Origin of the sequence: Microbacterium aerolatum (assembly GCF_007988825.1) — a bacterium.
GTDB classification, from domain to species: Bacteria; Actinomycetota; Actinomycetes; order Actinomycetales; family Microbacteriaceae; genus Microbacterium; species Microbacterium aerolatum.
In genome coordinates this window covers 341,736-398,162 of the sequence record NZ_BJUW01000001.1, presented here as the reverse complement: position 1 = coordinate 398,162, position 56,427 = coordinate 341,736, and the positions used below count along the sequence as shown (strand labels likewise).

The 56,427-nt window shown below is 65.4% G+C and carries 55 protein-coding genes, 1 tRNA gene and 1 other RNA gene (1 of these 57 cut by a window edge); 17 read left to right on the top strand and 40 right to left on the bottom strand.

Annotation, left to right across the window (positions count from 1 at the left end; translation table 11 throughout):
- The 7 genes from MAE01_RS01890 to MAE01_RS01860 all read right to left on the bottom strand — a co-directional run.
- Positions 1-156: the beginning of a TetR/AcrR family transcriptional regulator gene (locus tag MAE01_RS01890; RefSeq protein ID WP_229718200.1), read on the bottom strand. Its footprint begins 552 nt before the window's first position; 156 of the gene's 708 nt are visible here — the first part of the coding sequence; its start codon is at positions 154-156; its stop codon lies off the left edge, out of view.
- Positions 140-1,705 (bottom strand): class I adenylate-forming enzyme family protein, encoded by a 1,566-nt coding sequence (locus MAE01_RS01885; RefSeq protein ID WP_147037851.1) that lies wholly within the window; start codon positions 1,703-1,705, stop codon positions 140-142. The genes MAE01_RS01890 and MAE01_RS01885 overlap by 17 nt, the downstream gene beginning before the upstream one ends.
- Positions 1,702-2,799, bottom strand: a complete 1,098-nt coding sequence (locus MAE01_RS01880; protein ID WP_371861752.1) for a branched-chain amino acid ABC transporter permease — start codon at positions 2,797-2,799, stop codon at positions 1,702-1,704. The genes MAE01_RS01885 and MAE01_RS01880 overlap by 4 nt, the downstream gene beginning before the upstream one ends.
- 86 nt (positions 2,800-2,885) lie before the next feature.
- The gene (locus MAE01_RS01875) at positions 2,886-3,764 is read right to left on the bottom strand and encodes a branched-chain amino acid ABC transporter permease (RefSeq protein WP_147037849.1); all 879 of its coding nucleotides are present in this window, start codon (positions 3,762-3,764) and stop codon (positions 2,886-2,888) included.
- Positions 3,761-4,471, bottom strand: coding sequence for an ABC transporter ATP-binding protein (locus tag MAE01_RS01870; protein ID WP_147037848.1), 711 nt, complete (start codon positions 4,469-4,471; stop codon positions 3,761-3,763). The genes MAE01_RS01875 and MAE01_RS01870 overlap by 4 nt, the downstream gene beginning before the upstream one ends.
- Positions 4,468-5,262 (bottom strand): ABC transporter ATP-binding protein, encoded by a 795-nt coding sequence (locus tag MAE01_RS01865; RefSeq protein ID WP_147037847.1) that lies wholly within the window; start codon positions 5,260-5,262, stop codon positions 4,468-4,470. The genes MAE01_RS01870 and MAE01_RS01865 overlap by 4 nt, the downstream gene beginning before the upstream one ends.
- Positions 5,263-5,281: 19 nt before the next feature.
- The gene (locus MAE01_RS01860) at positions 5,282-6,472 is read right to left on the bottom strand and encodes a substrate-binding domain-containing protein (RefSeq protein WP_147037846.1); all 1,191 of its coding nucleotides are present in this window, start codon (positions 6,470-6,472) and stop codon (positions 5,282-5,284) included.
- Positions 6,473-6,602: 130 nt separating this feature from the next.
- On the opposite strand from MAE01_RS01860, the gene MAE01_RS01855 reads away from it, so the two are divergent.
- The 3 genes from MAE01_RS01855 to MAE01_RS01845 are packed head-to-tail and all read left to right on the top strand — an operon-like array spanning position 6,603 to position 8,779.
- Positions 6,603-7,046: a MarR family winged helix-turn-helix transcriptional regulator gene (locus tag MAE01_RS01855; protein ID WP_147037845.1), complete on the top strand. Its 444-nt coding sequence runs from the start codon at positions 6,603-6,605 to the stop codon at positions 7,044-7,046.
- A complete protein-coding gene (locus MAE01_RS01850) occupies positions 7,043-8,275 on the top strand; it encodes an MFS transporter (RefSeq protein ID WP_147037844.1) in 1,233 nt (410 codons plus the stop codon). Before MAE01_RS01855 ends, MAE01_RS01850 begins: the two co-directional genes overlap by 4 nt.
- A gap of 21 nt (positions 8,276-8,296) precedes the next feature.
- Positions 8,297-8,779: a YbaK/EbsC family protein gene (locus MAE01_RS01845; protein WP_147037843.1), complete on the top strand. Its 483-nt coding sequence runs from the start codon at positions 8,297-8,299 to the stop codon at positions 8,777-8,779.
- A 9-nt stretch (positions 8,780-8,788) separates the two neighbouring features.
- On the opposite strand, the gene MAE01_RS01840 is transcribed toward MAE01_RS01845, so the two are convergent.
- Positions 8,789-9,292, bottom strand: coding sequence for a DUF421 domain-containing protein (locus MAE01_RS01840; protein ID WP_147037842.1), 504 nt, complete (start codon positions 9,290-9,292; stop codon positions 8,789-8,791).
- 104 nt (positions 9,293-9,396) lie between these two features.
- A tRNA-Lys gene (locus MAE01_RS01835) sits at positions 9,397-9,469 on the bottom strand.
- Between the two features lie 105 nt (positions 9,470-9,574).
- Between MAE01_RS01835 and MAE01_RS01830 the strand changes: the two genes are divergently transcribed.
- Both MAE01_RS01830 and MAE01_RS01825 read left to right on the top strand, forming a co-directional pair.
- Entirely contained in the window at positions 9,575-10,378 is an 804-nt protein-coding gene (locus MAE01_RS01830; protein ID WP_147037841.1) for an inositol monophosphatase family protein, read from the top strand.
- Positions 10,379-10,390: 12 nt separating this feature from the next.
- A complete protein-coding gene (locus tag MAE01_RS01825) occupies positions 10,391-10,966 on the top strand; it encodes a hypothetical protein (RefSeq protein ID WP_147037840.1) in 576 nt (191 codons plus the stop codon).
- Between the two features lie 273 nt (positions 10,967-11,239).
- Here the strand turns inward: MAE01_RS01825 and MAE01_RS01820 are convergent, their stop codons facing one another.
- The 4 genes from MAE01_RS01820 to MAE01_RS01805 all read right to left on the bottom strand — a co-directional run bounded on the left by MAE01_RS01820 (position 11,240) and on the right by MAE01_RS01805 (position 15,525).
- On the bottom strand, positions 11,240-12,241 hold the full coding sequence (locus MAE01_RS01820) for a hypothetical protein (protein ID WP_147037839.1): 1,002 nt from the start codon (positions 12,239-12,241) through the stop codon (positions 11,240-11,242).
- 214 nt (positions 12,242-12,455) lie between these two features.
- Complete coding sequence (locus MAE01_RS01815) at positions 12,456-13,790, bottom strand: hypothetical protein (RefSeq protein ID WP_147037838.1); 1,335 nt, start codon at positions 13,788-13,790, stop codon at positions 12,456-12,458.
- A 44-nt stretch (positions 13,791-13,834) separates the two neighbouring features.
- A complete protein-coding gene (locus MAE01_RS01810; protein ID WP_147037837.1) occupies positions 13,835-15,142 on the bottom strand; it encodes an ApeA N-terminal domain 1-containing protein in 1,308 nt (435 codons plus the stop codon).
- Between the two features lie 98 nt (positions 15,143-15,240).
- Positions 15,241-15,525, bottom strand: a complete 285-nt coding sequence (locus tag MAE01_RS01805; RefSeq protein ID WP_147037836.1) for a helix-turn-helix transcriptional regulator — start codon at positions 15,523-15,525, stop codon at positions 15,241-15,243.
- Positions 15,526-16,141: 616 nt separating this feature from the next.
- On the opposite strand from MAE01_RS01805, the gene MAE01_RS01795 reads away from it, so the two are divergent.
- The gene (locus MAE01_RS01795; protein WP_186806089.1) at positions 16,142-17,032 is read left to right on the top strand and encodes a hypothetical protein; all 891 of its coding nucleotides are present in this window, start codon (positions 16,142-16,144) and stop codon (positions 17,030-17,032) included.
- A 404-nt stretch (positions 17,033-17,436) separates the two neighbouring features.
- On the top strand, positions 17,437-17,793 hold the full coding sequence (locus tag MAE01_RS01790; protein ID WP_147037833.1) for a hypothetical protein: 357 nt from the start codon (positions 17,437-17,439) through the stop codon (positions 17,791-17,793).
- 37 nt (positions 17,794-17,830) lie between these two features.
- On the opposite strand, the gene MAE01_RS01785 is transcribed toward MAE01_RS01790, so the two are convergent.
- A complete protein-coding gene (locus MAE01_RS01785; protein ID WP_147037832.1) occupies positions 17,831-18,445 on the bottom strand; it encodes a hypothetical protein in 615 nt (204 codons plus the stop codon).
- Positions 18,446-18,644: 199 nt separating this feature from the next.
- Between MAE01_RS01785 and MAE01_RS15865 the strand changes: the two genes are divergently transcribed.
- Positions 18,645-18,794: a hypothetical protein gene (locus MAE01_RS15865; RefSeq protein WP_186806088.1), complete on the top strand. Its 150-nt coding sequence runs from the start codon at positions 18,645-18,647 to the stop codon at positions 18,792-18,794.
- 139 nt (positions 18,795-18,933) lie between these two features.
- On the opposite strand, the gene MAE01_RS01780 is transcribed toward MAE01_RS15865, so the two are convergent.
- Entirely contained in the window at positions 18,934-19,695 is a 762-nt protein-coding gene (locus tag MAE01_RS01780; RefSeq protein ID WP_147037831.1) for a helix-turn-helix domain-containing protein, read from the bottom strand.
- A gap of 346 nt (positions 19,696-20,041) precedes the next feature.
- Here MAE01_RS01780 and MAE01_RS01775 point away from each other — a divergent pair, with 346 nt between their 5' ends.
- Together MAE01_RS01775 and MAE01_RS01770 are read left to right on the top strand one after the other, a co-directional pair.
- Positions 20,042-20,473, top strand: a complete 432-nt coding sequence (locus tag MAE01_RS01775; RefSeq protein WP_147037830.1) for a hypothetical protein — start codon at positions 20,042-20,044, stop codon at positions 20,471-20,473.
- A gap of 315 nt (positions 20,474-20,788) precedes the next feature.
- Positions 20,789-21,700 (top strand): hypothetical protein, encoded by a 912-nt coding sequence (locus MAE01_RS01770; protein WP_147037829.1) that lies wholly within the window; start codon positions 20,789-20,791, stop codon positions 21,698-21,700.
- Between the two features lie 531 nt (positions 21,701-22,231).
- Here MAE01_RS01770 and MAE01_RS01765 read toward each other — a convergent pair.
- Both MAE01_RS01765 and MAE01_RS01760 read right to left on the bottom strand, forming a co-directional pair.
- Entirely contained in the window at positions 22,232-22,825 is a 594-nt protein-coding gene (locus MAE01_RS01765) for a hypothetical protein (protein WP_147037828.1), read from the bottom strand.
- A gap of 750 nt (positions 22,826-23,575) precedes the next feature.
- On the bottom strand, positions 23,576-23,890 hold the full coding sequence (locus MAE01_RS01760) for a hypothetical protein (RefSeq protein ID WP_229718201.1): 315 nt from the start codon (positions 23,888-23,890) through the stop codon (positions 23,576-23,578).
- A 69-nt stretch (positions 23,891-23,959) separates the two neighbouring features.
- Between MAE01_RS01760 and MAE01_RS01755 the strand changes: the two genes are divergently transcribed.
- Complete coding sequence (locus MAE01_RS01755) at positions 23,960-24,217, top strand: hypothetical protein (protein ID WP_147037827.1); 258 nt, start codon at positions 23,960-23,962, stop codon at positions 24,215-24,217.
- A 61-nt stretch (positions 24,218-24,278) separates the two neighbouring features.
- On the opposite strand, the gene MAE01_RS01750 is transcribed toward MAE01_RS01755, so the two are convergent.
- Both MAE01_RS01750 and MAE01_RS01745 read right to left on the bottom strand, forming a co-directional pair.
- On the bottom strand, positions 24,279-24,911 hold the full coding sequence (locus tag MAE01_RS01750) for a LysE family translocator (protein ID WP_147037826.1): 633 nt from the start codon (positions 24,909-24,911) through the stop codon (positions 24,279-24,281).
- A gap of 337 nt (positions 24,912-25,248) precedes the next feature.
- Positions 25,249-26,058 (bottom strand): hypothetical protein, encoded by an 810-nt coding sequence (locus MAE01_RS01745; RefSeq protein WP_147037825.1) that lies wholly within the window; start codon positions 26,056-26,058, stop codon positions 25,249-25,251.
- Between the two features lie 299 nt (positions 26,059-26,357).
- Here MAE01_RS01745 and MAE01_RS01740 point away from each other — a divergent pair, with 299 nt between their 5' ends.
- Positions 26,358-26,696, top strand: a complete 339-nt coding sequence (locus tag MAE01_RS01740) for a hypothetical protein (protein ID WP_147037824.1) — start codon at positions 26,358-26,360, stop codon at positions 26,694-26,696.
- A 234-nt stretch (positions 26,697-26,930) separates the two neighbouring features.
- On the opposite strand, the gene MAE01_RS01735 is transcribed toward MAE01_RS01740, so the two are convergent.
- Positions 26,931-27,842: a hypothetical protein gene (locus tag MAE01_RS01735; RefSeq protein WP_147037823.1), complete on the bottom strand. Its 912-nt coding sequence runs from the start codon at positions 27,840-27,842 to the stop codon at positions 26,931-26,933.
- A gap of 192 nt (positions 27,843-28,034) precedes the next feature.
- Between MAE01_RS01735 and MAE01_RS01730 the strand changes: the two genes are divergently transcribed.
- Positions 28,035-31,772 (top strand): YobI family P-loop NTPase, encoded by a 3,738-nt coding sequence (locus MAE01_RS01730; RefSeq protein ID WP_147037822.1) that lies wholly within the window; start codon positions 28,035-28,037, stop codon positions 31,770-31,772.
- Between the two features lie 15 nt (positions 31,773-31,787).
- On the opposite strand, the gene MAE01_RS01725 is transcribed toward MAE01_RS01730, so the two are convergent.
- The 5 genes from MAE01_RS01725 to ssrA form a co-directional block, all read right to left on the bottom strand.
- Entirely contained in the window at positions 31,788-32,192 is a 405-nt protein-coding gene (locus tag MAE01_RS01725) for a hypothetical protein (RefSeq protein ID WP_147037821.1), read from the bottom strand.
- Positions 32,193-32,209: 17 nt separating this feature from the next.
- Entirely contained in the window at positions 32,210-33,943 is a 1,734-nt protein-coding gene (locus MAE01_RS01720; protein WP_147037820.1) for a hypothetical protein, read from the bottom strand.
- A gap of 292 nt (positions 33,944-34,235) precedes the next feature.
- On the bottom strand, positions 34,236-35,810 hold the full coding sequence (locus tag MAE01_RS01715; protein WP_147037819.1) for a hypothetical protein: 1,575 nt from the start codon (positions 35,808-35,810) through the stop codon (positions 34,236-34,238).
- 2 nt (positions 35,811-35,812) lie between these two features.
- A complete protein-coding gene (locus MAE01_RS01710; protein ID WP_186806087.1) occupies positions 35,813-37,210 on the bottom strand; it encodes a tyrosine-type recombinase/integrase in 1,398 nt (465 codons plus the stop codon).
- Positions 37,211-37,321: 111 nt separating this feature from the next.
- Positions 37,322-37,691, bottom strand: a transfer-messenger RNA (tmRNA) gene (gene ssrA / locus MAE01_RS01705).
- 126 nt (positions 37,692-37,817) lie between these two features.
- On the opposite strand from ssrA, the gene MAE01_RS01700 reads away from it, so the two are divergent.
- The gene (locus MAE01_RS01700; RefSeq protein WP_147037817.1) at positions 37,818-38,477 is read left to right on the top strand and encodes an SIMPL domain-containing protein; all 660 of its coding nucleotides are present in this window, start codon (positions 37,818-37,820) and stop codon (positions 38,475-38,477) included.
- Positions 38,478-38,500: 23 nt separating this feature from the next.
- Here MAE01_RS01700 and hflX read toward each other — a convergent pair whose 3' ends face one another.
- Positions 38,501-40,006, bottom strand: a complete 1,506-nt coding sequence (gene hflX, locus MAE01_RS01695) for a GTPase HflX (protein WP_147037816.1) — start codon at positions 40,004-40,006, stop codon at positions 38,501-38,503.
- 59 nt (positions 40,007-40,065) lie between these two features.
- Here hflX and MAE01_RS01690 point away from each other — a divergent pair, with 59 nt between their 5' ends.
- The gene (locus MAE01_RS01690; protein WP_147037815.1) at positions 40,066-40,707 is read left to right on the top strand and encodes a class I SAM-dependent methyltransferase; all 642 of its coding nucleotides are present in this window, start codon (positions 40,066-40,068) and stop codon (positions 40,705-40,707) included.
- A gap of 34 nt (positions 40,708-40,741) precedes the next feature.
- Here MAE01_RS01690 and MAE01_RS01685 read toward each other — a convergent pair whose 3' ends face one another.
- Positions 40,742-42,124 carry an LLM class flavin-dependent oxidoreductase gene (locus MAE01_RS01685; RefSeq protein WP_147037814.1) on the bottom strand — a complete coding sequence of 461 codons (1,383 nt, stop codon included), beginning with the start codon at positions 42,122-42,124 and terminating at the stop codon, positions 40,742-40,744.
- 89 nt (positions 42,125-42,213) lie between these two features.
- Positions 42,214-43,086, bottom strand: coding sequence for a diaminopimelate epimerase (dapF, locus tag MAE01_RS01680; protein ID WP_147037813.1), 873 nt, complete (start codon positions 43,084-43,086; stop codon positions 42,214-42,216).
- A gap of 99 nt (positions 43,087-43,185) precedes the next feature.
- Here dapF and MAE01_RS01675 point away from each other — a divergent pair, with 99 nt between their 5' ends.
- Entirely contained in the window at positions 43,186-43,410 is a 225-nt protein-coding gene (locus MAE01_RS01675) for a PLDc N-terminal domain-containing protein (RefSeq protein WP_147037812.1), read from the top strand.
- On the opposite strand, the gene MAE01_RS01670 is transcribed toward MAE01_RS01675, so the two are convergent.
- The 12 genes from MAE01_RS01670 to dapA all read right to left on the bottom strand — a co-directional run bounded on the left by MAE01_RS01670 (position 43,374) and on the right by dapA (position 55,764).
- On the bottom strand, positions 43,374-43,916 hold the full coding sequence (locus MAE01_RS01670) for a dihydrofolate reductase family protein (RefSeq protein WP_147037811.1): 543 nt from the start codon (positions 43,914-43,916) through the stop codon (positions 43,374-43,376). The two genes, MAE01_RS01675 and MAE01_RS01670, sit on opposite strands and share 37 nt — an antisense overlap.
- A complete protein-coding gene (gene miaA / locus MAE01_RS01665; RefSeq protein WP_229718202.1) occupies positions 43,913-44,854 on the bottom strand; it encodes a tRNA (adenosine(37)-N6)-dimethylallyltransferase MiaA in 942 nt (313 codons plus the stop codon). Before miaA ends, MAE01_RS01670 begins: the two co-directional genes overlap by 4 nt.
- A complete protein-coding gene (miaB, locus tag MAE01_RS01660; protein WP_147037810.1) occupies positions 44,847-46,397 on the bottom strand; it encodes a tRNA (N6-isopentenyl adenosine(37)-C2)-methylthiotransferase MiaB in 1,551 nt (516 codons plus the stop codon). The genes miaA and miaB overlap by 8 nt, the downstream gene beginning before the upstream one ends.
- A gap of 32 nt (positions 46,398-46,429) precedes the next feature.
- Entirely contained in the window at positions 46,430-47,197 is a 768-nt protein-coding gene (locus MAE01_RS01655; RefSeq protein ID WP_147037809.1) for a regulatory protein RecX, read from the bottom strand.
- Positions 47,197-48,252 (bottom strand): recombinase RecA, encoded by a 1,056-nt coding sequence (gene recA, locus MAE01_RS01650; protein ID WP_147037808.1) that lies wholly within the window; start codon positions 48,250-48,252, stop codon positions 47,197-47,199. The genes MAE01_RS01655 and recA overlap by 1 nt, the downstream gene beginning before the upstream one ends.
- 243 nt (positions 48,253-48,495) lie before the next feature.
- On the bottom strand, positions 48,496-48,720 hold the full coding sequence (locus MAE01_RS01645) for a DUF3046 domain-containing protein (protein ID WP_147037807.1): 225 nt from the start codon (positions 48,718-48,720) through the stop codon (positions 48,496-48,498).
- Positions 48,721-48,744: 24 nt separating this feature from the next.
- Positions 48,745-49,053 (bottom strand): helix-turn-helix domain-containing protein, encoded by a 309-nt coding sequence (locus tag MAE01_RS01640; RefSeq protein ID WP_147037806.1) that lies wholly within the window; start codon positions 49,051-49,053, stop codon positions 48,745-48,747.
- Between the two features lie 144 nt (positions 49,054-49,197).
- Entirely contained in the window at positions 49,198-49,683 is a 486-nt protein-coding gene (locus MAE01_RS01635; protein WP_147037805.1) for a CinA family protein, read from the bottom strand.
- Positions 49,680-50,255: a CDP-diacylglycerol--glycerol-3-phosphate 3-phosphatidyltransferase gene (pgsA, locus tag MAE01_RS01630; RefSeq protein ID WP_147037804.1), complete on the bottom strand. Its 576-nt coding sequence runs from the start codon at positions 50,253-50,255 to the stop codon at positions 49,680-49,682. Before pgsA ends, MAE01_RS01635 begins: the two co-directional genes overlap by 4 nt.
- Positions 50,255-52,984 carry an FtsK/SpoIIIE family DNA translocase gene (locus tag MAE01_RS01625; RefSeq protein ID WP_147037803.1) on the bottom strand — a complete coding sequence of 910 codons (2,730 nt, stop codon included), beginning with the start codon at positions 52,982-52,984 and terminating at the stop codon, positions 50,255-50,257. Before MAE01_RS01625 ends, pgsA begins: the two co-directional genes overlap by 1 nt.
- Positions 52,985-53,044: 60 nt before the next feature.
- Positions 53,045-54,721 (bottom strand): ribonuclease J, encoded by a 1,677-nt coding sequence (locus tag MAE01_RS01620; protein ID WP_147037802.1) that lies wholly within the window; start codon positions 54,719-54,721, stop codon positions 53,045-53,047.
- A 65-nt stretch (positions 54,722-54,786) separates the two neighbouring features.
- Complete coding sequence (gene dapA, locus MAE01_RS01615; protein WP_147037801.1) at positions 54,787-55,764, bottom strand: 4-hydroxy-tetrahydrodipicolinate synthase; 978 nt, start codon at positions 55,762-55,764, stop codon at positions 54,787-54,789.
- A 55-nt stretch (positions 55,765-55,819) separates the two neighbouring features.
- Here dapA and MAE01_RS01610 point away from each other — a divergent pair, with 55 nt between their 5' ends.
- Entirely contained in the window at positions 55,820-56,368 is a 549-nt protein-coding gene (locus MAE01_RS01610) for an NUDIX domain-containing protein (RefSeq protein ID WP_147037800.1), read from the top strand.
- Positions 56,369-56,427: the final 59 nt, after the last annotated feature.

Genomic DNA, 56,427 nt, shown 5'->3' with positions numbered 1-56,427 from the left:
CACGATCGACGCCTCGTGGTACCCGAGATCGGCGAAGACCGCCTCGGCGGCCTCGAGCAGCTTGCGCCTGGTCGCCTCGCCGCGCTTGGTCAGCGGGCGTCCTGTCGCGGGCGAGACCAGCTCGTCCGCGCTCATCGTGTCAGCGGACTCGTCCATCAGCATCCTCTGTCTCTCGCTCTGCTGTCAGCTGTGCGGCCATCGCGCGGAGTCTGGCGCGGGCGACCTTCTCGATCGTGGAACGCGGCAGTTCGTCCAGGAAGACGACGTGGGCCGGAAGCTTGAAGGCCGCCAGCCGCTCACGTGCGAATGCCAGCAGTTCATCGGCGGACAGCGCGTCGCGGGCGACGACGAACGCGACGCCGCGCTCCCCCCAGACGCGGTCCGGTGCGCCGACGACGGCGACCGAGCGGACCAGCGGGTGCTCCCCCAGCGCCTGCTCGACCTCGGCCGGGGCGACGTTCTCGCCGCCGGAGACGTAGATCTCCTTGAGCCGGTCGACGATCCGGTAGATGCCGTCGCCATCGCGATGCGCGAGATCGCCCGTGCGCAGCCAGCCCTGCGAGCGGGCTCTGGCCGTGGCATCCGGGTCGTCGAGATACTCCGCGAAGGTGCCGGGGCCGCGCACCCACAGCTCTCCGGTGGCCGCACCGGCCAGTGGCAGGCCGCTGGCGACGTCGACGATGCACACGTCGACGGAGGGGTACGGTCGTCCCACCGTCCCCGGGTGCGCTGCGAGTTCGGCAGCGGGAAGCGCCAGCACGTTCGGGCCGGCCTCGGTGAGTCCGTACCCTTGTGTGAGGGCGACTCCCCGCGCGGCCCATGCCTCGACGAGGTCGACCGGCATGGTCGCCCCTCCGACGAGCACGTGGCGCAGTGACGACAGATCGGCATCCGCCCATCCCGGCGTCTCCATCAGCATGCGGTACTGGGTCGGCACGCCCATCATGGTCGTGACCCGTCGCTCGCAGATCAGTTGCAGCACCCGCCCCGGCTGGAAGGACCGCTCCAGCACGACGGTGGCCCCGCTCCACCACGCGAGCAGCGGCTGCACGTTCCAGGCCGCGACGTGGTACTGCGGCAGCATCGCCAGGACGACATCGGTCTGGATCATCGGCATGGTCTGCGACAGCGCCATGTTGGTCCAGAAGCAGTTGGCGTGGGTGAGGACGACGCCCTTCGGCGCCGCCTCGCTGCCGGAGGTGTAGATCACCAGCAGTGGATCGTCGTCGTGCACGGCGCGGGATGCCACGGCCCCTGCCGCGGGCGGCACAGAGGTCTCGACGCCGGTGACGCCGAGGAACACGTACGCGGGGGCGTCGTCGCCGAGCGTGCGCAGCGCGGCACCGGCGAGCGCGACGTGCTCGTCCTCGACCAGCACCAGCTCCGGTGCGCTGCGCCTGATCAGTTCGGCGAGTTCGGTGGGAGTGAGCCGCCACGACAGGGGGATGAAGGCGATTCCGAGGAACGCGCAGGCGAAGAACGCCACGACGTGGTCGGAGGAGTTGCCGGAGACCGTCGCGATCCGCTGGCCTGGGCCGTACCCGGCATCCTTCAGGCGCTGCGCCAGGCGCTCCGCCCGCGCGGCCAGGGTCGCATAGTCGAGTGCCACACCGCGATCGTCGATCGCGATCTTCCCGGGATGCGAGGCCGCGCGATCGCGGAGCCACCTCCCGACCGTGTGCGGTCCGTCGACTTCCGCGATCATCGCACGCTCACCTCGGCCTCGACCGACTCGCTGTCCTCCAGCGCGCCCAGCGACCCGGGTGCAGCCGCTGCGGCGCCACGGCGGCGGCGCAGACTGTCGACGGTTCCGGCAATGCCGCCGGGCAGGAACATGACCACAAGGATGAACAGTACGCCCAGCAGGAACAGCGGCTCCGAGAGCGGGATGCGCAGGAAGTCGGGAAGGGCCTGGATCCCCTCGGCCCTGGCGAGCACAGTGAGCCGCTGGTCGAGGATCGTGTAGAGCACGCCGCCGGCGATCGCGCCCCACCGGAATCCGACGCCGCCGAGCACCACCATCACCAGAACGGTGATCGTGAGGTCTGCGCCCACAGCACTGGGCTGGGTGCCCGACTGCAACAGCAGGTAGGCGATGCCGGCCAGGCTCGCGCACAGGGCGGCGATGACGAAGACGATGAGCTTCGCCCTGGCCGGGCGCAGGCCCAGCACCTGGACGCGCAGCTCGTTCTCGCGCGCCGCCGCCGCGAGGTGGCCGAGGCGGGACTTGTCGACCCAGAGGACGATGAGATAGACGAGCACGAGCACGATGAGCGCGAACCAGTAGAGGTTGCGGGTGTTGATCACGCCGACCAGCCAGTCCGGCACGCTGTCGGTGTGCAGGCCGAGGCCCTCCTCACCGCCGGTGATCGCCTGGTTGCGCCTGACGAGCACGGATCCGGCCTGCGCGAACGCGAGGGTGACCATCGCGAACGGAATGCCGTTCACCCGCATCGCGACCGCGCCGGTGACCAGTGCGATCACCATCCCGCCGATGAGGGCGACGAACACGCCCTGCCACAGCGGGAGAGCGAAGGCGTCGAGCAGGATGCCGAGGCCGTACGCTCCGGCGCCGAAGTAGAGGGCGTGCCCGAACGACAGCATGCCGGCCGATCCCAGCAGCAGGTTGTACGACAGCGCCAGGGCGGCGAACACCATGCACAGCGAGAGCAGGGCCAGCGAGCCCGGCGTGTAGGTCGGGCCGGGCAGGATGCCGGGCAGCGAGAGATTCAACAGCGGCAGGATCGCCATCACGATGACGAGGACGACGCCGACGACGACGGGTGCGAGGGACTTCAAGATCGGACCCTGAGCGGGGCCCACGCGCCCCGGAGGCTCCGGGCGGCGCGGAGCGCTGTTCGGAGTGGGGCGTGGGGATCGAAGGGTCATGATGCCTTCCTCCCCATGAGGCCCGCAGGACGCACGAGCAGGACGACGGCGAGCAGGATGACGACGATGAAGTCGCCGGTGCCGCCGAGATAGGTGTTGGCGACCTGCTGCAGGACGGCGACGAGCACCGAGGCGATCGCCGCGCCCGTCAGCGAGCCGAGCCCGCCGACCACTGTGACGATGAACGCGAAGATCAGCAGGGCCGAACCGAGATGAGCGGAGACGTAGGTCATGGCGTGCATGGCCAGCACCCCGCCTATACCGGCCGCCGCGCCGCCGATCGCGAACACCAGCGTGAACGAGCGGCGCACATCGATGCCGAGGGCGGTGACCATGGCGCGGTTCTCGACGCCGGCGCGGATGATCATGCCGTAGCGGGTCTTCTTCAGGAAGAGCACGAGGCCGGCGAGCACGAGGGCCGCCGCGATGATCAGCACCCAGTACTTGTTCGGGATGCTGGCGCCGAGGACGTCGGTCGTGCTACCGAGCCACGACGGGCCGGTGATGTTGATGGCATCCGTCCCCCAGATGCCCTCGAACAGGGCGATCGCGGCGAACGAGAGGCCGACGGTCACGAGCACCTGCTCGATGTGCCGTTCGTACAGGGGTCTGATCAGGATGAGCTCCGTCAGGGTGGCGAACACCGCGCCGACCACGGCGCCGACGAGGATCGAGAGCAGGAATCCCGGCCAGGTGTCGGCGCCGATCGCCTGCGCGACCGCCCAGCCGACGAAAGCGCTGAGGGTCAGGAACGCGCCGTGCGCGAAGTTCAGCACGTGCATGAGGCCGTAGATGAGGCTCAGGCCGCTGGCCACGAGGAAGTACAGGGCGCCGAGGCCGACTCCGATGATGAGTGTGAGGATGAGGGCGCTCACTGGTGCACCTCCGCGCTGACGCCGAGAAGTCTTCGGGTGAGGTCGGGGTCGTCGAGGATCTCGTTCGCGTCTCCGGTGTGCACGACGCGTCCGCCGGCGATCACGACGGCGCCGCTCGCGAGCTGCCGGACGACTTCGAGGTTCTGCTCGACGAGCAGGACGGGAACGGTTTTGGCTGCTTCTGCCAGCGCCTCCGCGACCTCCTGGACGATCTTGGGCGCGAGACCCTTGGTGGGCTCGTCGACGAGGATGATCCGGTTGTCGTTGAGGAGGGCGCGGGCGACGGAGACCATCTGCTGCTGCCCGCCCGACAGTGTGCCGGCGCGCTGGTCGCGTCGCTGGACGAGGTCGGGGAAGAGTTCGGCGACGAAGTCGTGGCGCGGTGCGCGCTGGCGCTCCGCGAGGGCGAGGTTCTCGGCGACGGTGAGGCCTGCGAAGACCTCGCGATCCTCGGGGACGTAGCCGACGCCGCGCTGGACGATCTTGTGCGTGGGAAGGCTGTCGATCCGCTCCCCTTCGAGGAGCACCTCGCCGCGCCTCGAGATCAGACCCAGGATGCCGCGCAGCGTCGAGGTCTTGCCGACGCCGTTGCGACCGAGAACGGCGGTGATGCCGGTGGCGGGGACGTCGAAGGAGACGTCCTCGACGACCTGCTGGCCAGCGATCGAGGCGCGCAGGGATCGCACCTGCAGGATGGGGTCGGTCATGCTGTCGCCCCCGTTCCGAGATAGGCGCTCTGCACTGTCGGGTTCTCCATGATGTTCTGCGGGGTGTCCAGGGCGATGATCGTGCCGAAGTACATCACCGCGACCAGGTCCACCAGGCCCATGAGCACATCGATGTGATGCTCGACCATCAGCACCGTGCAGCCGCTGGCGCGCTGCATCTCGCGGATGTTCTCCACGAGGCCGGCGACGTCGCCTGAGGCGACGCCTGCCATCGGCTCGTCGAGGAGGACGAGCCGGGAGTCGGTGGCCATCAGCGACGCGATCTCGAGCTTGCGCTTGTCGCCGTGGCTGATGTCTCCGGCCGGCGTGTCCAGCCGGTGTGCGAGTCCGACCTGCTCGAGCACCTCGATCGCCTGCGCGGTCGCCGCGTCCTCGCGACGCGGGAACTTCAGCAGTGAGTAGCTGCCCCCGTGGGCGGCCTGCACGGCCACCCGGACGTTCTCGAGGATGCTGAGCCTGGGGAAGAGACTCGATGTCTGAAACGTGCGCCCCAGTCCTGCCCGAGCCCGCTTCGGGACGGACAGTCCGGTGATGTCGTCGCCGTCGAGGAGGATCCGGCCGGCTGTGGGCCGGATCACGCCCGAGATCGCGTTGAACAGCGTGGTCTTTCCGGCGCCGTTCGGTCCGATGACCCCCACGAGGGAGCCGGGTGCGATGTCGAGGTCGACGTCCTTGAGGATCGTCGCTCCGCCGATCTGGAGACCGAGGCCCTCGACGCGCAGCGCCGCACCTTCCGGTCTGCGCTCGGACAGGACTGGGGTGTCGTTCATGGAGTGCTCAGCCTTCCGATCACGGAGCGACGTCGGCGGCGTCGACCGTGGCGACGAGCTCGGGCACGAATCCCGAACCGTCGGCGACGAGCTTCGCCTGGTACATGTCCTGCAGGAGGGCGTGGTCCTCGGCCCGCACCGTGTTGGTGCCCTTCGGTCCCTCGAACTCGAAGCCCTCGAGAGCGGTGATCATGGCATCCACGTCGCCCTTGCCCTCTCGCACGGCCTGCACGAGCATGATCGCGGCGTTGAAGCCGTCCGGGCTGAACAGGTCAGGCGTGCCGCCGGCGGCCTCGATCGCCTCGACCATGGCGGTGTTGACCTCGTTGTCGGGCGCTGCCGGGAAGTAGTGGTTCAGGAAGTTGATCTGCTCGCTCGCCTCGCCGTACGCGCCGAACGTCGCGGCGTCACCGAGGCCCGTGACCACCGGGATGTCCTCGAGCACGCCCTGCTGGCTCATCGCCTGCCACATGGCACCGGAGGTCGCGCCGGCCCATGCCACGAACACGAGGTCGGGCTGAGCGCTCAGCACCTGCTGCGCGAAGGGGGTGAACTCGGTGACATCTTCGGCGACGAGCACCGGGGTGACGGTCGCGCCCTGGCCGCCGAGGATCGCCTCGACGGCGGCGACGTTGCCCTGACCGAAGGCGTTGTTCTGCGCGAACACGGCGACCGTCTTGCCGTCGATGTCGTCGAGGAATGTACCGGCCGTGGCGACGTCCTGTGCGGACTGGCGGCCGGAGCGGAACGTGTACTCGTTGATGCCGGTGACGGCGTCGGCGGCCGCCGGCCCGGAGATGAACAGCACCTTGTTCTGCTCGGCCTGTTCTGCCATCGCGAGCGCGACGCCGGACGAAGCGCTGCCCAGGAGCACATTGACTCCGTCGCCGATGAGCTCCTTCGCGGCGGTCACGGCGGTGTCGGGGTCGCCGGCATCGTCGCGGTACTCGATGGTGATCTTGGTGCCGTCGACCTCGTTCGTGCCGTCGGTCGCGTAGTCGAGGCCGGCCTTGAACGCGTCGAGGTACTGCTTGCCGTAGCCGGCGAGCGGACCGGTCTCGCTGGTGATGACGCCGGCGACGATCTCGGCGGGGCCATCGCCCTCGCCTTCGCCGCCGCCACCGGTCGCGGCCTGCGGCGCACAGGCCGCCAGAACGAGGGCGGCCGTGGCGACCACGGAGCCCAGGAGCAACTTCTTCGAAACTCGCATGTGAATGCCTTTCGCCCTTGGAAGGTCTTGATGCTGAACCTGAAAGCTGATTCAGGTTACTTGAACTGTAAACGGAGTGCTGCATTGGGTCAAGCGCACAATACATACCATGCGGTATATAGTTGATGGTATGAATCGTGATGAGGTCATCTCGTCGATCGTCGTCTCGGCGCACGCCCTGGCGCGGATCGCCGCACAGGATGCCGCGAACGACGCCCCTGCCGCCCAGTGGCGCGCCCTCACGCTGCTCGAGCGCGAGTCCGGCCAGCGGGTCGGCGCGCTCGCGCGGGCATCGCGCACGACTCAGCCGGGAATGACCCGGCTGATCGGCGATCTCGAGCGCGCCGGGCTCGTGACCCGCTCCCCCGATCCGTCGGATTCGCGGGCGATCGTGGTCGACATCACGGCGGCAGGTCACAACGCGCTGACGGACTGGCGCGAGTCGTTCCGCGTCACGCTGGCCCCGCGCTTCGCGGATCTGGATGCCGCGGACTGGGAAGCGCTTCATCGTGCGGCGGAGATCCTCGCCGCACACAGCATCGAACAGTCCTCGCAGAATGGAGAACGCGAATGAACAAGGCCGAGACGACGGCATCGATCTGGCGTCAGCCGGCGCAGGTATGGGCGGTGGCGTTCGCGAGCGTCGTGGCGTTCATGGGCATCGGGCTTGTCGATCCGATCCTCCCGGCCATCGCCGACTCCCTGGCGGCCACGCCCACCGAGACCGAGCTGCTCTTCACCAGCTACCTGCTCGTGACCGGGCTCGCCATGCTCGTCACCAGCTGGATCTCGAGCCGGATCGGTGCCAAGGCCACCCTGATGATCGGACTCGCCCTCATCATCGTGTTCGCCCTCGCGTCCGCCCTGAGCGGCAGCGTCGACGCGATCATCGGCTTCCGCGCCGGGTGGGGCCTCGGCAACGCGCTGTTCATCTCGACGGCGCTCGCAACGATCGTCGGGTCGGCTTCCGGGGGAAGCGGCGCGGCGATCGTCCTGTACGAGGCGGCACTCGGACTCGGCATCGCCATCGGCCCGCTCCTGGGCGGCCTGCTCGGCGAGGTCAGCTGGCGCGGTCCGTTCTTCGGCGTCGTCGTGCTCATGGCAATCGCGTTCATCGCGGTGCTCACGCTGCTGCGCGGCCCCGCTGAGAAGCGTGAACCGGTGCCGTTCTCGGCGCCGTTCAAGGCGCTCGGCCGCCCGGCGCTGGCGATCCTCGCGGTCGCGGCCCTGTTCTACAACATCGGGTTCTTCGTCCTGCTCGCGTTCTCGCCGTTCCCGCTCGGCTTCGGCGCGATGGGCATCGGGCTGACCTTCTTCGGCTGGGGTGTCGCGCTGGCGATCACCAGCATCTGGGTCGCGCCCTGGATGATGCGGCGCATGTCGCGCACCGCGATCATCCTCACCGTGCTGCCGCTGCTCGCCGCCGACCTCGTCGCGGCCGGTTTCGTCGCAGAGACGGCACCCGCACTGGTGACCTTCATCATCATCGGCGGACTGCTGCTCGGCGTCATGAACACGGTCCTCACCGAAGCCGTCATGGAGGCGACCGACCTGCCGCGCTCTGTCGCATCGTCCGCGTACTCTGCCGTGCGCTTCATCGGCGGCGCGATGGCTCCGCCGATCGCCGCACTGCTGTGGCACGCGTTCAACTCCACCGTTCCGTACCTGTTCGCCGCGGCGTCCGTGCTGATCGCGACGCTCACCGTGTTCCTGGGGCGGAAGGTCCTCGCGCGCATCGACGACGAGCCGGCGGACGCTCTCACAGAGGACGCCGAGGCGATCACGGTCGGCGACGCCGGCTGAGCCGTTCGCTACGGTGGGGCCATGAGTGAAGCCGCACCTCTCCCCGAACGCAGCCGCCTCGTGAGGCAGCACCTGGAATCCGCCGGCATCGAGTCGGAGATCCGGGTGCTGCCTGATTCTGCGCGCACAGCGGTCGAGGCGGCATCAGCGATCGGCTGCGATGTCGCGGCCATCGCGAACAGTCTTGTCTTCGTCGCCGACGGTGAGCCCGTTCTGGTGATGACGAGCGGCGGCCACCGGGCGGACGTCGGCGTGGTCGCCGCGAGCATCGGCGCAGGGCGCGTGGAGATGGCGCCGGCATCCGTCGTTCGCGAGGCGACGGGGCAGGCGATCGGCGGCGTCGCTCCCGTCGGACACCCCTCGCCGCTGCGCACGTACATCGACGATGCGCTGGAACAGTTCGAAGAGATCTGGGCCGCAGCGGGGCATCCGCACACGGTCATGCCCCTGACGTTCGAGACACTGCGGCAGCTCACGAACGGTCAGGTCATCGCCGTCGCGTGAGAGGCGCGCTCACGAGGTGCCGTCGCCTTCGCCGTCTTTGGGGATCACACTGATCTCGCCGTTCGGCTCGAGGTGAGCTCGCTGCACCTGTGACACCTCGCTGAGTCCGTGGGCACGGAGTTGCGTGAGCAGTTCGTCTTCCGTGATGAACTCTCGTCGCATCGTCCGACGGTCGAGCCGGCCGTCGATGACGAGCGGTCGCGGCTTGCGTTTGAGCAGCACGGCCAGGCGTGGCCATCGGTAGGTCAGCGCGTCGAGGATCACGCTCCAGACCAGGACGGTCGCGACGGGCACGAGTCCGTCCAGCAGGTTCGTCCCTCCCCCGGTGAGGGCGTCCCCGAGGGCCGAGCCGACCAGGACGATGACCAGAAGATCGGACATGCCCAGACCACCGGATTCCCGCTGGCCGACGAACCGCATCAGCACCAGCAGAGCGAAGAACAGCACGGTGCCCCGAAGAAGCAGCTCCAGCACGGGTGTTTCCGTGGTGAACAGAATGGTCCAGTCAGGCATCGCGCCTCCCGCAGAGAATCGGTGTGAGGAAGCGTAGTCCAGCCTGTGTCAGTGGAAGCAGAAAAGCCTCGGAACACTGGCGAGAGTGTTCCGAGGCTTATCCGTGCACCCCCAGGGACTTGAACCCTGAACCCATTGATTAAGAGTCAATTGCTCTGCCGATTGAGCTAGAGGTGCGTGGCCCGGGTTACCCCCGGCCGAGGAATTACATTACCAGTTTCGCAAGCGCATGCGAAATCGGGGCCGCCCTCCGCGCGTCGCCCGGCCCACTATCCTGAGTACGTGACCGAATCCCCCGCAGCCGAAGGCTTCGCATCCGATCTCGCGCTGGCGCTCCGGCTGGCGGATGCCGCGGATGCCGAGTCGCTGCCGCGGTTCGACGCCGGTGACCTGAAGATCTCCACCAAGGAGGACAGGTCGCACGTCACCGATGCCGACCTCGCCACAGAGCGCGCGCTGCGCGCGATCCTCGCCGAGGAACGCCCGTCGGACGGGATCTTCGGAGAGGAGTTCGGCGTCGAGGGTGACGCGAAGCGCCAGTGGATCATCGACCCGATCGACGGCACCGCGAACTTCATGCGCGGCATCCCGCTGTGGGGCACCATGATCGCCCTCGCGATCGACGGCGTCCCGCAGGTCGGCGTCGTCAGCATGCCCGCCCTGGGCCGGCGCTGGTGGGGCTCAACGGGCGCAGGCGCGTGGACGGCCGCCCACAGCGGACCCCGCCGCATCGAGACCTCAGCGGTCGCATCCCTGGATGACGCCGCGGTCAGCTTCCAGAGCATCACCCAGTGGGCGGATGCCGGACACCTCCCGGCCCTGCTGCGCGTCGTGGACCGGGTCTGGCGCGACCGCGCCTACGGCGACGTGTACGCGTACATGATGCTCGCCGAGGGACGGCTCGAGATGGTCGCAGAGTTCGACGTCAAGGAGTACGACATCGCCGCCGCCGTGCCCATCGTGCGAGAGGCCGGTGGCAGGTTCACGTCCTTCGACGGTGCCGACAGCATCTCGGAGCGATCGTCGCTCGCGACAAACGGCATCCTGCACGACGCCTTCTTCGAGCTCACCCGCGCGAACGACTGACCGGAAGAACCGATGAATCCTCGCACTCCTGCCCTCGCATTCACGTCGATCGCACTGCTGGCTGTGCTCGCCGCCTGCGCACCGCAGCCCGAGATCGCCCCGACGACCACGCCGTCCCCCACCTCTGACACCGAGCCGGCATCCACGCCATCACCGGAGCCCACACCGTCCGACGCCGCAGAGGAACCTGCCGCAGATCCGACGTGCGAGACGCTCATCGCGCCGAGCACGATCGAGATCTTCGAGGAGCACGGCTGGACGTACCGGGAGGATGAGTTCCGCGTCGGCGCCGACGTCGTCGAGGGCGGTCTGCAGTGCGTGTGGGGCGACTACACGGTGGCGTCCGACCATGTGCAGGTGTTCGGGTGGGCGCCGCTCCCCGCGGACGAGTCGGCCGCCGCGCAGCAGAAGCTGCTCTCCGAGGGCTGGGCCCGCGCCGATAAGGACGATCACACCTACATCACCGAGGATCCGCAGTTCGCGATCGCGGTGGACGAGGCCGGCTACGGAATGACCTACGAGTTCGGCGACGGCTGGGTCACACTCGCCGACACCATGCAGAGCCTGGTGCTGATCGAGCGCCCCTGAGGGTACGACGAAGGCCCGCTCCCGGCGTGATGCCAGGGAACGAGCCTTCGTTTATCAGTGACAGCGGCGTGGTGGTGCCAAGTATGTTTTCTGATGTGTCTCATGTCTCACTCGAGATCATGTCGTCATCAGTTCGATGGACTCGATGATACACACGCCCGGTCGTAGCTGCTGACATCTGTCCCGGGCCGGGTGCTTCCAGGGCTCACTTTGGTGGCCTGGCGCCCATACGACCAAGTCCCGCTCGCGAGCAGTGGCTCGCGACGCCAGGTGTCAGGGATCTCGAGGACGATCATGGCCGGGGGGCCATGACCCGTTCCAGTCTGCAAAGCGCCGCGCCGCGGTGCGGGTTGCTTCGGCGCGCTGCTGCCAGCGTCGCGCCGAGTGCGGTGCCGTCTGAGATCCAGTCCGCGATGCTTCGAGCATCATCGACTTGAACGCGTCAAGTTGCGCTCGCTCCGCAGTAAACATGTTTCGCATGAGATTCGCTGGAGTGAGGCTTGTTCTGCTCAAGATCGCCGCCGCCCTTGTGACGAACTCCATTACGTCCCAAAGCAGATGTTGAATGTCGCGCCACTCGTCATCGACCCGTATGACCAGCCCGAGGGGTATCGCTTCGATTCCGAACTTAGTGATGGGATCGACGCATCGATAGTACGCGAATTCGGCCCTGTTCACGATTGCAGGTAGCGGGTCAACCCAATCGATCCAGTGCTCACTTGTTCGTGGCTCGATCTCGGTGAACATCATGACGAATTCTGGGTCTGGTATCACGGCGAGCTCGAGCGGAGCTTCATGTTTGTCTGCGTTGTGGACCCGATGGAACAGGGAGATCACCGCGTCGCCGGTGACGAAGGGCTGGATTGCACGGAGCGAGCGAATCATGGCCTGAGGTAGCGCCTTGATGTGCGCCTGACCAAGCATGGACTTCCACGCGGATTCAGTGACCGCTATAGGAAAGTAGGTGTTGCGACGCTGTTTGTCTGTGAGCGGCGGGTTGGCCGCATCTGTCACTGCCTGGGTCATCGCTATATCCAGGACCGACTGCGCGCGCGCCAGTATGTCCCGTAGATCCTCGACGAAATCGTCGGGAACGAGATCGCCTCGGACTCCGTAGCGGTAGATGATTCTCCGATTCCCGTCCCTAATCGGGATACCGCGAACAACTACGTTAGTACTGAGGTGCTGCGTCGATGAACGCAGGAAGTTGAAAGACTCGTCGATCATTCGTCGATGACGTTTCGCCCAGACGGGCTCCGGCTTCTTTACTGACATGTTCTCATTCCTACGCGCGGCTTCAGACGTTAGGGAGCCATCCCGGCACAGAAGTGACTTCGACGAGACCTCTGCCCCTTCCATCCGTTGGCCTCTTGCGCGCTCTACCACCGCGGCGAGCACTCGGAGGCTAACGCGTGGATGGATAGTTCGTGAGAGAACGTCTGCCCCGCACATCCTTAGGCCCTGTCGCTCGTCCCTCCATCGACCAGTTCTAGTCGTCCGCATCTTCCGGAGCCTGCGCGCGCACGCCGGAGATGATTGAGCGCAGCGGCTCACGCCAGTCCGCTCGCGCCAATTCGAGTTGGAACTCACCTCGAAGAACCTCGTGCACCTCACCCGCAGTGAGACGCCAGCTTGCGGTCACTTGCTGAGGAACCTCATCGGGCCCATCCGCGAAAAACACGAGAATGACATCTTCATCGGGAGTCGTTACCCTTTGCTCCGCATGCAGGCGCCGCAGCTCGATGACAAGTTCCGCAGGCTCCTCCACTGCAACGCGTATGGAACCGTTGTACGCGTCCGGGGACACGACCGGCTGTATGCCGCTTAGCGCGGCCCCATACAAATAGGAGTCCTTTCCCCAGTCAGTCGGTCGAGTCGAAAAGACGTCGACGGTGTTGCCTTGCTTCTCCCAATACAGCGCAGTGACTGATGCGTCAAAGGTCATATCAACTCGGACATCTCTCAGCGATGTGGTCGTGTTGTTGACGATCTGCAACGCGAAGGGACGGGTCATCTGAGAAGCAAGTTCGTGAAGTCCGGATGCGGGCGCCGCGAACGCCTCACCTCGCCATTCCTCGACCTCGTCGAGGAACTGCTGGCGGCTGCGGCGATCCGGGCTGAATGAACCTTGCAACGCAGAGAAGGGGGAACGAGAAACCGTAGTCTCGACCTGTGCTTCCAGGCGCTCCGTATGCCAACTCACCAGACCACGGAGTTCTGCCGCATCGATGACCAGCGCTTGAAGAAAACCGACCGGCTCAATGATCACGTCCAGAGTCCTGCTCTGCAGCCGCGCCCCGGCCCTGGAAATCATCGCGACCAGTTCCGGCCCGGTCGCCTTCCGAGTGGCGCCCTCCACTCGGATGTATACGTCACCACTCACCAATGAATCACTGGACTGAAGCACTGGCCGGACTCGAAGGTCTGGCGGATCCACGATGAGGAGGACGTAGTCTCGGCCACCGCCGGCTGGCACCAGGTCGATATCCCAGCCGGGCGGATCGGATCCTGCGAACGCCTCAATGTCGCGTTCAAGGTCCATGAGCTCGAACTTCGGTACGCCGGCGATGCCATCGAGAGTCAGCCCCAGCACCATGACCGCATGCCCGTCGAAGTGCCGTCCTGCTTTGGCGGGGTCGCGGTGAGATGCTCCGAGAACGAACTTCACGACCTTTCGCCTGTCGGCCTTGTCGTTCAGATCGAAGCCGCTCTTCAGTTCGAGGTAGTGTCGTTCAACTCGGTCGTCGCTCGCTTCCAATGCTGCGAGGAACGCCGCCCGTGCTCGATTGCCAGTCGGCAGCTTGCTCGTGTCCACGATCCCCATAGGTCGATTCAATCTCATCAGCTGCCCTGGCACCGAGCCGCTCGTCAAGACCAGGGCAGTTTCAATACTGTAGACGCGGCGCGCCTCTGAACATCTCTTGGCAATCCCGTCTCGGCCATGAACACGAGCGAAAGCAACGAGGACGTAACCCATTCGAGCTCGAAAAGGTCTCGTTCGGCATCATCGTTACCGGTGTGAGCGAGGGTGTTGCGCGCCCGATGGAGATCCTGTGCCCATGCTTCGACATCGGGGACGATGCGCTCCACCGCCACTTCATCCGGTATCCCAGCCAATTGACGAAGTCTTGTGCGGTACGACACCTTGTCCTTGAGAGGATGCGTGCCAGCCATTCCGGCGCTCAGCGCCTCCGCCACGATGGCAATAAGCAACAGACGAGCCTCGGTGTAGGTGGGCCTCGCATACTGCAGGCCAAAGAAGACGTTCGACGCATCGGCTGTGCGCCGTCTGAGTCGTATCCAGGCGGGAACGAGATCCGCGAACGGAAGATCGGCGCAACGGAAACGGAACTCCCAATCGTGGGGCGCCTTCCTGTCTGGCTCTGCGGTGTGGATCCGTCCGCCGAACGATTCGACGCGAGTCTCGTACTCAACCGCCGAACCGTCTCGGTCTGCCATCACCTGATTGTCTCGGTGGATGAGCGTGAGCGAGATCTGCCCACACGGCCGTCCTGCGGCGAGGGTGAGCAGATCCATGAACTCGAGGATGACGCGGTGGTAATCACGTGCAGGTCGAGGCTCGGGAGCGTGCACGACAACATAAGCAGCGACAAAGCTGCTGACGCTTACTCTCGCATGGAGCACATCGGACCGAAAGGGCTGCGGTGTCCGTCGGGCAGTGATCGTCCATCCGTCGAACTCTGCGGTCAGATCTTCGATACGACCAACCGATGCGGCCTCACAGTCAGCATCACCGTTTCGCTGAACCTGGTCCTCGATGCCTAGCCAACCGGTGAGGTTTTCGATCTCGACGATGGCCGAGCGGAATGCAGGCTCGTCGTGCTCGACATGAGCGCCGATGAGCGCGTCCTGAACCGTGATGTCGAGGCGTGAGCGGTCCCGATGCGAGAACCCATCCATGGCGGTGGGGAAACAGTTGAGCAGCGTGACCGGCTGATCACGCACGAGACCATGTATCACCTGAACGCGTTCTTGCTCGATGGCTCTTGCCTTCGGATCGTCCGGATGCTCCAGGGCGGCCGCTGAACCCAGGTCAAGACTTCCTATGAGCTCAAGGGCACATCGACCAGCATCGTCAACGACGAGCTGACCAGGTGCGGCGTCGGCCGGTTTCCCAGGCAGCCACCAGTGCCCTCGAAAAGTCCGTTCGCCCATGTCTCTTCTCGCTCGTCCGCCGCAGTGCCCCGCTGAGGTTCACGTTAGATTGTTGGCCCGACGTTCGGAACGCGACGAGCCTGCGGTGCAACTCACCGTCACCGAGTCGTTACGTCTGGGGCGTTAGTCGGCAACAGTTCCTGAAGTGAGACTTCGAAAACCTGGGACAACGCGAGAAGAGTCAGCAGAGTGGGGTTGGCCGGCGCCCCTGACTGGGCCTCGCCGCGCTCATAGCGCAGGTAAGTAAGCCTGGAAAGCCCCGCTCGGTAGGCGACTGTCTCCTGAGACAGCCCCTTCGCTTCGCGCAAACGACGAATCTGGAGCCCAAGCGTGAAGGCGAAATCCTGCCACGCGCTGCTCTCGCTCGTTGTCCGTCGTCCCACACATCAAGCCTTGCGAGAAAGCAATGGGTCATGGTTTTGTCTATGTGACATAATTTCCACAGCCATACGAAACATTCACTTCCTCGACGGAGCGCACCAGCGCGTCTCGACCTGCACGTGTGCCGCTGCGCATCGGCTCTGGGTCGCCACGATGCGTTCGCCCCGTCCAGGTCGACCCCGATTGTTGAGTAGCAGTGACTGATTCGCGACCGATCTGGTGGCGTGCCACCGAGGCGCCTCCGCCGGCGGCATGGTGTGACGCGTTCGACGCGCTCACCACTGATGAGCTTGCGGACCACCAGGGTCTAGGAGCAGGAATCTATATTGCGCGCGTTCGCCGCCGCACGGGGCGCGGACCGACCTTTTCCGAACTGTTCGCGGAAATCTTCAAGGACACGCCTTTGCATCCGGAGTGGCCTGAGGATCTGACGAATTCGCAACGCTCGGCGATTCGGAATTCGTTTCGCCTCCATGTCGCTATCCAATGGAAGCGACGAGGATGGATCAGCTGGGATCCGGGGGTCGCCCGTAGCCTGCGAGTGGGACCAACGTTTCGGGAGCGCTCGCGTGCCCGGCAGGCTGCGAGGGCACAGTGACTTCAGACCCGTACAGGCCAGTGGTCGCGGTCGATGTCGATGGTGTGCTGCGTGTGCCGAACGCGAAGCCCGGCCTGGAGTTTCGTGACGGCATCATCACGGCCGAGATCACGATGAGTAGAGCGGCATACCCCACGCTCTTCCACGCCATGTTGCGCCCGGACGATCCTGATGAGTGGACGGAGACTCATAGTTTCTCGGGGATCGGGGCGGACTGGATACGCAACTTGATTAATCGCGGTGTCGAGGTGGTGTGGGCGACGACGTGGCTGGGGCACGCGAATACCTACTTCGCGCCGGCGCTGGGGGTGCCGTCGCTGCCGGTGGGTGTTGTGGACGATGGCTGGTCGGATTGGTCCTCAGCTTCGTGGAAGTCACGCCAGCTGGGCAGCAACTGGGCCGGAAGGCCGCTGTTGTGGGTGGACGACGTGCCGGTTCTGTATCCAGAGGCGCGGCTTGATCGGCTCCGCCGTCCCGTGGACCGGGCACTGACGAGGTCGTTCATCGTGCCTAACCCCACCTTCGGAATTCGTGCGGCTGACGTCCAGATTCTCGACGAATGGCTCGCCCTCACATCGACCGAGGCCGGTCAGCGGGAGCTTCGCCGGCAGCGCCAGCTGCAGTTCCGGCGCCGCCGCGACCGTTTCAGACGCGAACGGTGGGGCACCGAGGCCGCCTATCGGCGGTGGCGGAAGTACAGGCGTGCACTCAACGAGGTGTTGGCTCCGGACAGCGTTCTAGGGAGCACCCTCACCAGTGAACTTGCCGAGCACGAGGGCAACCTCAGCCTTGCTGAGATCGCTTTTCTGCGCAAGGAATGGGGCGACCGAGCAGACCCGCCCGCCGAGGAGCTGCTTCGAGTCATCGAGTCCGTCCGCCGGCTGGAAGACGATGCTTCCACGAAGCCGTAGGTCTCGCCGCGCGCGAAGGCGCGCTTGCCCCGTCTGATCTCCGCGTCGAGCGGGCTTGGCACCGGTCTGTCTGCCGAGGTGCTGCAATTGTCCAACGACCTGTTGGACAATTTGCGTCGAGACGGCGCCAGCCGGATCTGCATGTCGGACCCCCACGAGAAGATGAGCCATGCACATTCACGCGACCGCGACGATTCGAGGATGGGCGTGATGGTCTTCGAAGCCTGGCATAGGCAGCGCGAGGTGCCGCGGGCTCTCCTCGACGACGCACGCCCGGGGCACCTGTGGAGTGAATGTGATTGTGCAACGACCCATTGCACAATTCGCGCGTGTCGGCGTGAGCGCGGTCGCTGCCGAAGCTCGCGGACGGTCGGCCGTCGTCGCGTGGAGTACAGCGACGGGGCGTGGGACGCTCTGGAACACTGCCCAAGCGTCGACGCCGCCTGAGTGCATCGGACGGAATTCAGATATGGCCGGGCAGACCGGGACGGCGTCTGCCGAAGGGCAAGCCGAAGGGGCGCAACGTCGCCGCCCAGATCACCAATGAAGCCGCGGCCGCTGAGACCATCACACGTCTCGGCGCGCCACGCACCATCACCTCAGGTGACCGCCACCTCGACGTCGGGATGATGCGGCGGGCGGACGAGGCCATTCAGCCCGCGCACGGTGCCGGCGCCGCCGGCATCCGCCAAACCGCGCGGGCAGGCGTGCTCGCTGGAGAAGACGTCATCGCCGAGTTCCGCCGCTTCGCAGGGCGGTAGCCCCGCGGGTGCGTGCGCGGTAGTCCTTGGTCCGCGCTTACTGTGCGCAGCCGAGGTGGTTGACGACGACGTACGTGCGTCCCTTGTAGCCGTTGGCCCAGTCCTGTACCTTCGCGAGCCCCTCGGCGTAGCTGGGCTGGGGACCTTGCGGGCCGCCCCCAACGGACACCCAGATCCGTTCGAAGTAGGGGTCACCGTACGGCCCGTCATGTGTTGCTGACAGCAGGCAGGAGTAGGCGACGAGGTCGAAACCTCCGAGGCGTTCGGCTTCGGTCTCCAGCGCCTCCATGGCCAAGGCACGGCTGGCGTCGGCGGCGCCGTTGCTGGGCTCGATGCGCCCGAAGTCGGGAGAGGCGGCCCTGATGTTCTTCTCGACCTGCAAGCGCACGGCCTCAGGGACCGGAACCGCCCAGTCCACGACGATGTGCTCGTCGCCGACGGGATACGCGGTGAGCAGTTCGCTCTTGTCGGCGTTGATCCGCTCCGCCCATTCAGGGGTCACAGAGTCCCCGGCGGCGAACACGGGGACGAGGCTCTGGCCGGTGGTGGCCATTCGGCCTGATGTCGGTGGTGCGGGCTCTGCGGCGCAGCCGGTGAACGCGAGCACGGCGACGAACACGTCCGCAGCGAGAGTTGCAGTCTTGGACAGCATGATGGATCCCGTCGTGTCAGTGGTCAGTGAGGACTATCGGCCGACAAGGGGCAGTTCGTTCAGTCCGCGGAGAGGATGTACTTCTCGCGGAGATCACTCTCGGCGACCCACCGCGTGGCCCAACCGGTGCCCGTTTCAGAACGCGAACGGCCGCGTCGGCCGGCTGGTGATGTTCGAACTGTGCCTCACAAACAATGTGATGCCGTTCGTCGTGTTGGACGACGAGAAGGCGGACTACTTCCGAGGTCTCGCCGAGTACGCCGATGAGCCCGAGCTCCTACGCGACACATTCCGCTACTTCCAGGACGTCTACTACGCACGCTTCGAGACGTTCATCCCCCGAGGCTGATAATCGCGGTGGACACCCGAGGTGGCGCTCCGACCAATTCGCCACGGGTCGTTGGCGAACTCGTATGTCCGTTCTCGGGAGCTACGCCTTGTGGCCGCCTCTGGCGAGGTCGATGGCTGGCGAGGACGGGTGCGACGGTTCACGCGGTGGCGATGTCGGGCCAGTCCCGAGCGGCAGCTTCGGCCTTGTCCTGTTCCCGTCCGCCGGAGGCGAAGGCATCCAGCATCGCCTGCGCGCGAGTGACGAACCGCAGCCCGCCGTCTTCCTCAATGCCGGACATCTCGTTCGAGGTTGGGGCGACGAGCTTTGTGCCGTGCAGCGGTTCCGTCTCAGTCAGCCCGAGACGCGTGATCATTTTGCGCGGGTCGTGAACATAGATGATGGGAACTGCTGCCAGGGAAGTGACTCGGTCTGGCCGGGTCGCAACCAGTCCGGAGATTGCATAGTCGATGCCGGCTGCGGTCATGAGGCGCGGAAGATCCTGCCATTCGCGCTGGCCGGGAGCCTCCACGTAGATCGGCCGGCCGGCGCGGCGGACGAACTTCGCCGCGTTCCCGGCTGCCACAGCCAATGCGAGGACGTCAGGCGGCGACGGCGGCTTCACCCAGCCCACTCGACGCCACGCATCAAGCCATCGAGGATCCGCATCTTTAGGACGCCCCTCAAGGATCGCGCGCGCAGAAGCGATGGCGCTGACGTCACCCGCAGAAACCACCGTCTGGCCCGACAGCACCATCCCCACGCCGTTCAGCAACTTCTGCAACGTGCCCCAGGTCGGGTCAAGTGTCCCGCTTTCGATGCGGCCGACCGTGGACGCGGACACTCCAGCAAGCCGCGCGAGATCAGCTCGGGATAGACCGCCCACGGCGCGAATGCGCCGGACAATAATCGATGCCTCCATGCAGCCCCCTCGCGTCTACGCGAGCCTACGCGGGCTTCCTCGAGACGCTCATCAACCGCCCTGTGCCTTCCCAATTCTCCAACGGGTCGTTGGAGAAGTTCAGCACCAGCGCATCGACGAACAAAACCGCCAACCTGTCCACCTCTGGCTTCGGCTGAGCCGCACTCGCCGATGCGCCGGGGCGACTGTTCAGCACGCTGCTGGACCGCTTCGTTCGCGATGGTGGACGCCCGAGAGTGGCGACCACTGCGCGAAGAGCAGGCGAGAGCCATGGCTTCCGAGCGCTGAGCAGGGTAATGATGATGTAACCGAGGCCGCGTGTCCCCTTGGTATACAGGAGCCAACGATGAGCGATAGCCCTCTCCCGCCGAACCCCGACGAGCCCCGACCGGACGGCGACGAACCAAACCCATGGGCGGACATCATCGGCCCGTGCTACACGACGCAGTCGATTGCCCGCGCCCTCGGCTGGACGGGACCGCAGGTGGCTGACGCTGCCGCATCACTTCACCTGCTGGAGCTGCGCACCGAGGACGGTGTGCTGCTCTACCCGCAGTTCCAGTTCTGGAACGGAGCCGTGGTGGATGGTCTCCCTGAGGTCCTCCGTGTTCTTCGCACGGGGACCGAATCGCGATGGACGTGGGCGCAGTGGTTGAACACGCGGCTCCCCGGCAGCGACGGTGTCGACGAACCGAGCTATATCGAACGGCTGCGGGAGGGGCAGCTCGACTACGTGCTCCTGGAAGCCAAACACGACGCGTGGTCGTGGAGCTCCTAATGGTTCACTGTGGAACTGTCACGGCTCGATGATGTCCCCTGGCCGGACATGGATGCTCGGTTCTACATGCATGGGTATGACGAGCTGCACCTGGCGGTGGAGCTTCTTCTCGGAGTACTCGAGCGGGAAGGTCGACCCGATGCGTAGTGGTCGTCGCATCGTCCGGTTCACGTCCGGCGGGCGGGAACGGCGGTGACGGCGCTATACGGGATTCGTACCGCGGGCGGCTTGTTCGTCGTGGATGTCGCGGCGGGCCTGGTGATCCACGCGCCTTTCACCATCACTCCGGTGGGGCAACCGGGGTGGCAACCGGCGATGCTCGCACTCGACACGTTGCAGGGGGACCCGGTTCGACCTATTGACAACGAGGAAGTGCTTGATGAGATCGCGTTCTGGGGCGGCATCCTCAGGTCGGAGGATTCCGCTGACGGTGAGCGGATCTTGTGGTGCGTCCCGCTTCGGATCTTCGAGGACGACCCGATCCACGCGGGTTTGGTCGTGGCGGGCGGGTTCGTCTTCGCCCGCGAGGAGATGACCTCGTTCAACCGGCTGCAACCGGGCGGCGCGAGCGCCGGCATGCCAGACATACGGGCCGTACTTGGTCGATACGCCGATGATGAGTCTGTACTCGCGTTCGAGGTCCCACGCGGGTTCGTACTCACCCCGGGTCGGCGCGGCCGCGCCGACGCCCACCGACAGATCCCGGCCGAGCTGGAGGCTGTCACGCTGTTCGTTACCGCGTCCGGGTCCGTGCACGCCATCTCCGCAGCCGGGTATTGGTCGAAGATCACCTCACGCTCGCATGCCGTACCGGCCGGAGCGGGGAGTTGGCACAGTGGACTCGTCGTCGCCGTGCCCACCAGCGTGGCCACCACGGCCGACAGCGTCGGGGAAGCGATACAGCACCCAGACTCCCGACGGGGCGTCGAGCAGGTAACGCTCGGCGACCACCTCTACGTCCACACGCGCGCCCAGTGGACGCTCACCACGCCTATCGTTCGCATCCTCGCCGGCATCCTCGTCGACCGCGTCGACGATAGGGGCACGTACGTTGTTGCGGGGCCGGACGCGGCATGGATCGTCGAGGACAGCGTGCTCCTGCCAGTCCACGACGGCGACATCCTGCCCGCTCCCGTTTTCCTGGCCGTCGGCGACCGTGTCGGGAGCTCGGTGATCACGTGCGTCGTGTGGCTGCAAGAAAGCACAGCACCGACGACCGCGGCTTGACCGCTCGATGGTTGGAACGACTGGGCGTCCCTGCTCAAGGTGTCTAGGCACAGGCTGAGGTGTTTTCTCACCGACACTGGGCTCTTGGGTAGGGCGCGCGTTGTGCCTAGATCAGCTCGAGGCGACGAGCATGAACCCGCCTGGCAACGATCTCAGGCGTGTTGCTGGTATGCGCACCGATGACGGCATGCTGCTCTATCCGCAGTTCGAGCTCTGGAACGGAACCGTGGTGGGCGGGCTCCGTGAGGTCCTCCGTGTTCTTCACACAGGGATCGAGGACTCGTGGACGTGGGCGCAGTGGCTGAACACACGACTCCCCCGGCAGCGGCGGCGTCGACGAACCCAGCAACATCGAACGACTACGGGACGGGCAGCTTCAGGATCGTGCGCGAGGGCGTCCTTCTTGGTGGCGTGACGGGCGGTGCGCCCTGGCGGATGTCGACCGTCGCGACTCGCCCCCGGTGCACCAAACATCCTGCTCACGGCGCTGATCGTCAGTCTTCAAGGCTGGGTGGGATTGAGCCTGTGGACTCAGCGCTTGACGATGACGATGTTCGCGCCGTTGTCGGGGTGGTAACCGAACGTGGCGTCGTAGCCGTCCCACTTCTCCGTCAAGCGCCCGGAAGATGCGGTGACGGCTCTGATGTTGGACTGCACGTATCCTGGGACGGGCAGCTCTTCGAACACGCAGTCCATCGCCAGGGCAGTAACACCCAGCGGGTCGATATCTTCGCTCTTAGTCTGGATGATGAGGGCCGCTCCGTCGTCCTCCACGGTGAGCACGCCCTCGTACAAGGGCGCTGCAGTCTCCATCAGGTCTCCGGAATCCCAGTCATTCTCCTCGAAATACTTCACCAGCGCCTTGGTTCCCCCGCACACCTCGTAAGTGCGCTCGATCTGTGTAGGCTGCGTGACGGCATAGACGACGCCTCCAGCGGCGGCAACGACGACGACCGCGCCGACGGCGACGATGGCCGGGAGCTTCCAGCTGCGCTTCCGCGACGTCTCAGAGAACTTCTGAGTGGCGAACGACGCCGGCTCCGTTTCTGAATGCGCGGGCGGAACGGCATCGGCACCCCGCGACGGATCCGACGGCTGAGCGGGATTGGGGTTGTGATCTGACATGGGGCTCGTTTCTCAGAAAGTGGCTACGACCATTTTGGTGGGATGCACGGGCGTTCTGCCCCTTCCGAGTCTGGCCTAGACCGCTGACATCTGAACCATTCGACTAGGAGCATCTCAGCAAAACCCGGGCGCGACTACCCGAACCGCCAACGGTTCCAAGTCGTCCTCTGGGATGTCGATGACGTTGAGTGGCCTACTAGGGAGCTGCAGTTGCCTGCACGCGCTCGGGAAGCTGAGGCTTTCCATGGCCACCCCGAGGATCGACAGCCCGGCTGTGAGCGAGGCCGCGGCGTGGTTCCTCTATGCCGACCGCATTGAAGTGCTCCATGCCTGCTGCACGCGAGATACTCGATGCCGCGCCATCACCTCGGAGCAGGTCTGCCTGTGGATCGTATACGAGGCGAGACCACTTCAGTCCGGGAGTACATCGTCTGACGGCCAAGACCTGCCAAGGTGGTTGCCAAGGTCAAACTCCGGAAAAATCCCAGTTTGCAGCGGTAAGACGTGGCACCTGCCAAGGTTGCCAAGTGTGGGGTGCCCTATGTAGGGGATTTCAGGAGAGAAGTTCCCCTATTTGCTACTTACTTACTTTTCTCTCTCATGAACACTATCTACTATTTGGCAACCTTGGCAGCGGTCTCCGATCCCAGTCGAGAGTAAGGAAAGCTCCAGCCAAGGTGACCTTGGCAGGTCCTTGGTTTCCTTGGCTGATTCGCCCCATTCACCCTGAGGTACGGCGTCGTACTGGGGCTACTGGGCGCGCGCCTGCACAGCGCTACCCCACACCCAGCATCGGAAGATCTGGTCGCCGGCCCGGAACTCGATCCCTGCAGCCAGCGGCGTTGACCTGGCGAGCTTGGCGTCGACGCGCACGGCTTCGGATCCGAACCTCACCCAGGCGAGGACCGGTTTCAGCGGCTGCGGGTAGATGGTGAGCGGGTGCTCACGCAGAGCAAGCTCGCGGTCGGTGAGCGACTGCAGCGAGCCTGCTTTCGCCGCTGCAAGTATCGCCCGGTGCTGCGCCTGCATGTCGTAGTACGGAGCGAGTCGCTTACTTGTCCCCACGTCGGCGTTCCTCTCTCCGACCGACTTTCACTCTAGCAACCTTCGAAGCTATGTTCTATCATCGATGTCATGCTCACCACCGTCGAACACCCTGTGACCCTATGGCTCAGCAACGACATCCCCGTCCGCATGGTCTACGGTGGCCAGCGGTGGAGAATGACCGACACCCCGACCCGCCTGCGCCACTCAATCTGGAGTGCGCCGCTCGAGGCGCACCACGGCCTCTACGGATGGCGATTCCAAGGCACGAACGACCAGGGCACCTCCCTCGTCTTCGACGTGTACAAGGGAGAGCACGGCTGGCACGTCCATAAGAGCTACGAGTAGCGGCGGCTCCTCCAGGGCAGAGAGACCCGCCAGCTGCGGCATCCGGCGATTCGAGGCGAATTCAGTTCTTGGACCCTGCGAACGCGAGCGTCCCACCCAGCCCGATCATCATCGCGCCCCCGGCGCCGGAGAGCGTTGAGATGCGGCGCGGAGATCTGGCGAACCACGCGCGCGCAGTGCCGGCGGCTAGGGCCCAGGTGCTGTCGAAGATTAGAGCGATTGCCTGGAACGCAAGGCCGAGGGTGAGCAGCTGTGCCCACACGGGACCGGCGGTAGGCGCGACAAACTGCGGGAGCACTGCCACGAAGAACGCGATGGTCTTCGGGTTTGCGAGCCCCACGACGAAGCCTTGGCGCAGCAGCCTCCACGACGACAGCGATGGGCGACCCGTATCCACGACGTGCGCGTTCCGGTGCCGGATTGCCTGGATCCCGAGCCAGACCAGGTAGAGCGCGCCTACGACCTTGATCACGGTGAACGCGACCGCGGAGGCGGCGACAATCGCGCCGACTCCGAAAGCCACAGCGACAACAGCGGGGATCGTCCCGAGCCTGTTCCCCACGACGCTAAGAACTCCCGCTCGCCGACCGTACGCGATGGACCGCCCGATGACGAACAGCACGCTCGGCCCGGGAATCACGATGATGACCACGGATGCGAGCGCGAACGCGAGAAGGTTCTCGACGGGGATCATGAACATCAACGTACTCGGTCGGATCGCACGCCGTCGGCCGACCGCATGCGCCTCTCCCGTCTTCCTCACTAATGACGAGGTAGTTACGTACCGCTCGACGACACCGCTCACGTTCTCAGGCCGCCGCATCGTGCCCGGACCTCGAAGAGTTCCATGAGGTGGTCTGGTTCACGAAGCATGAACTGTGGCTAGTAGTACTGCGGGCCGTGTCGCATCTGAGACGGTTGCCGAGCACGACGCGTGCGTATGCAGTTCTTGAACCTGCCCGCCTTCAAGACAACTTCTCGGCGTCGCAGCGGCCGGACTCGCTTCAATCGCCCGGTAGTGACGGCGGTCATCAGACTGACGCGTAGTAGCGCTGGTAGGCAAGCATCCTTTCGTGCAGCCTGAATCCGGCGTCTCCGAGCTCGTCAGTCTTCGCAGAGTGCTGCTTGTACGCTTCCTGCGACACGTCATGATCGAGCCGGGTAGTGAAGTGATCGCCCCGCGTCGACACCAACGGCAGAAATTTATCCAACCACGCCTGTGCTCCCTCAGTCAGCGCCCGAAAATGCGCGGACAGTTCGTCGTTGTGAGCAACGCGAGTCATCGGCAGCTTGGAAAGCTCCTCGATACGACCAACCGCCCCGCGAGGAATCTCATAGGGGAAAAACATGCCGAGCATCGTGAGAGTCTCCTCGTTGGAGGCGTACTCGAACAGCTGATCAGCGAGCTTTCCGTCCAGCTTGCCAAGAGCCGTTGACGTTTGAGCCAACGCCTCGGTGGCTTTCAGTTTTTCTCTGAGGGCGCTGGTCTCCTCGACGGCGCGCAACGCTGTCTCTCGCTCGTCGACTGCAGTACGCTCCGCGATACTTGCCGCCTCTCTCGCGGCGGCCGCCTCATTCGTCGCCGTCACGGCCTTCGCGCTTTCAGAGGCCGCTGCGCGCGCCGCAGCACCTGCCTGCTCTTTTACTGCGGCGAGATGCGCGGTCAACAACAGGATGCAGATGATGAGCGCGGCGATGGAAACCCAGAGGACCCAGACTGCGTTCTCATTGACCCAGCTGCCGACCTGGAGGAACCCAAGCAGGATCGTCAACGCCGCCGACACGACGGTGCCGAAGACCGCGAGCGGTCGAAAGATGAATCTTCTGTTGTCCGTGCTCACGCTCTGAGACTAGCGGCCGCCCACGCGAGTGCCGATGCAGCCTAGGGCGCAACTGAGACCTACGAAGCTTCACATCACCCTGGGTCGGTATCGCAGTTCTCATCCTCGTTGGAGTCGGCCTGCTGATACCCGCGAGGTCGGAACAGTCGTGACGCGCAATCTCCTTATCGGATGCCACTCTAGATAATCGCAGGGGTTGCACGCATCGCGCCGAATGCGTGTACAGTCAATCCAACGGGCTCTTGCACCAGGCGAGAGCCCACGACGCGCTTGCTTCTCGCGAGCGGAATGGAATCATCATGAGCAACGTGCTTTTCGTTTCCGTCGCCCAGTCCTACCAGCCCGGCATGTCCGCCGACGAGCTCGTAAGGGTCGCGCAGCGGGCTTGGGCCATCACGGAGAGTCGCGGTCACGAGATGACCCACCTCGTCGCAGTGTACGAGGGTCAGCCCCTCATGGCGTGGACAGTCGTCGACGCCTACAAGACCGACGAGACGTACAAGACCTCCGGGTCGGAGCGCCCGCGCATCGGGTTCTCCCTCGGCTCCCCCGTCCCCATCGAACCGGCGTGGCACTTCACGCGCGAAGAGTTCGGGAAGAAGCTGCGCCGCGGCGTGACGTTTGAGTATGGCATTTGACCGACAGACGTGAAGCCGCCCGGACGCTCGGGCGGCTTCATGACCTTCGAAGCGTGGGCGACCACCTACTCCGGGATCGTCGACACCCGCGGACGTGAGGAGCGCCCCCTGTGGCGCTCTGCACGGATCTGCCGAAGCTACTGACTGCCCCTTGGACGGCCACCAGTCTGACCGTATTTCGCGTGACTCTGATGCGAGCGCGTCGCTGAACCTTCTCGTCGACGTCGAAAGGGTTCAGTTCATGATGTTCGACAGCACCGCGTTGTAATCCGCTTCGAGGGCAGAGCGAAACCAGGCCCTGGCGGCGTCAACGTTCACTGCGTGGCCACCAGCTGTGATGCCGAGCAGCTGAGGGAGCTCCCAAACGCTAGAGTGCCCGAACCGTGCGGCGTAAAACCCGACGGCGTTGATACCGTAGCCATCGTCGGGGTCGTCCATGAGCGCGTACCCGAGGATCTGGTAGATGTCAGCGCTCGTGGGGAAGAACGCCCGAGCACCGGTGGTCTGGTGCGGAGCGCTGGTGCCGGACTTGAAGTCCAGGAGCATGTCGCCGGCGATGATGTCCGCTTCTGCTTGCACCAGGTCTCTGACCGCAGGGAAGGCGACAGGCGCTTTCCGCGCCGGTTCCAGGTGCGGGTAGAGGTGCTCGGCGGCGACTGCTTCGAGTTCCCGGAGCTGGCGGATGCCATCATCGGGGGTGATGCCGAGGAGCGCGTCGATGCCGGCCGCGTCGCGCACGGCTTTCTCGAGTGCACTGTCGGGGTTGGCGTGCCCGCCGCGGACGATGCTGGCCAGTTCCGCCAGCACCCAGATGTACCGGTAGAAGTCATCGTCGGTGGCACGACCGGCTTTGTCCTCGTGCGCGTACTCGGTGAGCCGCTGCGCAATCAGGCCGTACACGGGACGCCACACGTGGGATGTGGGCGGGTTCAGCGGCACGTAGTCGTCGATGAGGAGGAATCCGCTGAGGATGTCGAACGCTGTCCCGACGGTGCCGGCGTTCGCGTCCCCGGGGTGGACGATGATGTCTCCGGCCGCGGCGCGCACGAGCCTTCGAAGCTCCAGCGTCGCGGGGTACATCGCCCTCATGTGCCGTGAGACGTTCGACTGCTTGTCCTCGAGCAGTCTTGTGAAGATGGGCCGCATGGCTCGAACGTAGCAGCGGCCGTTGATGTGACCGCGCCTGAGGACCGGACGACGAGCCGGACGGTGTCGTCCCTGAACGTCTTAGTTCGAGCCACCGACGAGCGCCCCCGGACATTCACTCGTAATCGGCTCTCTCAACAGCGTTCCCCACCGTTACCGTTCGGCGCACCGTATTGAGAATACGATGTCGCCATGCCAGACAATCTCATCTCGACATCAGCCGATGATGACCACGCCGAGGGCACACCTCCCCGAACTGGGCAGACTCTGCGCCTGGGGAGCCTGGCGCCGAAATTTGATCCCCCTCGTCACCAGTTGTACTTCGACCTCCTCGAGCGCGCTATCGCTCACGGTGGCAGTCGGAACATCGCGCTGACTGGCGCATACGGTACCGGTAAGAGCAGCGTTCTTCAGCACCTCAAAGAGCATCCCCGATACCGGGAAAAGACGGTCACCCTCGCTCTCTCCACAATCGCTCCGCGAAGCACATTCGATGGCGATGAGACTGCTTCGTCACCACCCTCACAGGTAAACCTCATCCAGAAGGAGATCGTCAAACAGCTCCTGTACCGAACCGCTGTGGCCGAAGTTCCTCGAACGCGGTTTCACCGTGCGAGCGTGCCGCCCCGGTTCCGTGGCCTGCGAAGCGCCCTTGTCATCGGGCTGAGCATCGCGTTGGTCCTCTTCGCTCTTGGCCCGCTGCACCCGCTGATCACGAGCTGGTTCGATGGTTGGTGGCGCCACGCTCTCGCCTATATTGTCGCGACCGCGCTTCTGGTGGGCGCAACGTGGCTTGCTGTGCGCATCGTGCGCTCGCGACCGCTCATGAGCGCCTCCGTGAACGCTGCGATTACGACGGTCACGCTCGCGAAGAAGTCGGACACCTATTTCGACGCATACCTAGACGAAATCGTCTACTTCTTCGAGGCGACGGGGACGACGCTCGTACTGATCGAGGACATCGACCGGTTCGAAGACGCCGAGATCTTCGACACCCTTCGCGCGCTCAACAACTTGCTGAATGAATCTCATCAGCTCAACCGACGCATCGTCTTCGTCTACGCGATCCGCGACAGCGTGTTCGAGAAGATCGGCGCCGATGCGCCGGAGAGGGAAGGCAGTACTCAGCTTTCCGACCGCGCCAAGGAGGCACTGAAGCGAGCCAGCCGCACCAAGTTCTTTGACGTGGTCATTCCTGTCGTGCCGTTCATCAGCCCAGACAACGCGCGAGATGTGATGTCGAAAGCGATGAAGAGCCCGGACTTCAAGATCAAGCCGGCGTTGATCCGGCTGGCCGCCCGACATGTCGCCGACATGCGAATGATCCACAATGTTCGCAACGAGTTTGAGGTGTACCGTCAGGAGCTCGTTGTCGCGAAGCGTGCTCTTCCGGATATCAACGACAACCTGGTCTTCGCCATCGTGCTGTTCAAGAACACACATCTCGCGGACTATGAGAGCATCAGACACCGCGATAGCTCGCTGGATCACCTGTACGTCTCCTGGCGGGCGCTCGTCGCGCGAGCGATTCCTCTGGCGACCCGACGACTCACCGAGTATCGAACGGCAACCCGCCCCGCGCCCACCGCCGAAGAACAAGCTCGAGCGCTTGGGCTACGTCTCCATGCGCTTCGGGATGTTCTCAACGACTCGGCTCCCGGCACCTTCACAGTGTCGCTAGCCCCTGAGATTGACGATGCCATCACGACGCCGTCTGGGTGGGCGTCGGTCGCTGAAGACGGCGAAGTCGTACTGAGTCTGAACCGCAATAACGGCACCTCAACCGCGTTCGCCATCTCAACCGAGAGTTTGACGCGTCTCCTGGGAGCCCCCGTCAACCCGGCTGATTGGGCGACGCGGGACACCAAGCTGGCTGCGGCCCAGGAGCGCCAACTCGTCGAGACGGTCGCCCTCCTGCGCCATCACACTTGGGCACAGCTGCACACGCGACAAGATCTGACGATCCCCGCCGATGAGTTGGATCTCACCGATGAAGAGGATGCTCGGTTGCGGGCAATCCTAGGCCAGAGAACGGAGGCAAGCTTCGCAGACCTCGTGTCCGCCATCTTGCCATCCGAAATGTCGCGCGAACTCGTGCGGCATGGATACATCACGTCGCACTTCGCCCTCTACGCGTCGAACTACTACGGGAAGCATCTCAGCAAGGCCGCCCGCGAGTACATCTATCGATGCATCAGCCCCGGCGTGCCCGATACGAACTATCCCCTCACCAAGCGTGACATCCAGCACATCCTTCGTGAGCAGAAGGCCGATAAGAACGACCGAGCGGATCTGTTCAATGATGCGAGCGTTCTGAATATTGATTTCGTTGACTACCTGCTGCGAGAGCGTCCTGTAGCCGCTTCTCTCGTAGGGCGGCAACTTGGAAAGATGGGCGACGCGAAGTTTGAGTTCCTCGATGCGTATATGTCGCAGGGCGCCTCGCCTGGCGCGCTCCTCGCGACGATGGTTCCCCATTGGCGGGAGGCCACGCACTACGCTGCAACAGCGAGCGCGGTTGCCGATGACTCACGCCTAGCCGTTCTCGATGCTGTGCTTGCAGAGATCCAGGACGATAGCCAGGCGTCCAGCGCGTCCGTTGCGGCAATCATCGCGGAGCACTATCGGCGGCTCACGAGTTTTACGTCTCCCTCGTCGACGGCACACGCCGCTTTCGTCATCGGTCTGCTCGACGGCCACGGCAATCAGATACCCGATCTGACTCCTCTTTCGGCTGATTCTCGGGATGCCGTACTTTCGCTCGGCATGTTCCCTGTGACCCTTGTCAACCTCCGCGCGTTCGTGCCTAGCGGGAATGTCGATCTTGGCGCTCTTCGTCAAACGAATCGCGATCTCTATAACCACATCCTTCAGAACATCGCGGACTACGCGCATCTGACCCAATCCAAGTCGCAGTCAGTCACCATGGTGGAGAACGTCTCGCAACTCGTGACGCTGATCCGAGATGTGCAGGCAGTGGACCGCGAGAAGCTCTCGGTGGTGTTTGACGCGACACTCCCCATGCAGGTACCAGAGCTGTCTGTCTTCGAGATTGACGCCTGGCCAGAGATAGTCGCAGCGCAGAGGGTGGTGCCGTCGGCAGTCAACGTCGCTGCGTATGTAGAGCAGTACGGTGTGGACCAGCATCTCGCGAAGTTGCTGAAGCCTCGTAAGATCCTCGATCCCGCGAAGCTCGATCCAGCGACGCGCGTGGATTTGGCGCATGCGATCCTTCGGGCGAGGGATGTCATCTCCTCGACTCTCGCGCGGGTACGTACCGTATCGACGCTCGACACCGGCAAGTTGGAAGCATCCGCTCTCACCCCTGAGAGCGGCGATCTTGTCGCAAGGCTGCTTGCTGCGCGGCTTCTGGAAGATGACGCGAGCGCGTTTGGCAGCGCACTCATGGTCGATTGGGTAACGCTCGAACGGACCATCAAGGTGTCAAAGCAATTCGCCGCTTTCGTTGTCCCGGCGATCTTGCCAAGTCGATGGATCGCTTCGTTCCTGCGTAGTACTGTGCCGACGCAGAAGGCCAGGACTGCTGTCGTGACGGGTCTTCCGGCGTTCCTGTCCGGGGCGACTAGGGCGGAGGCGCGCGGGATTGCATCCGTTCTTCTCGCCCAGGAGTGGAGGCTTCGTCCGGCCCGCATCTCGGGATTGCAACAAGCAGGTGCTCTCCGAGAGCAAGTTGTGGCGCTCATGGCTAATAGCGAAACGTTGGTCGACCTTGACGATGCTCGCCAGATCCTCCTTGCTCTGGGAGGCGACTATGCTCGTGTCGCTAGTGGCGGTAGTGGGCGGCCGCACTTTCCGCACGACGCCCCACATCGCGCGGTCATTGAGCGGTTTGTCGGTACCACGGTCAAGCACGTGAGAGAGGAAACCTTCAAGCGTTTAGGCCTCAGGTACGTTGCTCGTCTCCAGTAGCGCCGGCACACAAGCTCATAGCCCGTCTGCCTTTCGAACTGCACGATTGATGGGGACCACCGTTGGCGACGGCTCCTTGGGGGAGCTCGCGACGAAGTAGGCGTACAGAGCCTGAAGGTGCGCGTCGCGCTGAGTCTCGAGTTCGACAATTCGCTCGCGGGCAGCCTCAAGATCCTGCTTCTCTCGTCGCGCCACCTGTTCCTTCGGCGACAGCCCTTTGTTGACCGGGTTCAGCGCGGCGAAGCGCGCGTTGATAGCGAAGGGGGTCTTTTCTCTTAGGTCTTGGGCGAAGGCTCGGGCAACCGTAGGGTGGGACAGGCTCGCCAACTTCTCGATCTGCCGTTTGGTGCGTTGCAACTCGTCGTTGCTCGCGATCTCATCGATGGCGTCGGCGATACGACGAAGGACGTCTTCGCTCACGGCGATGTTGCTCGACCTCATTCGGATTCCCCCAAGAGCTCTGGCGGACGGAGGGCTCGCAGCTCCTTCGCGATCTTGGCCCGGCCACGCCGCAGGTTAGTCTCCAACGCGGGGTGCAGGTTCGATGCGTCCAAAGCCCGGTCATGTCGCTCGAGCTGCATCTCCCAGACTGGCACATGAGCTTGATGAAGAACCGCGTTAGGGCAATCGGTAGTGAAGCAGACATGGTCAGCGAGCTTGGGCCCGCCAGGTCCGCATGCGGCCGTCTTCTCTCGATAGGCGCAGTCGTTCACGACTCCCAGTGTGTAGTTCTCGGCGACGCGAGCGATTAGCTGGTCTGCACGCTTTGGGTCAGAGATGACCTGGACGCGGATGTTCTCGAGCTGATCTCCGGAAGGTCCTGCAATGGGTGTACCGGAGAAGAGCAGACGCTTCAAGTCCTGGCGGATGGCTTTCGTCCGCTCGTCGGTGATGACTGTCGTCGCGGCGTGGTGCTGGTCCCGCACATATCCGCTCGTCGCGCGAATCGAGGCCTTGCCGAGCTGGATGCCCACCCCGATCTCGGCCCCGGGGTAGGTAGCGGCGTAGACCGCGAGCGTGCGCCGAAGGGATGTGGCGTTGATGGCGTCTCGGGGACGCAACAAAATGGGGTTCAGATCCAGGTCCGTGCCCCGTCCAACACGTTCTTCTGGACCGGCGTTGACGAATGCGATGAAACTCTTGAGATCGCGCGCGAAAGCATACTCGCCTCCCTCCCCACCCTGCCCTGTCTTGCCGCTGCGAGAGAACAGTCGGCCAGTGAGGCTTAGCTGCTCGAGCGCATCGACGGCAGTTTGAACGACGGACGGCACCCACCACGAGCGGGCTTTCCCTCCTACCTCTTGACTCTTGTACGTCATGGACCTCACGGAGGGAATGACCGCTGAGATGTCGAAGGCGTCTCGTCGAAGAGCCTGAAGTTCACTGTCCCGCATGCCGGACATGCTGGAGATCATGATGTAGCAGGCAGCACGAAGCACTCCAGGGAGGTGCTCGGCCTCCGCAAGGCCTATCTCCGCTGCCCACGTGTCTTCGGTCGGCATCAGACCGCCGTATTCCATACGACCTGCGGCAACAGCGTCCTCGATGAGTTGGATCGCCTCCGGGGTGTAGTTGTGACTTGTGCGCTTCCGGACGTTCTCGCTGATACCGAGAGTGCGCCAGATCTGTGAGAAGTTGATGCCGCCGCGCGCCTGATGCTTGGAGCGACCGACGCCGGTGTGCAGTGGGATGAGGTACCCGCCGTCGAGATGCTGTTGCAACTTATCGACCGCCGACTGCCCCGTAACTCCGCGACTGAGGTACTCGCTCGGGCGCGCGGCTCGGAACGCTCGTTGCATGTCGATGATGAGCGGTGAAAGTCTCGTGATAACTGTGTCTGCAGCGACCATGAGGGGTTGCCATGTCTCCCAAGGCAACGGCGGGGTCTTATTGCCCTTGTCCGTGGACTCCCCTGCGACATTCGACGCGTTCTCCGCGGGCCATGGCTGGAATGACAGCGGATGCTGTGCCAGAGGTGCGAGCATCGCGATCTTCTTCAGCGCCACGACGTAGTGGCGCACGGTACTGGGGCCATTCGGCCGGCCGTCCTCGCGGTGTTTGCCACTCCTGAGATCACTCAGAAAGTCATTGGCATGGTCTTGGTTCCAATCGCCGAAGGTGCGCAGCCCCTTGCTCTCGCCCCAGGCGGTAAGAATTGCGAGGTCGGTCACCGTGCTGAGTATGGAGGACAACGTTGCGACCTTCCGGCGGATCGCGACGCCGGCGAGGACAGCGACAGGATGATGGGGACGACCTTGCAATAGGACATGAAGTTTGACGTCGTTGCGGTATCCGGCCGGAATCCTTGCGAAGCGGACCCAACGACTGGGGTGCCCGAGGGGCCTGATGTCTTGATAGTCCCAAGTGTCATCCTCGAACCTTGACCCGTGAGGAAGGTCGTCGTGAATGTAGTCGTCGGGAGGAATAGATGGCGGGTTGCCCTCAGTGGTATCAGCGGCGCGCTCACCCATCGACTGGACCTCTCATCTCGTGGCGCAGTCCGAGGTCGACGAGCACCTCATCTGTGTGCTGGCGGGCTTCGTCTACTGCTGTGGGCGGGAACATCTGAAGGATGGTGGTCGTGGCTGCGTGGATTGCCCCCCACACCTTCTGCCACGTTGTCTTATCGGCGGCGGCGTCAGGAGCCGACACAGAATTGACGAGGATGAGCGCAGGGAGGTGCTCGGTAGTAACGATTGCGTTGGGGCATGTGAAGCAGGTACCCATTCGCGACATGGGGCAGACCTTTCCGAGAGGTGCGTGTGGAGAGTTTTCAGGGTCTCGACAGCCCGTGAGCGCGCCGCCGACGCTCTCCGGTAGCGAAGTCTCGTTGAGCTGCATCACCTGGCTGGTGGTCGGGTCGATTTGGACTATTCCGTCGCCCGTATCAACCGTTGGCCCGAGGGCACGGTCGCGCAGCTCCGAGATTGATCTCACCAACCGCTCACCCGCGTCCTGCCGGAGGGTCGGACTGTTGGTGTAGTGGTCGAAGAGCATGTCCTGGGTATGTCGTCGCTGGGTGCGGAGGTAATGGGCCGGCTCAGCGATGATCTCGGCCGCGATGGCGGACTTTCGGAAACGTCCTATATGGTGCGGCAGCGAGATCTCGCCGCGAACGTATGAACCGAACCAATCAGTCAGGCTCAGCCGCTTCCATGGAGCCGGGGTCGGCATACCTGATTCGTTCTCCAGCATCCACAGGCTGCGCTCCCGCGTCTGTCGCCGCAGGGGCTCCCCGAGCGCGATGAGGGCATCGAGGTAGCGGACCGTTGTCGCGTGCTTGCGACGAGTCCAAGTTACGTCTTCGACGATGTGTGCTCGGTTCTTGCGGAGGGTGACTGTGTAGCTGTCTGCGATCCGCCCAGAAGCAATCTGCTCGGTTGACATTCCTTCGCTTCTCGGGTCCGAGGACGTAGCAGTGATGTCGTCGAGCTTGAGAATGCGGAGGACTTCCGGGGGCTCTCCCGTACTGATGCAAAGAGCAACATGGAACGCGATGATGACGTCCGCGACCGCTCGGGTGGTCCACTCCCCGTCGGGGCGCACGAGTGACCGGACGGCGGCCTTGATCCTCCTGAGCTCATCGTCGGAATAGTCTGCACGTGGTTGGCCCCTGATATGGGCGAGCCGGGTGGGTTGTCGGACCTTGGTATATACCTCTGGGTGAAGTGACCCCGGGTGCCGGTCCTCGATATAGCGCAGGAACGCGAACATGATGACGGCATACCGGTACGGAGTGTCTGTATGCACCTCGGCTTGCATCGTCAATAGTGTGGATTCCCAGGAGACGATGTGGCGTCTGCGAAGGTCACCCAACGAATGGTTGCGGGTGTCGAACCCAATCTGCGAAGCCATATGTTTACAAAGCCGCACGATAGCGCCGCGAATGATTCCCACTGCGCTTGGGTTTACTTCCGCGATCTCAACCCAGCGCGCGGCTAGAGCATGCGCGAGTTCGGGCGTTGGGAGATCATCGGTGCGGATGAATGAATGCGCGCGCCCGTAAGGCGTGGCATATTCTGCAACGTACTCGGCCACGCTCACAGCCCCTTTACGAGGTTGATGATGCCTGATCGGAGGGCACCCGGGACCTGGTCTGTATAGCTCTCGGCATGGTACAAGTAGCCATGCGTTGTTGACAGGCTCGCGTGGCCGAGGAGACCTTGCACGACGAGAAGCGGGCTTGCGATCAGCGCGTAGGGATCGCCATTGACATCTCTTCCCTCTCGCATCAATGTGGCCAGGGTACGGACCGCGAAGGTGTGACGAAGAATGTGGGGGGTTACCGCAAGGTGCGCGGGTGGAGCGTACCTATGAGGACCGAGGCTGGCGACTCGGTGATTGGCATCGGTGAACAGCCGGTTGAATCGGTCAATGGCCGGGGCACGTCCGCCCTCGACGAGAAAGAGTGCCAGGGGGTCGATGAGGCCGTCGTCGCGGATCCAGACGGCGGTGCGGCGTAGCTCGTTGGGTAGGCGCTCGGGACGAATAGTGCGGCCGTCGATGCGGAGCGCGGTGCCGTTGGCGGTGGGAACGGGTTCGGCGATGGTGAGTGTGCCGTTCCGGCGGTGGCGGCGAAGGGTAGGTTGTGCACGCTCGACCAGGTACTCGCGCTCGCCTCGACGATAGTGGTCGATGGCGTCGGCGAGGCAGTCGATGATGTGGACGTCGCGCGGTTTGTTGCCTTTACCGACCCGTTCGAAGACGTGACTACCTCGTGCAAGGTTCGTAGGGACGTCGAGGTCGAGAAGGAAGTTGGCTTCTTCGCGGCGTAGTCCTGTGCTGGCGAGGGTGAGGCCAAATGTGTAGTCGCGTTCGGGGTACTCTGGTCGGTCATTCGGGACGGCGTCGCCGCGGAGTCCGTGGTCGAGAAAGTAGGCGAGCTGTTCCTCGGATAGAAAGCGGATCCTCTTGGTGTCCTTCTCGGAGGATTTGAGGGTGTTGCGCTGGCGGCTGCCCCATCGTGGGACTGGGTCGGTGTTGAGCCAGCCCTTGTCTCTTGCGTAGGCGAAGAAGAGAGCGATGTTGCTGACTTCGGTGTTCCAGGAGCTGCCTGCCAACATCACCTGTCGGCGCTTCTTGTACTCGTTGAGGTGCTCAGTGGTGGCGTCGGTGAGGTCGGCGTCGGGTGATGTTTCGCGAATGAAGTTCAGAAAGCCTACGAGTGCGCCGGCATGGTTGCCACGGATGTTGCGCATCGGATAGGCGCGCTGGCGGGTGGCATCAAGAAGGTAGGCGTTCACGTGCCGCAGTGTGTCGAAGCGTCCAGAACCGTCGGTCACGAACGGCGTTCCATCCGGGATTCGCTGGACGTCCAGAATCTCGCGGAGCACGGCTCCCGGGATCAGCTGCCCATCGACCTCGATGTCAGAAACACGCGCGCGGTCCACCGCCCTGACAAACAAGGCAGTGGACCGCGCGCGTGATGACTTCTTCACTAGTGACAGCGACCGTTCTCCGGGACGTCGAACCTGTCTCGGATGATACACATGGTGCGCAACGATCTGAACCTCCACCTTGACTGTGGTGATACACATGTTTGACACCATCCGTGGAGCTGGGGGGAATCGAACCCCCGTCCAACGCTGAGTACCCACGGCTTCTCCGGGCGCAGTCTGTGAAGACGTTCTGCTCGGCTCCGACCTTTGTCACAGACACCTAAGTCGACAAGCCCAGCCTGGGAAGAGTCCCGCGTGACGTCCAGACGCCGTCACACAGCAAGATTCCTAGATGACGCCAGGATCCGTATCGGAATCACATACGGTCTGACGGACTATCGGGCTCGCTTATGCAGCGAGGGCGAAGTCGTTGCGCTTTGTTTCGGCAACTATTGTTTTGCAGGGAGCGTTCACGAGATAACCCTGCATCCTCGGCCCGCTTCTCGTGGATTCACAGGCGCTGTCGAAACCGATCAGCCCCGTGGTCCTTCTTGCGAAGGGACCGCTGTCACTCTGTGGAATTACCAACTCGGATGCCGAAACACCCGAGCATCACAGGATACAACGGATCGGGAGCACACGCTATTCCTGGCGTAGAGTCGCAGCCATGAGCGATGTCACCATCACAGTCCGCGGCGAGAACGAGGTGCGCGTCGCACCCGAGCGGGCCACGATCCACGTCACCGTTCGCGCCGAAGGCCCCGCCCGGGCGACCGTCGTCGAGCAGGTCGCCGAGCGCGCCGAACCCGTGCGCACTGGCATCGCCGAACGGCAGGATGCCGGTGCCGTCATCGAATGGAACAGCAAGCGCCTCGCGGTCCGCGCCGAGCGCCCCTGGAACGACCAGGGCAGGCAGCTCGCCCCCGTCTACTACGCGAGCATCGACTTCGCGGCGACCTTCACCGAGGCATCCGAACTGTCGATCTGGGTGTCGGAGATCTCGGCGTGGGACGGCGTGGACGTCGGCTGGGTGAACTGGCATCTGACCCCGCAGACCCGCGCCGACATCGAACGCGAGGTCGCCTCCTCCGCCGTCGGGGTCGCACTGCAGCGCGCGCAGGCGTACGCGGCCGCCCTCGGGCTTGAGTTCGTGACGCCGGTCGAGATCGCCGACACCGGACTCATCTCCCGCGAGCAGGCTCCACCTCAGATGCTGAAGGCACGCGGCGCGGCCTTCGCCGCAGCGGGCTCGGCCCCGGTCATGGAGTACGAGCCAGAGGACATCGTCGTCTCAGCGACGGTCGAGGCGCGGTTCACGGCGCGCTGAGCCGCGAACGGCGGCGAGCCCGCTCAGCGCGCGAACGGCGCGAGATCCGCGGCCAGGCGCTCAGAGACGTGCGCGTGGATCTCCGTGCCGTGCTCGCCGTGCTCGGCCGACACCAGGATGCCGGTCTCGTGCACGGCCGCGACCAGGTCTCCCCTGCCGTACGGCACGAGCGCACGCACCTCGACAGCCGGCTTCGGCAGCGCGACGTCGATCGCCGCCCGCAGCTCTTCGATCCCCTCGCCGGACCGCGACGACACGAAGTGCGCGTTCGGCTCGAGGCCCTGCAGCACCAGTCGGTCGTCGTCTGCGATCAGGTCGGCCTTGTTGAAGACCACGATCTCGGGCAGGTCGCGCGCTCCGACGTCCCCCATCACATCGCGCACCGTCTGCAGCTGACCGGCGGGGTCGGGGTGCGATCCGTCGACCACGTGCAGCACGATGTCGGCGTCGCCCACCTCCTCCAGAGTGGAGCGGAAGGCTTCGACGAGCTGATGCGGCAGGTTCCGCACGAACCCGACGGTGTCGGTGAACGTGTAGACACGGCCGTCTGCCGTCTCGGAGCGGCGGACCGTGGCATCCAGCGTCGCGAACAAGGCGTTCTCGACCAGCACGCCCGCGCTCGTGAGCGCGTTGAGCAGGCTCGACTTGCCGGCGTTGGTGTACCCGGCGATCGCGACCGAGGGAATTGTGTTCCGCTTGCGCTCGGCGCGCTTGGCGTCTCGCGCCGGTGCGAAGTCGCGGATCTGCCGGCGCAGCAGCGCCATGCGCGTGCGGATTCGACGGCGATCCAACTCGATCTTCGTCTCACCGGGACCACGCGAGCCCATACCGGCGCCGCCCGCACCGACCTGGCCACCGGCCTGGCGGCTCATCGAGTCACCCCATCCGCGCAGACGCGGCAGCAGGTACTCGAGCTGCGCGAGTTCGACCTGCGCCTTGCCCTCGCGGCTCTTGGCGTGCTGGCTGAAGATGTCGAGGATGACGGTCGTCCTGTCGATCACCTTGACCTTGACGACGTCTTCCAGCGCGCGTCGCTGGCTGGGCGCGAGCTCGGCGTCTGCGATCACGGTGTCGGCACCGGTCGCGGCGACGAGGTCCTTCAGCTCCTGCGCCTTGCCTCGGCCGAGATAGGTGGCAGGGTCCGGATGCGGGCGCCGCTGCAGCACGCCGTCGAGCACGACTGCTCCGGCCGTTTCTGCGAGGGCTGCGAGCTCGCGCAGTGAGTTCTCGGCATCCGTCTGCGCGCCCTGCGGGTACACGCCCACCAGCACGACGTTCTCGAGTCGCAGCTGGCGGTACTCGACCTCTGTGACGTCTTCGAGCTCGGTGGAGAGGCCGGCGACGCGGCGCAGCGCGTGACGGTCCTCGAGATCCCACTGATCGCCGTCTCGGTCGCCGTAGGCGGCGGTCGCCGCATCCTGCAGCGCCTGCGCGGCACCGAACACTCTCGCTTCGGTGCGCTTCTCTGCGCTCGCCAGCACGCGGTCGAGGGTCTCGTCGCTGTGGGGGTCGTCTGTGGTCTTCGTCATCCTCTGCCTTCTATGTTCGGCGTATTAACCTTAACCCGCCCGTCCGGTACGCTCACCGTATGGGGTCCGATCACTATTTCTCTGCGACCCCGGCAAGTGCGGAGAACCTGCGGACCATTCGTGTGCGTCTTGCAGGCACGGACCTCGAGGTCACGACCGCTGGCGGCGTGTTCAGTCCCGACCGCCTGGATGCCGGAACCGCAGTCCTGCTCGCCAACATGCCTCCGGTGCCGCCGGGAGGTCATTTCCTCGACCTCGGCAGCGGCTGGGGGCCGATCAGCCTCACGATGGCGATGGCGTCTCCGCATGCGACGGTGTGGGCGGTGGATGTCAACGAGCGTGCGCTCGATCTCGTCCGACGCAATGCGGAAGCCTTCGGCCTCACCAATGTCAACGCCGTGCTGCCCGACGATGTTCCCGATGATGTCTCGTTCCGGACGATCCGCTCGAACCCGCCGATCCGGGTGGGCAAGAACATCCTCCACGACATGCTCGAGCGCTGGATCCCGCGACTCGATGAGCGCAGCGACGCCTGGTTGGTCGTGCAGCGCAATCTCGGCGCGGATTCGCTTCAGCGCTGGCTGGCCGCGACCTTCGCCTCCGGCTACAGCGTTCACCGCACTGCAACGGGCAAGGGATACCGCGTGATCAAGGTCCGCCGCCACGGCACGCCGCCGACGGAGCCGATCGCGCTCGCCTGACGGCCCAGGCGCCGCGCTTCGCGTGTGCCGCGCCTCAGACCCGCGCGTTGTTGCGCAGGCTGAAGCCCGCCCCGCGGTGCTCGTCCGGAAGCCGGTCTCCGCGCTCGAACAGCTTGTGGCGGAGCGTGCCGGGCGTGTACTCGGACCGATAGACGCCACGGCGCTGGAGTTCGGGCACGATGAACTCGACGATGTCCTCGAACGTTCCGGGCGTGATCGCGTAGGCGAGGTTGAAGCCGTCGACGTCGGTCTCGTCCACCCACTCCTGCAGGAAGTCGGCGACCTCTTCGGGCGAGCCGACCACGCGCGGGCCGAGGCCGCCGATGTTGCCGAGCCTGGCGATGTCGCGGACCTTCCACTCGGTGCCGTCGTCGTTCGCCTGCTGGAAGTTCGCCACGGTCGACTGGATCGCGTTGCTCTTGACGTTGCCGATCGGCTCGTCCAGGTCGTACTGCGACAGGTCGATGCCCATCCAGCCCGACATGAACACCAGCGCGCCCTCGTCGCTGGCGTACTGCAGATAGTCCTCGTATTTGGCCTGGGCCTTCTCGCTCGTCTCATCGGTGATGATCGTCAGCAGCGTGTAGATCTTCGCGGAGTGACGATCGCGGCCGGCCGCCTCGAGGGCGTCGCGGATGCGTTTGACGGTCCCTGCGAGCACCGTCTTGGTGGGCGCTGCGACGAAGATCGCCTCGGCGTTGCCCGCCGCGAACGCGATGCCCCGTGGCGACGCACCTGCCTGGTAGATCACCGGCGTGCGCTGCGGCGAAGGCTCGGAGATGTGGATGCCGGGCACGGTGAAGTGCTCGCCGTGGTGCCCGATCTCGTGCACCTTGGCCGGGTCGGTGAAGACTCCGCTCTCCCGGTCGTTGACCACGGCGTCGTCCTCCCAGCTGCCCTCCCACAGCTTGTAGGCGACCTCGAGGTACTCGTCGGCGACGTCGTAGCGCTGGTCGTGCTCGAGCTGGTCGTCGTGCCCCATGTTGCGGGCTGCGGAGGGCAGATACCCGGTGACGACGTTCCAGCCGATTCGCCCCTGGGTGAGGTGATCGAGTGTGGTCATGCGACGTGCGAACGGGTACGGATGCTCGTATGCGGTGCCCGCGGTCACACCGAAGCCGAGGTGCTCGGTGACGGCGGCCATGGCACTCACGAGCAGGATGGGGTCGCCCACCGGAACCTGGGCGCCGTGACGGATCGCGGCCTCGTTCGATGCGCCGTAGACGTCATAGGTGCCGAGGACATCGGCGATGAAGAGCCCGTCGAAGTGCCCTCGCTCTAGGAGCTGCGCGAGCTCGGTCCAGTAACCGAGCTCCTTGTATCTGGCGGACTGGTCGAGCGGATGCCGCCACATGCCGGAGGACTGGTGGGCGACGCAGTTCATGTCGAAGGCGTTGAAGCGGATCTGCTTGCTCATGCGCACCATCGTGAACCATGCCGGAGTGCGATGCCGCATCGCTTGTCATGCGACGACGCATTCGCAGGTCGCCGGGGTGCTGTGCGGGGTCAGATCAGGTCTACGGTGCCGCTGTACACCAACTGCGCCGGTCCCGAGAGAGCGACGTGCTCGCCGTCCTCGGCGGGGAACATCCGCACGCCGAGAGCGCCGCCCGGCACCTCTACCCGCCAGTTGTCCGGGGCGCGTTCGCCAGCCCAGTGGCGCACCGCGAGGGCGGTCGCGGCGACTCCGGTGCCGCAGCTGAGGGTCTCGCCCACACCGCGTTCGAAGACGCGCATCGTGACGTGGCCGATGCCGTCGCGTACGAGCGGCTCCCCCGGCACCACGAACTCCACGTTCGCGCCGTCGGGCAGGGATGGCTCGAGCTCCGGGATGTACTCCAGTTCGAGGCCGGCGAGTTCCTCGTCGGACGCGAGCGCCACCACGACGTGCGGGTTGCCGACGTCGATGCCGAGGCCGGGGCGTGCGACGTCGAGTCCGCGAGCCTTGGCGAGGGGGTCGTCACCGGAGAGCCGCCACCTGCCGAGGTCGACCTGGTAGCCGTTCGTGCTGGTGGTCACATCGCGGACGCCGGCGCGGGTGCCGATCGGGAGGGTGGTGCCCGGTTCGATCGTGGCGAGCCCGGCACGCAGCAGATAGTGCGCGAACACCCGGACGCCGTTACCGCACATCTCGGCGATCGATCCGTCGGCGTTGCGGTAGTCCATGAACCATTCGGCCGCCGGCTCCTCGGCGAGAGCGGCTGCTCCCTCGGGGATGGCCGAGGAACGGACCACTCGCAGCACCCCGTCCGCGCCGATGCCGAAGTGACGGTCGCACAGCGCCGCGACCTGCTCCGCCGAGAGGTCGAGGTCGCCGTCGGGATCGGCAATGATCACGAAGTCGTTGCCGGTGCCGTGCCCTTTGGTGAATGCGACCATGCCTCCAGTCTAGAGATCCGCGGCCGACCGGCCGATACCGCCTGATGATCTGGCGCGCGAGCCTCACACGGCAGAGGATATGGGTGAGGAGGCGGAGATATGGGCAAGAAGGACATCAGCCAGGTCGGGCCCGTCGGCAAGGCCACACTGGCTGTGATCGGCGTGGTCCAGGTCGCGTTCGCTGCTCTGGCGTTCTGGGATCTGGCTCACCGTGAGGCGGATGAGCTGCGCGGACCGAAGCCGGCTTGGATACCGGTCATTCTGGTGAACTGGATCGGACCAGCGGCTTACTTCACGTTCGGCGCCAAGCGGAGAACGCGATAGCGACCGCATAAGAAGGCGCGGTTGCGGGCGACATCGAGCAGTTCCAGATCGAGCATTCTCGGCAGCACGGGAGAACCGGCGCCCAGTGTGACCGGCGCGTACTGCAGCCATACCTCGTCGAGCAGGCCGGCGTCGGCGAACTGCCCGGCGAGGTCTCCCCCGCCGACGATCCAGAGGTCTTTTCCTCCGGCCGCCTCGGTCATGGCGGCGTGGACATCGGGCACTTCGCCGTGCGTGAGTCGCACGTCGGCGCCTGCGGGTACGCTCAACTGTCGATGGGTGAACACCCACGTCGGCTGCTCGTAGCTCCACACGCCGTTCTCGTGCTGCATCACCCACTCGTAGGTCGAAGCGCCCATCGCGAGTGCGCCGATCCCCGAGATGAACCCGGGGTACGCCATCGGCCCGTTCTCATCGATGTCCTGCTTCAGCAACCAGTCCAGGGAGTGCTCGGGGGTGGCGATGAACCCGTCCAGGCTGCTCGCCGTGTAGTAGTGGGTCGTCATCCCGCCAGGATGTCACGGGGGTCGGACAACGGCGAGACCCACTCGATGTCGGGATATCGCTTGAACCACGACACCTGCCTGCGCGCGTAACGGCGGGTCAGCGCCTGGGTGTCCGAGATCGCTTCGGCCTCCGTCATCTCCCCCGCCAGTTGCGCGAGCGCCTGCGCGTACCCGATCGCGCGGGGCGCGGTGGTGCCCTCTTCGAGGCCGCGTTCGCGGAGCGCCGCGACCTCATCGAGCATCCCCTGCTCCCACATCCGCTCGACGCGGCGGTCGAGTCGCTCGACGAGCTCGGGACGGTCGACCTGGAGTCCGAGGATGCGTGTCTTCGGATGCCACAGTGCTGGAGCATCGGGAAGAGCCGCGCCATGATTCTCGGCGCCCTGCGCGAGGACCTCGAGCGCACGGATGACGCGGCGGCCGTTCTTCGGATCGACACGCACCGCGGTGACGGGGTCTGCCTTCTCGAGCCGGGCGAACAGCGCTCCGGCGCCGAGTTCGTCGAGTTCGCGTTCCAGGCGTTCGCGCACGGCCGGATCCCGCGGCGGGAAGCGGAAGTCGAAGATCACGCTCGACACGTACAGTCCTGAGCCGCCGACGAGGATCGCGTCGCCGCCACGGGCGTGGATGTCGTCGATCGCGGCCCGCGCGAGCGGCTGGTACCAGGCGACGGCGGCGTCCTCGGTGACATCGCGGACGTCGAGCATGTGGTGCGGGATGCCGCGGCGCTCCGTCGGGGTCAGCTTCGCCGTGCCGATGTCCATGCCGCGATACAGCTGCATGGCGTCGGCGTTGACGATCTCCGCCGGATTGCCGCGCGTGCGCAACGTCTCGGCGAGGCCGAGTGCGAGGTCGCTCTTGCCGGTACCGGTGGCACCGACCACCGCCCAGAGGCGCCCGCCGGGCGCTCCCGGGGCGGACACGCCTGAGTCAGACACCGACGCGGAGCGTGGGCAGCCCGAGCGACACCGCGCGCGGAGCGCCGGATGCGCCTGCGGGAGCCGGCACGCCGCACGACTCCGCCTGCGCGCGGTCCCAGGCGTCGCCGCCGCGGGTGCGGCGGATGCGCAAGGGTGCGCCTGAGGGGTCGTCCGCGAGGAGGTGGAACGGCGCCCCGTGGGTGATCGTCACTGTCACGATGTCGCCGGGGCGCGGGAGCTCCGATCCCTCGGTGACCTCGAAGTGGACCAGACGGTTGTCCTCCGCGCGACCGGTGAGGCGGTGCGTCTCGGCATCCTTCTTGCCCTCACCGACGGAGACGAGAACCTCGACCTCGCGGCCGACCTGCTTCTGGTTCTCTTCGAGGGAGATGCGCTCCTGCAGGGCGATCAGGCGGTCGTACCGCTCCTGGACGACGACCTTGGGGACCTGGTCCTCCATGGTCGCCGCGGGCGTGCCCTCGCGGATCGAGTACTGGAAGGTGAACGCGTTCGCGAACCGCGCCTGCTCGACGACGCGCATGGTGTCTGCGAAGTCCTCCTCGGTCTCGCCGGGGAAGCCGACGATGATGTCGGTGGAGATCGCCGCATTCGGCATGCGCTCGCGGACGCGGTCCAGGATGCCGAGGAACTTCTCGCTGCGGTATGAGCGGCGCATGGCCTTGAGGATGCGGTCGCTGCCGGACTGCAGCGGCATGTGCAGCTGCGGCATCACGGACGGGGTCTCGGCCATGGCGTCGATGACGTCGTCGGTGAAGGCGGCGGGGTGCGGGCTCGTGAAGCGGATCCGCTCGAGGCCGTCGATCTGACCGGCCGCGCGCAGCAGCTTGCTGAATGCCTGACGGTCGCCGAACTCGACGCCGTAGGAGTTCACGTTCTGGCCGAGCAGGGTCACCTCGATCGCGCCGTCCTCGACGAGGAGGCGGATCTCGTTCAGGATGTCGCCGGGTCGACGGTCCTTCTCCTTGCCCCGCAGGCTCGGAACGATGCAGAAGGTGCAGGTGTTGTTGCAGCCGACGGAGATGGACACCCAGCCGCTGTGCGCGGAGTCGCGCTTGGTGGGCAGGGTCGAGGGGAACACCTCGAGCGACTCGAGGATCTCGAGCTCAGCATCGTCGTTGTGCTTGGCGCGTTCGAGGAGCCCGGGAAGGGATCCCATGTTGTGCGTGCCGAAGACGACGTCGACCCAGGGGGCCTTGTCGAGGACGGCTTCCTTGTCCATCTGTGCGAGGCAACCCCCGACGGCGATCTGCATGCCGTCCTTGCGGCGCTTGACCGAGGCCAAGTGGCCGAGCGTTCCGTAGAGCTTGCCGGCGGCGTTGTCGCGCACGGCGCAGGTGTTGATGATCACGACGTCGGCTTCAGAGCCGGCATCCGCCCGCACATATCCGGCACTCTCCAGGGAGCCGGAGAGTCGCTCGGAGTCGTGCACGTTCATCTGGCACCCGAAGGTGCGCACCTCATAGGTACGCTGGCGACCGTCGGCGTCGACAGCCGCTGGCGACGCCGTGATGATGGTCGGTTCGCTGCGCGGAGTAGTCATGGTGCTCCCATTCTACGAGCCGAATCGGAAGCTCAATCCGAGTCGACGAACCGTACGCCGCTGGTCGGACCGCCGAGCGACGCCTCGGTGAGCGCGGTGCGTGCCGCTGTCACGGCGACGGACCCGCCGTAACCGCGACGGGCGAGCTGCCCCATCAGGCGGCGCAGTGCGGTGTCGAAGTCGAGCCGCGACAAAGAGCGTGCTTTCGTCCTGGCGAACTCGAGCGCCCGTTCTGCGTCGTCGTCGGGCAGGTCGCCGAGTGCGACATCGATGACATCCCGAGGGATGCCGCGCTGCGAGAGAGCGCGGGAGAGCGCGACGCGCCCCTGCCCCTTGCGCTCGATGCCGGAGATGACCAGGTGCTCGGCCAGCAGTGCGTCGTCGAGATAACCGCGCTCGCAGAACCTGTCGATCACGTCGTCGATGCCGGCGCCGTCGAGATCCTGCCCGCGGAGCACCTGCCTGGCTTCGGAGACCGAGAGCGAGCGAGCCCGCAGCTTGCGCACCAGCACCTCTTCGACGCGGCGAGCGGTCTCATCGGCGTCACCGGCATCGCCGCGCGGCGCGCCGCTCTCGTGCCGCGCACAGGCCTCGTGCTTCACACCGGTCTCGTGTTGCGCACCGGCCTCGTGCGGCGCGACGTGGGCGATATCGCGAATCGGCGCTGCAGTCGCACGCCCGTCGTGGGCGACCGGTGGTTCGGGCGCAGGCGCGAGCTCGGACGCTCGCGTCATCTTGCCGCCGAAGAGCGGGATGACGGGGGCGAGGCGGTCCTCGCCCCCGTCATGATCCTGAGACATCAGGCCGGACGACGCTGCGCGAGCTCGTCTGCAGCCGGCACGGCCTCGGGGGCCGCGGCTCCGCCGATGCCGAGCTTCTGCTTGATCTGCGTCTCGATCGTCAGCGCGATGTCGGGGTTGTTGATCAGGAAGTTGCGGGCGTTCTCCTTGCCCTGACCGAGCTGATCTCCGTCGTAGGTGTACCACGAGCCCGACTTCTTGACGATGCTGTGCTCGACGCCGAAGTCGATCAGGCTGCCCTCGCGCGAGATCCCGACGCCGTAGAGGATGTCGAACTCGGCCTGCTTGAACGGCGGCGCCATCTTGTTCTTGACGACCTTGACGCGGGTGCGGTTACCGACTGCGTCGGTGCCGTCCTTGAGGGTCTCGATGCGTCGGATGTCCATACGAACGGATGCGTAGAACTTCAGCGCCTTTCCACCGGCCGTGGTCTCGGGCGAGCCGAAGAACACGCCGATCTTCTCGCGCAGCTGGTTGATGAAGATCATGGTGGTGTTGGTCTGGTTGAGTCCACCGGTCAGCTTGCGGAGCGCCTGCGACATGAGGCGGGCCTGGAGTCCGACGTGCGAGTCGCCCATCTCGCCCTCGATCTCGGCACGCGGCACGAGGGCTGCGACGGAGTCGATGACGATGAGGTCGATCGCGCCGGAGCGGACGAGCATGTCGGCGATCTCGAGCGCCTGCTCACCGGTGTCGGGCTGCGACACCAGAAGTGCATCGATGTCGACGCCGAGCTTCTTGGCGTACTCGGGGTCGAGCGCGTGCTCTGCGTCGATGAACGCGGCGATGCCGCCGGCGCGCTGGGCGTTGGCGATCGCGTGCAGGGTCAGAGTCGTCTTACCCGAGGACTCCGGACCGTAGATCTCCACGATGCGTCCACGAGGAAGGCCGCCGACGCCGAGCGCGACGTCGAGAGCGATGGAGCCGGTCGGGATGACGGCGACAGGTGCGCGCTCGTCGCTGCCCAGCCGCATGACCGAGCCCTTTCCGAACTGGCGGTCGATCTGGGCGAGAGCTGATTCCAGAGACTTCTCGCGGTCTGCGGGTGTTGGCATGACGTGCTCCTCATGTGTTCGCGTGGTGCCGCCTGTAGGCTGTCGCGGCTGCCCCGGCTGGGGCGGACTCTCCGACAAGGCGTATGGCTTCTCGGCCTGCATTCACCGTACGAGGGGCCACCGACATCGAGTCGGAACTCCCGCCAACGGTGGAATACAGCACATCGAAACCACTTGTGCAGAACGATACGCGCACTTCGAACACATCTTCGACGACACGCCGAAAGCGGAGTCGAGAGGGATTCAGCTTCGCCGCGGTTCCAGGCGTCCGACGCCATAGCGGCGCGCCGGCGGAACATCGTTCTCCTCGCACAGCGCCAACCAGATGTCGCGCGGTGGCACGCCGGCATCCAACGCCTCGGAGGCCGTTCGGTTCCCGACCGCGCCGAGCACCAGATCGGTCATCAGTGCGACAGATCGCGCACCGAACTCATCTTCGACCGCACGAAGGAACTCGCTGCGCCGCATCGACTTGCTGGATCCGTCGGTGCGTCAGCGCAGCGACAGCTCTGGTTCGACCGAGGCCACCAGATCGTCGGGGACGACGTCGGGGAAGACCTGGATGCCCTCGAGCACGGAGATCCGGTCACCGACTTCGCGCATGATCATGGAGATGGGGACGTCGAGCGCTTCGGCGACCGAGGCGAGGATCTCGCTGGACGCTTCCTTCTGGCCGCGTTCGACTTCGCTGAGGTAACCGAGCGCAACCGAGGCCTTGCTCGCGACCTGCCGGAGCGTGCGGCCCTTCTGCAGGCGGAAGTCCCTCAGCACATCGCCGATTTCCTGTCGAACAAGAATCATCGGAACCTCCTCTCCATTCCCCAGATCGGAGCAATCTCCGAACGGATCGCCAGTCTAACGCGACTCGCTGTTGAAAACGCTACCGTTTCACGCTGTGCTTTCGTTGAGAATGACACATCTTCGACAACGCTCACGCGGCAGCCGCTATTCCCCCACGGCATCCAGTGCCGCGGTGATCGCCGCGCTCACGGACTGCGCACGCACCGACGCCCGGTCGCCCTCGAAGCGGAATGCTCTCGTGTGCACCCCGTCGGGTGTCGCGACGCCGATGTGCACGGTGCCGACCGGCTGCCCGTCCGGCGAATCCGGGCCGGCGATCCCGGTCGTCGAGATGCCCACGTCTGCGATCCGGCCGTCCACTCGCACGGCGGTGCGCACCCCGGTGGCCATCTGCGCAGCGACGTCGGCATGCACGGGACCGTGCTCTGCGAGGATCGCGGCATCCACTTTCAGAAGCGTCGTCTTCACCGGCGTCGCGTAGGCGACCACACCACCGAGCAGGGTCGCGGACGCGCCGGGAACCGAGACGATCTCGGCGGTCAGTGCACCGCCGGTGAGCGACTCGGCGACGCCGAGCGTCCACCCGCGAGCCGTGAGCGCCGCGACGAGTCGCGCGGCGTCGCTGTTCACCGGGCGGTCCGGGATCCGCGCACCTGCGAGATGACGTAGTCGACCCCGCTGGCGACCGTGAGCACGAGCGTGGCGTACATCAGCACGATCCCGACGCCCGTCCACCAGTCCATCCCGATCAGCTGGTGAAGCGGCAGCAGCCACCAGCTGAGCGCGACGCCCTGGAAGGCCGTCTTGAGCTTTCCCATCCACGCCGCGGCGACGATGTGCGTGTTCGCGACGATGAAGCGGTGCACAGTGATGCCCCACTCGCGGATGAGGATGATGATGACGATCCACCACGGCCACTCGCCGAGGATCGCGAGTCCGACGAATCCTGCTCCGGTGAGCAGCTTGTCGGCGATCGGATCCCAGAGCTTGCCGAAGTCGCTGACGATGTCGTACTTGCGGGCGAGATACCCGTCCACCCAATCGGTGGAGATCGCGACGACGAACAGCACGCCGGCCACCCAGCGGATGACGAGGTCGTCCAGTCCGTATGCACCGCCCAGCAGGAGCAGCACGAAGAACACAATGGCGAGCGGGATCCTGGCGATCGTGATCGCGTTCGGCAGCTGCCGCGGGATGGCCATCAGTCGCGACCCGTCAGGCCCCAGGCGTCTTCGTCGCCCTCACCGTCGTCGACGACCGGCATGCCATCGAACTGCGCCTCGATCGGGTCGCGTCCGTAGTCCACCGACCCCATCTCGGCAGCCGCTGCCGCAGCAGGAGCGGCGGGCGCGGGAGGCGCGGCAGGAGCATCGTCGCCGCGGAGCTTCGCCATCACTGCGGGCAGCTGCTCGGCGGTCACCAGCACGTCACGCGCCTTCGAGCCTTCGGAGGGCCCGACGATCTCGCGGGACTCGAGGAGGTCCATCAGGCGCCCGGCCTTCGCGAACCCGACACGCAGCTTTCGCTGCAGCATCGAGGTCGATCCGAACTGCGACGACACGACGAGTTCGGCGGCTGCGAGAAGCACCTCGAGGTCGTCGCCGATGTCCTCGTCGACTTCCTTCTTCTTGGCGGGGTCCATCGCCTCCTGCACGTCGGCGCGGTACTCGGGGCGAGCCTGCGCCGTGACGTGCTTGACGACCGCGTCGATCTCGCTCTCCTCGACCCATGCGCCCTGAAGGCGGAACGGCTTGGACGAGCCCATCGGCGAGAAGAGGGCATCGCCCTGGCCGATCAGCTTGTCGGCTCCCGGGGCGTCGAGGATGACGCGGCTGTCGGTGACGCTCGTGACGGCGAACGCGAGGCGGGACGGCACGTTGGCCTTGATGAGACCGGTGACGACATCGACGCTCGGTCGCTGGGTGGCCAGCACCAGGTGGATGCCGGAGGCACGGGCGAGCTGCGTGATGCGCACGATCGAGTCCTCGACGTCGCGGGGAGCGACCATCATGAGATCTGCGAGCTCGTCGACGACGACCAGCAGGTACGGGTAGGGCTTGAGCACGCGCTCACTGCCTACCGGCACCTCAACCTCGCCGGCGCGGACCGCCTTGTTGAAGTCGTCGATGTGACGGAATCCGAACGACGCGAGGTCGTCGTACCGCATGTCCATCTCCTTCACCACCCACTGCAGAGCCTCTGCGGCCTTCTTGGGGTTGGTGATGATGGGGGTGATCAGGTGCGGAACGCCGGAGTAGCTGGTGAGCTCGACCCGCTTGGGGTCGATCAGGACCATGCGCACATCGGCAGGCCGCGCCCGCATCAGCAGGCTCGTGATCATGGAGTTCACGAAGCTCGACTTACCGGAACCGGTCGAACCCGCCACCAGCAGGTGCGGCATCTTCGCGAGGTTCGCCACGACGATGTTGCCGCCGACGTCCTTGCCGACGCCGATCGTCATCGGGTGGGCGCTCTTCTGAGCCGCGGGCGAACGCAGCACGTCGCCGAGCGCGACCATCTCCTTGTCGGCGTTCGGGATCTCGATTCCGATCGCACTCTTGCCCGGGATCGGCGAGAGGATGCGCACGTCGTTGGATGCCACGGCATAGGCGATGTTGTTGCTCAGCTGCGTGATCTTCTCGACCTTGACGCCGTGGCCGACCTCGACCTCGTACTGGGTCACCGTCGGACCGCGCGAGAAGCCGGTCACCGTCGCATCGACCTTGAACTGCGTGAACACGCCCGTGATCTGCTCGATGACACGGTCTGTGGCCTCAGACCGGATGACCGGCGGTGGGCCCTCGCGCAGGACTGCGGTGGACGGAAGCACGTACGGCGTGCTGGGGGCCTGCAGACCGCGGTCGCCGGGGCCCTCGGTGCCGAAGCCGGACAGGCCCGGCAGCTCGGGTTGCTCGCCCGTGTCGCCCGAATCATCCATGAGCGCGGTACTGCCGTGACCGGCGAGACCCGCCATGACGCCCTCGACGTCGGTGAGGACCTCGGTCGCGGCATCCGAGGGACCCGCGAGGATGACCGCCTGGTCGTAGGCGGTGTTGTCGGAAGGAGCGTCCGTCGGGGTCAGCAGCTCGGTGAGATCCTGCGAGCCGATCCCCTCGTCGGGGTCCTCTTCGCGACCCGTCTTGTTGCGCCGCCACCACGGCAGCGAGTCGTCGGGCTGTTCTTCGGAGTCGTCAGCGACGGGCTGCGCCTCGGGGGTGCTGCGCTCGGCGCCGAACATCCAGGCGTACAGGTCTCCCAGACGAGGACCGATCTTGTTCGGCGGCGTCTTGGTGATGATCAGGATGCTGAGCGCGGCGAACACCACCAGCACGATGTAGGCGACCACGTCGGTCAGGTACGACAGCGGCTCCCCCAGCATCCAGCCGAACAGGCCGCCGGCGGCGCTGAGCGCCGGCATGCCCTGCTTCGGCTCGGGCTGCCCTCCCGCGACGTGGCAGATGCCTGCGATCGAGACGACGAGCAGGCCGAAGCCGATCCCGATCCTGCCGTTGTCGTGCACGGACGACGGATGCCGGAACAGCCAGCCGGCGAGGAAGAGCAGCAGCACCGGCATCAGGAACGCCGTGCGGCCGATCAGGCCGCCGACCGTGTAGGCGCTGATGTTCTGCGCGACCTCGTTGCCGATGAAGAACCACTCGTCGACCGCGCCGAGGCAGGCGAGGATCACCAGCAGGAACGGGAACCCGTCGCGCCGCTGGTCCTTCTCGAGCGCCTCGGGGCCGAACGCACGGAACAGACCGCCCACGCCGTGCGCGAGCCCCGTCCAGGCGCGCACCACGAGCGGAGGCCTGTCGACCTCGTCGATGTACTTCTTCGGCGCCGGAATCTTCTTGGTCGGGGCCGTCTGCGCCTTGGCGCGCGAGGGTGTCTTCTCGGACGCGCGCGAGGTCTTCGTGGTGCGACTGGCCATACTCACAGACTACGTTCGGCCGCCGACACTACCGCGCAATGACGCGGCTTTCGGGCCGATTCAGGCCTCGATGACGAGCGGCACGATCATCGGGCGGCGACGCAGCTTCTGGTTCACCCAGCGGCCGATCGTGCGCCGCACGACCTGCGAGAGCGCGTGCGTGTCGCGGACGCCGTTGCCGGACGCCTCCTTGAGCGCTGCGACGATCTTGGGCACCACGTCGTCGAAGACCGAGTCGTCCTCCGCGATGCCTCGCGCGTGGATCTCCGGCCCGGTGATGATCTGCCCGGTCGCGGCATCCACCACGACGATGATCGAGACGAAACCCTCCTCGCCCAGGATGCGGCGGTCCTTGAGGTCGGCGTCCGTGATCTCGCCGACGGTCGAGCCGTCGACGTACACGAATCCGATGTCGTACTGGCCGGCGACGCGAGCCTCGCCGTCCTTCAGGTCGAGGATCGTGCCGTTCGAGGCGAGGAACGTGTTCTCCGCCGGGATCCCGGTCTCCTGCGCGAGCTTCGCGTTCGCCATGAGATGCCGGTACTCGCCGTGCACGGGAAGGACGTTCTTCGGCTTGAGGATGTTGTAGCAGTACAGCAGCTCGCCGGCGGCGGCGTGGCCGGAGACGTGCACGCGCGCGTTGGCCTTGTGCACGACGTTCGCACCGAGCTTGGTGAGACCGTCGATCACGCGGTAGACAGCGTTCTCGTTGCCCGGAATGAGGCTCGAGGCGAGGATGACGGTGTCGCCCTCCCCCGGTTCGATCGCGTGGTCGAGGTTGGCCATGCGGCTGAGCACCGCCATCGGCTCGCCCTGCGACCCGGTGGACATGTAGACGATGCTGTCGTCCGGGATGTCCTTCGCCTTCTTGTAGTCGATCAGCACGTTCTCCGGCACCTTCAGATAGCCGAGATCGGCGGCGATGCCCATGTTGCGGACCATGCTGCGACCCAGCAGAGCGACCCGGCGGCCGTTCGCGTGCGCGGCGTCCAGCACCTGCTGCACGCGGTGCACGTGGCTGGAGAAGCTCGCCACGATCACGCGGCGCTGGGCCTTCGCGATCACCTGGTCGAGCACCGGCCCGATCGACTTCTCGGCGGGTGTGAAGCCCGGGACGTCGGCGTTCGTGGAGTCGACGAGGAACAGGTCGACGCCCTCCTCGCCGAGGCGCGAGAACGCGCGCAGGTCGGTGATGCGGCCGTCGAGCGGCAGCTGGTCCATCTTGAAGTCGCCGGTGGCGAGCACGAGCCCGGCCGGAGTGCGGATCGCGACGGCGAGTGCGTCGGGGATCGAGTGGTTCACGGCCACGAACTCGAGATCGAAGGGCCCGACCTTCTCCTGCTGCCCTTCCTTCACCGTGAGGGTGAAGGGCTTGATCCGGTGCTCCTTGAGCTTGGCCTCGACGAGAGCGAGCGTCAAGCCGGATCCGATCAGCGGGATGTCGCTCTTCAGGCGCAGCAGATACGGCACCGCGCCGATGTGGTCCTCGTGACCGTGCGTCAGCACGACGCCGACGATGTCATCGAGGCGGTCCTTGATGGGCTCGAAGTCGGGCAGGATCAGGTCGACGCCGGGCTGATGGTCCTCGGGGAAGAGAACACCGCAGTCGACGATGAGGATCTTGCCGTCGAACTCGAAGGTCGTCATGTTGCGGCCGACCTCGCCGAGGCCACCGAGCGGGATGATGCGGAGTGTTCCCTCCGCGAGCTGTTCAGGGGCGGCGATGGGAATGGACATTCATGTCTCCTCAGTCGAGCACCTCAGTGCTCGTATTGCTGTGGGCGCACTCTGCGCCCGTCGTCTCAGCGCGTCGTGCCGTGCACCTTCGGCAGCGCACCGCCGGCGGCCGCATTGCGGTCGGGGCGGAAGTTCGAGAAATCGGCGCCGGGCACATCCGTGACGACCGCGAGCTCGTCCTCGATGAGCGCGGCCTCCCACTCCTCCGGACCCACCAGAGGCAGGCGGACGCGGGGGCTGGAGATGCGGCCGAGGCCGTGCAGGATGTACTTCGCCGACACGGTTCCGGGAACGTGGGTCATCGTGGCCCGCACCAGCGGCTCGAGGCGCTTGTGCTCGGCGGTGGCGGTGGCGAGGTCGCCGCGGTTCACGGCATCCACGATCGTTCGGTACGGCGTCGCGGTGATGTTCGCGGTCACGCCGATGAGGCCGGAGGCGCCGATGGCGAGGTGCGGGAGGACGTTGGCGTCGTCGCCCGAGAAGTACATCAGGTCGGTCTGGTTCAGCACGCGGCTGACCTCGCTGAAGTCGCCCTTGGCGTCCTTCACGGCGAGGATGTTCGGGTGCTTCGCCAACCGGAGGATCGTCTCGTACTTGATCGGCACGCCGGTGCGGCCCGGGATGTCGTAGAGGATCACTGGCAGATCGGTCGCGTCGGCGACGAGGCGGAAGTGCGTGAGGATGCCGGCCTGAGTCGGCTTGTTGTAGTACGGCGTGACGATCATGATGCCGTCCGCGCCGGCCTTCTCGCTGGCCTTGTACAGCTCGATGGCGTGCGCGGTCTCGTTGGAGCCGCCGCCCGTGATGATCTTGGCGCGCCCGGCCGAGACCGACTTGCCGACCTCGACGAGCCTGAGCTTCTCGGGGTCGGTGAGAGTGGAGGTCTCCCCCGTCGTGCCGGTGACGACGATGCCGTCAGCGCCGGCGGTGATGACGTCGTCCATGTGCTTCTCTGTGGCATCCCAGTCGACTTCGCCGTCGGCCGTCATCGGAGTGACGAGCGCGACGAGTACCTGTCCGAAGGGGTTGCCCGAGTGCGTCATGCTCCCAGCGTATCTGTTTCGCCCGTGCCGGATCGCCCCGGATAGGCTCGCGACCATGACATGGCAGACCAAGGATTCGCGCGTCGTCTACGAGAACCCGTGGATCTCCGTGCGAGAGGATGCCGTGACCGGACCAGCCGGCGACGGCATCTACGGTGTGGTCACCCTGCGCAACGCAGCGGTGTTCGTCGTCGCGCTCGATGACGAGGACCGCGTGTGCCTCATCACGCTCGATCGCTACACCGTCGGGCGCTCGGTCGAGGTGCCGGCGGGCGGCAGCGACGGCGAGGATCCGCTGATCGCGGCGCAGCGCGAGCTGCTCGAGGAGACCGGCATGCGGGCCGAGGTGTGGACGCAGATCGGCACCATGAACGCGCTCAACGGCGTAACGATCGCCCCCGAGCACGTGTTCCTCGCCCGCGGACTGAGCGTCGCGGACCAGGATCCCGGCCACGGCGCCGCGCACGATGACGAGGGCATCGAGGAGGCGTCCTGGGTGCCGTTCTCAGAGGCGCTGGCGATGGTCGCGGACGGTCGCATCGCGGACGGCGAGACCGTGGCGGCGCTCGCATACGCCGGCATCCATCTCGGGCGCTTCGCCTGAGCGAGCGGCGAGAGGGCGATTCGGCACGGTCGACGCGCCCGTCACCGTGCCGGACTGCC

Bases quoted from the DNA above. Each gene is read 5' to 3' on its own strand.
- MAE01_RS01885 (WP_147037851.1), bottom strand. From the start codon at position 1,705: ATGATCGCGGAAGTCGACGGACCGCACACGGTCGGGAGGTGGCTCCGC.
- MAE01_RS01870 (WP_147037848.1), bottom strand. From the start codon at position 4,471: ATGACCGACCCCATCCTGCAGGTGCGATCCCTGCGCGCCTCGATCGCT.
- MAE01_RS01865 (WP_147037847.1), bottom strand. From the start codon at position 5,262: ATGAACGACACCCCAGTCCTGTCCGAGCGCAGACCGGAAGGTGCGGCG.
- MAE01_RS01860 (WP_147037846.1), bottom strand. From the start codon at position 6,472: ATGCGAGTTTCGAAGAAGTTGCTCCTGGGCTCCGTGGTCGCCACGGCC.
- MAE01_RS01855 (WP_147037845.1), top strand. From the start codon at position 6,603: ATGAATCGTGATGAGGTCATCTCGTCGATCGTCGTCTCGGCGCACGCC.
- MAE01_RS01850 (WP_147037844.1), top strand. From the start codon at position 7,043: ATGAACAAGGCCGAGACGACGGCATCGATCTGGCGTCAGCCGGCGCAG.
- MAE01_RS01845 (WP_147037843.1), top strand. From the start codon at position 8,297: ATGAGTGAAGCCGCACCTCTCCCCGAACGCAGCCGCCTCGTGAGGCAG.
- MAE01_RS01840 (WP_147037842.1), bottom strand. From the start codon at position 9,292: ATGCCTGACTGGACCATTCTGTTCACCACGGAAACACCCGTGCTGGAG.
- MAE01_RS01825 (WP_147037840.1), top strand. From the start codon at position 10,391: ATGAATCCTCGCACTCCTGCCCTCGCATTCACGTCGATCGCACTGCTG.
- MAE01_RS01820 (WP_147037839.1), bottom strand. From the start codon at position 12,241: ATGTCAGTAAAGAAGCCGGAGCCCGTCTGGGCGAAACGTCATCGACGA.
- MAE01_RS01815 (WP_147037838.1), bottom strand. From the start codon at position 13,790: ATGGGGATCGTGGACACGAGCAAGCTGCCGACTGGCAATCGAGCACGG.
- MAE01_RS01810 (WP_147037837.1), bottom strand. From the start codon at position 15,142: ATGGGCGAACGGACTTTTCGAGGGCACTGGTGGCTGCCTGGGAAACCG.
- MAE01_RS01785 (WP_147037832.1), bottom strand. From the start codon at position 18,445: ATGCTGTCCAAGACTGCAACTCTCGCTGCGGACGTGTTCGTCGCCGTG.
- MAE01_RS15865 (WP_186806088.1), top strand. From the start codon at position 18,645: ATGCCGTTCGTCGTGTTGGACGACGAGAAGGCGGACTACTTCCGAGGT.
- MAE01_RS01780 (WP_147037831.1), bottom strand. From the start codon at position 19,695: ATGGAGGCATCGATTATTGTCCGGCGCATTCGCGCCGTGGGCGGTCTA.
- MAE01_RS01775 (WP_147037830.1), top strand. From the start codon at position 20,042: ATGAGCGATAGCCCTCTCCCGCCGAACCCCGACGAGCCCCGACCGGAC.
- MAE01_RS01770 (WP_147037829.1), top strand. From the start codon at position 20,789: ATGCTCGCACTCGACACGTTGCAGGGGGACCCGGTTCGACCTATTGAC.
- MAE01_RS01765 (WP_147037828.1), bottom strand. From the start codon at position 22,825: ATGTCAGATCACAACCCCAATCCCGCTCAGCCGTCGGATCCGTCGCGG.
- MAE01_RS01755 (WP_147037827.1), top strand. From the start codon at position 23,960: ATGCTCACCACCGTCGAACACCCTGTGACCCTATGGCTCAGCAACGAC.
- MAE01_RS01750 (WP_147037826.1), bottom strand. From the start codon at position 24,911: ATGATCCCCGTCGAGAACCTTCTCGCGTTCGCGCTCGCATCCGTGGTC.
- MAE01_RS01740 (WP_147037824.1), top strand. From the start codon at position 26,358: ATGAGCAACGTGCTTTTCGTTTCCGTCGCCCAGTCCTACCAGCCCGGC.
- MAE01_RS01735 (WP_147037823.1), bottom strand. From the start codon at position 27,842: ATGCGGCCCATCTTCACAAGACTGCTCGAGGACAAGCAGTCGAACGTC.
- MAE01_RS01730 (WP_147037822.1), top strand. From the start codon at position 28,035: ATGCCAGACAATCTCATCTCGACATCAGCCGATGATGACCACGCCGAG.
- MAE01_RS01700 (WP_147037817.1), top strand. From the start codon at position 37,818: ATGAGCGATGTCACCATCACAGTCCGCGGCGAGAACGAGGTGCGCGTC.
- hflX (WP_147037816.1), bottom strand. From the start codon at position 40,006: ATGACGAAGACCACAGACGACCCCCACAGCGACGAGACCCTCGACCGC.
- MAE01_RS01690 (WP_147037815.1), top strand. From the start codon at position 40,066: ATGGGGTCCGATCACTATTTCTCTGCGACCCCGGCAAGTGCGGAGAAC.
- MAE01_RS01685 (WP_147037814.1), bottom strand. From the start codon at position 42,124: ATGAGCAAGCAGATCCGCTTCAACGCCTTCGACATGAACTGCGTCGCC.
- dapF (WP_147037813.1), bottom strand. From the start codon at position 43,086: ATGGTCGCATTCACCAAAGGGCACGGCACCGGCAACGACTTCGTGATC.
- MAE01_RS01675 (WP_147037812.1), top strand. From the start codon at position 43,186: ATGGGCAAGAAGGACATCAGCCAGGTCGGGCCCGTCGGCAAGGCCACA.
- MAE01_RS01670 (WP_147037811.1), bottom strand. From the start codon at position 43,916: ATGACGACCCACTACTACACGGCGAGCAGCCTGGACGGGTTCATCGCC.
- miaB (WP_147037810.1), bottom strand. From the start codon at position 46,397: ATGACTACTCCGCGCAGCGAACCGACCATCATCACGGCGTCGCCAGCG.
- MAE01_RS01655 (WP_147037809.1), bottom strand. From the start codon at position 47,197: ATGTCTCAGGATCATGACGGGGGCGAGGACCGCCTCGCCCCCGTCATC.
- recA (WP_147037808.1), bottom strand. From the start codon at position 48,252: ATGCCAACACCCGCAGACCGCGAGAAGTCTCTGGAATCAGCTCTCGCC.
- MAE01_RS01645 (WP_147037807.1), bottom strand. From the start codon at position 48,720: ATGCGGCGCAGCGAGTTCCTTCGTGCGGTCGAAGATGAGTTCGGTGCG.
- MAE01_RS01640 (WP_147037806.1), bottom strand. From the start codon at position 49,053: ATGATTCTTGTTCGACAGGAAATCGGCGATGTGCTGAGGGACTTCCGC.
- pgsA (WP_147037804.1), bottom strand. From the start codon at position 50,255: ATGGCCATCCCGCGGCAGCTGCCGAACGCGATCACGATCGCCAGGATC.
- MAE01_RS01625 (WP_147037803.1), bottom strand. From the start codon at position 52,984: ATGGCCAGTCGCACCACGAAGACCTCGCGCGCGTCCGAGAAGACACCC.
- MAE01_RS01620 (WP_147037802.1), bottom strand. From the start codon at position 54,721: ATGTCCATTCCCATCGCCGCCCCTGAACAGCTCGCGGAGGGAACACTC.
- dapA (WP_147037801.1), bottom strand. From the start codon at position 55,764: ATGACGCACTCGGGCAACCCCTTCGGACAGGTACTCGTCGCGCTCGTC.
- MAE01_RS01610 (WP_147037800.1), top strand. From the start codon at position 55,820: ATGACATGGCAGACCAAGGATTCGCGCGTCGTCTACGAGAACCCGTGG.